Below are 57,671 nucleotides of genomic sequence, written 5' to 3'. Positions count from 1 at the left end.
CCCATGTGAGCCTCGCCGAGCGCACGGTCACACGGCTTGCCGCGGGTTTCGCGGCGTATGCGCAGGCGCTTGCTGAAGCGTTAGCCACCGATACGCCAGACCCGTCGCCGCTCTTCGATGCACTAAACCGCTTTCGAATTCTGTGCGCGACGCGTTCGGGACCGCGCGGCGTCGATCAGGTGAATGCCGCGATGGCCGCGCAGGTGCGGCGCTCGGCGGGTGTGACGCTGGCGGTGGGCGCTCAATGGTTCGCCGGACGGCCCGTTATGGTCACGCGCAACGACTATGCGCTGGGTCTGTTCAACGGCGACATTGGGATTGCGCTGCCGGGCGCGGGCGGCGCGTTGCGCGTGTATTTCCGCACGGGTGACGGCGGTCTGCGAGCCGTGTCGCCGGCGGCGCTGCCGCCGCACGATACGGCATTCGCGCTTACGGTTCATAAGTCGCAAGGCTCGGAGTTCCAGCATGCGGTGCTGATGCTGCCGTCGGCATTCAGCCGCGTGTTGTCGCGCGAACTCGTGTACACGGCGATTACGCGCGCGCGTGAACGGGTGGAGGTGATCGGCGCGCGCGCCGTGCTGCTGCAGGCGATCGCGACGCCGACGCAACGCGACTCCGGTCTGGCCGCGCGAATTGAGGAGGCGTGGCGCGCGGCCCGGTAGCGTGGCGCGGGCGGGCCGCCGTGTTCAGCCAGCGATTCCGTCCGGCTGCGTGCGCGCCTCGACGCGGTTGCGCATGGCCTTGCGGTACCACATGGTCCAAAGCGCCAGGCCGCCGTATATGCCATAGCCGATGAACGGCGAGACCACCAGGAAGCGCTCGATCGGCCAGGTGAGCGCCATCCATGCGCGCAGCGCTGTTTCGCCGGTCAGGCCGACGCCCCATACCAGCGTCATGAGCCGCATTGCGCTGACGAAGCCCGGCCGCTCGCGCCACAACGTTTCGAAGCGCTCGGCGCCGCCTTCCATCTCGCGCGCGACGGTGGCGCGTGCAAGATAGAAGATCAGCGGGCGGCGCAGTGGCAACGACAGCAGAAACACCACGCCTATCGCGCCGGACACCAGCGACTCTCGCAGCAACAGCATGCGAGGACTGCCGCCCAGCGCCATGGCCACGATCGACAGCACGATGCCTGCCACGACCATCGCGCTGAGCGCGTCGACGCGCCGGAAGCGCACCAGTTCGATCACGCTCCAGACCATCGGCGGCACCGCGGAGGCAATCAGGGCGCCGGTCTCGCCCAGGTGCGGTAACGCAAAGCGGTAAGCAAGCCACGGCAACAGAAAGTTGATGGCCAGTTCCAGAACAAAACCCGGACGGAGTTTCATATAAATTTACGCTGTAAGCGAAAGCCGCAGTATCAACGAACTGGCTGTGCCGATGCAAATGGTTTTTCGCATCGGTGGCCGCCGCCCGATAGCGCGTGGCCCGGAATCGGCTGCGCACTGTGTACACTTGCATCTCCCAGCTCAATCCTGTCATGACATCCCGCTATCCCATTCCGCCGAACGAAATCGAATTGACCGCAGTGCGCGCGCAAGGAGCGGGCGGCCAGAACGTCAACAAGGTCTCGAGTGCCATCCATCTGCGCTTCGACGTGCAGGCCTCGTCGTTGCCGGAGGTGCTGAAGATGCGCCTGCTCGCGCTGTCCGATCACCGGCTCACGCGCGACGGGGTGGTGATCATCAAGGCGCAGGAGCATCGCACTCAGGAGATGAACCGCGCGGCTGCGTTGGCGCGGCTCGATGAACTGATCGAAAGCGTCAGCGTGACACGCAAGCCGCGTGTCGCGACCCGGCCCACGCGCGCCTCGAATCGGCGTCGCCTCGACAGCAAGGCGAAGCGCAGCGAGATCAAATCCGGCCGCGGGCGCGTAGAGGAATGAAGAAGGACTGAAGAAGGACTGAAGAGGATAAGGGGCTGCGGCTGGCGAGGCCTGACGGCGCAGCCGGGGCGGACTCAGCGTTTGGCTGTGCGTCCGCCAGAACGCGTCTCGGCTGCCGCCGTCGCCGGCACAAAATCGACACAGAGCACATGCGTGCCGTCACGCTCGAACGCGATTGCCGCCGTATAGCAGTCCTGGCCGTCCGCGAGCGAATAGTGCGGCCCCATCATCGCGACGCGCCCCGGCGCGGCGAGCGCGTGCTTGAAATAGGATCGCCGCGACCAGTTGCTGCGCGTGTCGGTGTAGAGCGGTGCGAGCCGCGACGGGGGCGGTGGCACCGAGGCGGCTGAGATCGACGCTTGAGTCTGTTCGCCCTGGCCGTTGGTGATGAACACCCGGCGGGCCTCGCGCAGATGCCAGATCTTTTGCGCCGCCTGCTGCAGATCGCCGGTGGCTTTGAACGTGTCGGCGGCGGCGAGTACGGCTTCGGCGAACCCTTCGAAACCGAGCCGCTGGTGGCCGGCGTGGGCGTGTTCATAAGCGGCGAATTTGGCCCACATCGACTCGATCTGCGCCGGCACCCCTGCACATGCCGCCTGCACTGAACTCTGCGGCTGGCCGAGCCAGAAACCCTGCACGAAATCGACGTCGGCCTGCATCAGAATCATCAACTCCTCGTCAGTTTCGACGCCTTCGGCGAGCACCAGCGTGCCGGACTGATGGAGCATCGCGATCAGATGGCCGATCATCGAGTCGTCGCCTTCACGCTTGCCCGCTCGCGCAACTAGCGAACGGTCGAGCTTGACGATGTCGGGCCGAAAACGCCACACACGGTCAAAGTTCGAAAAACCGGTGCCGAAGTCGTCGATCGCAATCAGGAAGTCGCGTGGCTGAGACGCGGCGAGCATGCTGGCGACGGCGGATTCGTCGTCGGCGGGTTGTTCGAGCACTTCGATCACGATGCGCTCCTGCGGCAAGCCGAAGTGCGCCGACAGTTCGTCGATGAAAGTCCGCTGCGGCCAGCCGGTTTCGAACACCTGGGGACGCGTGTTCAGAAACAGCCATCCGGTGCTGATGCCTTGTTCCATGAAATTCGCCACATGCAGGCAACGCGCGATGCGGTCGAGTTCGCGTGCGTCGGCGGCCGAACGTGTGCCGGAGAACAGCACCTCCGGCGATACCGGCAGGCCGACCGGATCGAACGCGCGCAACAGCCCCTCGTAGCCGACCACGCACTGATGCGTGACGGACAGTACCGGCTGGAACACGCTATGCAGGGTCAGCGCGCGCCATGTCGCGGTCCAGCCGGACTCGTCCCGGACCAGATGCGGGAGCAGACCGCGCAGGGTCAATTCGCTGACGGTTGGCATGAGAGCGGGCATAAGGGCGGGCATGGCGGCATCGCGGCAAGCGGGTGACGGGGCGCGCAAACAGATTCGGCGCGCAACGAAGGCACAGCCCAGGCGTCGGTAGGGCAAGGTGGGTACGGCCCGGGAACGCGGAGTGCAATGCCAGCCATGCGGGGCTCCGGCGGGATTTGTCAAAACCAGTCTATCAGTTCGCACTTCGCATGAATGTGCGGGTAATCACAGACGCAGGATCTGGCCGGGTGCCTGGCAGGCGGGCGGTCACGCGGCTTCGGCTCCGGCGTCGTGGTCGTTGCGCGTGAGCTTCGCGCGCGTTCGCCTTGCGCAGGACCGATCCTTTCAAATGGAATCAATCACGCGTATGAAGCCGAGGGTAGCAGGGCGGTAAGTGGCCGCCCGCCAAACTCCAGGCAAGGACGGTGCTCAGACGTTTCGCGCGCGGTTTGCCTTGCATCCGGGTGATCCAGCCGCCGCCGCGCGTACTTGCAGGCAGCGCGTGGCCGCCTGCAGGTTTGACGGGGGGCGGGTATGCTGCTGCTTTTCCTGAAACAACGGAGGGCAAGCATGGCTGAAATCGCGGTGGTCGCAATCTCGGTGGCAAAGCCGGGCTATGAAGAGCAACTGCGCCAGGCGCTGGAAGGCATCGTCGGGCCAACGCGCGAGGAGCCGGGCGCGCTTCAATACGATCTGCATCGTGACGTGCAGGAGCCGCGCCGGTTCGTGTTTGTCGAGCGTTGGGCCAGCAAGGAAGCGTTGGCGGCGCATGCTGCGTCCGCACACATTGCGGCTTACAAGAAAGCCGTGGCGGATTGGGTCGAGCACGCGGAAATTCGGGTCGTGTCGAAGATCGCCTGAACGCCTATGAGGTGAACCGCAAGGTAGGAAAAGCCGGACGACGGCGAGCGAACTGCGAGGCCGGATCCGGCCCGTGCGGCGCTCGCCGTTTATCTTTAGTGCGTGGCTTGCGGGACGTCGAGGATCAGGATGATCGTCCAGTCCGCATCGCCGTCGTGGTGATACTGTCGCTCTGCGACGATGAACGGTTGTTGCTTGCCGTCCGGGCCAAGAAACAGCACGTCGCCTTCCATCGGCAGGCATTCGACGGGCGGCAGCGCGAGGAACGCTTCCTGACCGCCACGCGGCATCAGTTTTTCGATTTTGCGGGATGCCGCTTCAGTCCATTCGATATCTAGCTGAATGTTGCTCATGCTGTCCTCCGCACCAAGGTGCGCACAGGTTAGGGGGATTCCGGCGGGCGCCGGTCGGTGCGCGACTTTAGCATAACGTCAGCGGGGCGCAGCGGGCCCGCAGCAAGTTCATTAGACAACAAAAAAGCCGAAACCGGCGGCGCCGGCTTCGGCTTTTTCATCTCCGCGGCAGGGCTGCGGAGATGAGCGAACTACGCTTACGAACTGGCGGCGTCGGCCTTGGCGGCCTTCTTATGATGATGGGGCGCCATCTTGTGATGTTTTGCCGGCATGGCCGGCGCGCTTTCCATTGCTTGCTGGCGGTTTTGCAACTCTTGCGCGCGTTGCTCGACGTCGGCGGCCTTGGCCGGATCGGTGCTCATCATGACGCCGTTGTCCTGCGCATAGGCTGCACCCGTTACGGCACCGAGGGAAATCAGGATCGCCAGGGACACTTTCTTCATTGTTACCTCCGCAGAGTGGTTATGGACCCGAGTATTTGCCTGTCCAATCGGAAAGACAATGCATTCTAGCCAGCAAAATCCGCTCCAGCGGACGTTTTGTAACGGTAATGACAATTAGTTACATCTTGTTACGTTCGTTCCACAGTCATTATCGATGACGAGGGCGCATCCAATTCGATAATGTCTTGTCGACAAAAGGAATATTCGCATCTCTAAATAAATTGCCATTCTGCAACGTCAGATTCAGAACCATCCGATTGCACGATAGACATGAAATTGCGCGATTCCAACCAGTTCGTGCAGTGCGATCTCGGCATTCACCAGGTTGTCATAGTGCGGCAGTACACCGAGACGTGCATGTCTCGCGCTCGAGATCAACGGTTGCGGCGCGATGCCGAACCGATGGAAGTCGAGTAATGCGCGCGGCATCTGATACGCGGAGGTGACGAGTATCAGGGAATCGTAGCGTGAGCGTTCGAGAATAGCCGAGACGTTGCGCGCATTCTCATAAGTCGTGCGGCTGCGGTTTTCTAGCACGATGTCCGCGCGCGGCACCTGTTTGCTTAGCAGATACGGCAGGTAGGTGTCCGCTTCGCTGGCGGCGCGCCGCTGCGGATTGCCGCCGCTCACGATCACCTGACACGTGGCTGCCGCGCGCTTGCAAGCCGCATAGCTTTTGGCGCTTACTGCGATGCGCGCGATCACGTCTGGCGGTGGCACGAGGACGTCGTTTTCGTCGTAGGCAGTGCCTCCGCCGAGCATGATGATCGCGGTGCGCGGCGCGAAGCTGGCGGGCGTGTCGGTTTGCCGGTGCGGCTGCGCCAATTCGAGCAATGGCGCGGTGAGCCAGCCGGTGGCAAGCAGCCAGAATAGAGCGATCGTGACAATGATGAGAGGCGCGCGGCCGCGTTTCCATAGCACGATTGCTGCAAAAAAAAGCGCTAATAAAGTGAATAGAATCAATTTAAATGGGGTAACGTATGTCTTTCGGGACAAATCTTCGGGCTTGCTATCGCGCCGCAGCGGTTGCATCGTCGGTCCGCAGATAGAACGCTAACATGTCGTTCAGACGGGGGTCCGAAAACCAGACCAGGCAGCACCTGGCGGAGCAAGGCAAGCGGCCGGCTTCCAGCCAAGGGCGGGTGCTATGCGCGTCACTGGTGGCGCGGTGACGTGTTGGCATAGATGTGTCATAGCTGCACTTTAAGAAAGAAGTGAGATGACCACGTATTCCAACGAAGCGGTACTTGAAGCGCTGCGGCGGGCGCAATATCGCCAGGTTCCATGGGCCAGACGGCCGGGCGTCTTCCAATATCTTCGCGCGTTAGGCCTGATGGACACTGTTCGGCAGCGCACGGTCGCTCCGGCCCCAGGTTTTCATGCGCCGGTCGACATCGCCGTGCTCACCGAACGGGGCCGGGCCGAATTCGCGAGACTCGAGCACGACGAGCGCCTGTTGAGCTGGAGCGCGCAGCGCATGAACGATTACGTCGTCGCCACAGCCGAAGCGCGGCCCGCAGCCGCTCTCGAAGCCCGGCCTTAGGCCGGGCCGGCAAACTGGCGTTGTTCCCCCGGCCGCGTTGCGCGGCTGGCGGTGATTTTGTCGCCGCGGGTCGTGGCCGGCTTATGGTCCTGCTTATGACCGTGCCTGTGATCGCTCATGCTCCCGTTTGCCGGTCCCGCTGATAGCGTTGAGCGGCAGCGCATTGCGCGTTCGCCGTTCGCGCACCGATCGTTCGCTAAGGCAAAAAAGCAAAAAAAAGCCCGTATCGCAAGGATACGGGCGTACCGGAATTACTGCTGCCACGCTGTGCTAATGGCGTTAAATCAGACTGGCGCGACGCCGGGTGGTTCCCCCAATCGTTCAATTCGCCGTGCCCATGCAGTGCGCTGCATTGCGTGATTCCGCTAGCGGCGACGCACGGCGTCTTCGCGCGGCGGCGACTCCGGCCGCATGCGCGCATTGCTCGCGATGTCGCCGCGCAAATCTCCGCGCGGCGCAGGCGGCGTGAAGTCGCGGCCGCGTGCATCGCCTTGCTGCCAGGCCTGAACTGTGGCTGTGTGGTCCGGCCGCCAGTTCCAGCCTTGTGGGCGCTGCTGTGCGAGCGCCGGTGCGGCCATTGATGAAACAACAATGCCGCACAGAAGCAGTGACATTGGTTTCATGCTGAGCTCCCGTCAAGCCCATCGACTCAAGGCCTGTTTGCATACTCATACGGTATGCCGAGTGGCGAAAGCACGCTGTAAGTAATGGTAAATGGATGTTTCATCCGCAACCGGTGAGCCGTGTCAGGTGTCTGAAACGGCCAGGCGATGAACTCGATGAAGTCCGTGAAGTCGTGGAGCGGGAAGCGACGACTATGTTGGGCGCGCCGGGAAGCGGTGCCCATTTGCAGACCGGGGTCGTGTCGGCGGACGTCGACAGACGGCGTACGGCGAACGCACGGCGGCCCAGATACACGCCGGGCGCCCGCAGGCGCCCGGAGGCAAAACAATTCGCGTCAGGCCATCTTGACCGGCGCGCGCCACGATTCCGGATTGGTCCAGAACGCGCCGCGCAGGCGGTCGCGGCTCGGCGGTGCCGGAGGTTTCGCGGCGGTCGCGCCAATACGGCCGCGCAGCGAAATTTCACGGCCGCTGGTGCCGAGTCGCTTAACTATTTCGGCGAGCGTACCATCGGCTTGCCACTCGTCGAAGCGGCGGCGGCAAGTCGGCGGCGACGGATAGCGGCCCGGCAGCTTGGACCAGCCTTCGCCCGTCGATAGCACCCAAAGCACGGCGTTGACAACCGCGCGTGCTTCCACGCGTGGCCGACCGCGCCGTTCGCTCCGTGCTGGCTCCGCACAGAACAACGCCTCGACCAGCGCCCACTCGTTGTCTCTCAAATCGTCGAACAGCATCATGTTTCACCTCAGCGAAGCTAACTCCGGTGCGCTGCCCCGCGCCGCGCACTCTCCATGCACTCGATAGGCGAGTGCCAAGGGGGGTCGGGCTTGCCACGGTTTCATGTCAGTCAGAAGTCATGGCGCCGACCCTGTGTGCATGTAAATGCAGGAAGTGTGCCAAGACGAGTCCAACTGCCAGAAAGCCCTGTGGCAGCGGGCCAGCGCGGGCGCTAGCTAGGGGCGTATAAGAATCCAAAAAACCCATCTCGCAAATCGGGACAATCACCAATCTTGTGCAATCAGGCCCGGCCAGCGTGCGTTTGCGCCTTATTGCTGCATTGCAGCGATGTCACTGAACCCGACTGTGGTGCGGCATTTCACCATACAATGCGCATTAAATAGGGTTATTGATGAGGTTGGTAAATGAATGTGACGCTGCGTCAGCTAAGGGTTTTCATTGAGGTCGCCCGTTTGCAGAGCTTCAGCCGGGCCGGCGATGAAATCGGCCTGACGCAATCGGCGGTCAGCCGCTGTGTACGTGAGCTGGAAGGCGAAATCGGCCTGAAGCTGATCGACCGCACCACCCGCGAGGTGCAGCTAACGGATGTCGGCGGCAACCTGGTATCGAGCGTGTCACGCCTGCTGACGGATCTGGACGACGCCTTGCGCGAGATCCGCGAAATCGGCGAACAGCGTCGCGGGCGTGTGGTGGTGGCCGCGAGCCCGACGGTCGCCTGCCGCTTGATGCCGCGCGTGGTGGCGGCGTGCGGACGTCAGTTTCCTTACATCACATTGGGTCTGCGTGACGACGTGCAAAGCGACGTGGTGCGCAAGGTGAAGTCGGGCGAAGTCGATTTCGGCGTGATCATCGGCCCGTTTTCCGCCGACGACCTGCTCAGCGAATCCCTGATGACGGATTCGTTTTGTGTCGTTGCACGCGAGGATCACCCCCTGGCGGCGCGGGAGCGGGTGGCATGGACCGACCTGGACGGCCAGCAGCTGGTCATGCTCGACTACGCGTCAGGCAGCCGGCCGATCATCGACGCCGTCATGCAGGAATACGGCGTGAGCGCCACCGTGGTGCAGGAACTGGGGCATTCCGCGACCGTTTTTGGGCTGGTCGAGGCGGGCGTGGGCGTAAGCGTGCTGCCGTGGCTCGCGCTGCCTTTGCCGGCGGGCGCCGCGCTGGTGGCGCGACCGCTCGTGCCGCGCGCCGAGCGTACGGTCGAACTGGTGCGGCGGCGCGACCGCTCGTTGTCGCCGGCGGCGGAGGCGGTGTGGAGCCTGATTCGTCAATTGCCGGCGCGAGCGGAGGATTTGAACTGACAGGAACTGACGACGCGGGCGCGTTTCGCCACCCGCTGACTTCGCCGTCCCAAAACCAGGCGCCGCGCTAAACTGTCGCCTCCCCGGGCTTCAAGCCTTGCCCCATGCGTTGCCCCATTACTTATTGCCTGTCCATCACTGTCTGGAAGCCTCGATGAGCGAATCGGATCTGCCTGTGCCCTCCGTCCCCAACGCGCGCGATGCGGTGCGCGCACTGCGTCCCTCGCAGATCCGTGAAGTCGCGAATGCCGGTTTCGGCGTCGCCGACGTGCTGCCGTTCTGGTTCGGCGAGTCCGACCGGGTGACTCCGGCCTTTATCCGCGACGCCGCCAGCGCCGCATTGGCCGCCGGCGCCACGTTCTATACGCATAACCTGGGCATCGCGCCGCTGCGCGCGGCGCTCGCGGGCTACGTCAGCGAGCTGCACGGAACGACCTCGCCCGACCATATCGCGGTGACGAGCGCCGGTGTCAACGCGTTGATGCTGGCCGCGCAGCTGGTAGTGGGGGCGGGCGACCGCGTCGTGGCGGTAACGCCGCTGTGGCCCAATCTGGTCGAGATTCCCAAGATTCTCGGCGCGCGGGTGGAAACCGTTGCGCTGGGCTACGGTGAGCGCGGCTGGCAACTCGACCTCGAGCAATTGCTGGCAGCGTTGACGCCGGACACGAAAATGCTCCTGATCAATTCGCCGAACAATCCGACCGGCTGGGTGATGAGCCGCGACGAGCAGCGCGCCGTGCTGGCGCATTGCCGTCGTCACGGTATCTGGATCGTCGCCGACGAAGTCTACGAGCGTCTTTATTATCCGGACGCGCCGGCGGATGCGGATGCCGGCGTCGGCGCGCCCGGCGGTCATTCGCGCACGGCGCCGTCGTTTCTCGATCTGGCAGGGCGCGACGAGCGCGTGATCTGCGTGAACTCGTTTTCCAAGGCGTGGCTGATGACCGGCTGGCGGCTCGGCTGGCTGGTCGCGCCGACCGCGCTGATGGACGATCTGGGCAAGCTGGTCGAGTACAACACGTCGTGTGCGCCGGATTTCGTTCAGCAGGCGGGCATCGCGGCGGTCCAGCAGGGTGAGCGCTTCACGCAGGATCTGGTGCACGACCTGAAGGCATCGCGTGATCATCTGGTGCGCGCGCTGGCCACCGTGCCGGGCGTCGACGTAAAGGCGCCGCCCGGAGCGATGTATCTGTTTTTCTCGATGCCGGGGGCGGCGCGCAGCCTCGAGCTGTGCAAGGCCATGGTGCGGGAAGTAGGCCTGGGCGTGGCGCCCGGCAGCGCATTCGGCCGGGAAGGCGAGGGCTTCGTACGCTGGTGCTATGCCTGCGATCCCGCCCGGCTGGATTTGGGCGTCGAGCGTTTGAGGCGATTCCTGGCGCAGCACGGCATGCATTGAAGTGTGGTGGCACGGGCGGGCGGTCCAGCTTAAGGTCAAAGGGCTAAAGGATCGATCGCGGCCTGATTCCGGGCCTGCCGCGCTCCGATTCCTGTCCGATTCGGCCAGCTTTTCCTTTTAAGCGGACGACTTGAGGCATCGCTAAAAAATGCGCCGGGGATTTCGTCTTTACGCACCGGTTGTTTTTGCGTAATATGGCGCTCAGTCACGCGATTCCTTTCAGGAATATCGCTGCTCCGTCCGGCTGGGTTTGGCTCGATTGCCTGTTTCGCCTCCCCCCGGTGCGTGCTCCCATCAATATGACCGATCAGAATCGGGCGAGCGCGTCTTCAGTTCCACATCGTCTGTTTGATCCGGTTCTTTGACCACAGGGTCTGACCTAGCTGCATGAATACCCAAGAGGCGAAGATCGTCCTCGAGACTGCCTTGATCTGCGCGCAGGAGCCGTTAAAGCTCGTCGATTTGCGCAAGCTCTTTGCCGACGGCGTGTCGGCAGACACTGTTCGGAATTTGCTCGAAGACCTCAAGCAGGATTGGTCTGGGCGCGGTGTGGAGCTGGTCGGGCTGGCGTCGGGCTGGCGATTTCAAAGTAAGCCCGCGATGCGTTCGTACCTGGATCGTCTGCATCCTGAGAAACCGCCGAAATACTCGCGCGCGGTGCTCGAGACGCTCGCGATCATTGCGTACAGGCAACCGGTCACGCGTGGCGATATCGAAGAGATTCGCGGCGTCACGGTGAATACGCAGGTCGTCAAACAGCTTGAGGATCGCGGCTGGATCGAAGTGATCGGCCATCGTGACGTGCCAGGCCGTCCGGCGTTGTACGCGACCACGCGGCAATTTCTCGACGACCTCGGTTTGAAGGCGCTCGACGAATTGCCGCCGCTGGCCGATCCGTCGGCGCAGTTGAACGCGGATCTGCTCGGTCAGCATGCGATCGAATTTTCCGAGGCCGAGGCTGCGCAAGCCCTGGTTTCGGGTGAGGAGAGCGCGCTGGAAGAACCGGCGGAATCTGCTGCCGGCGAAGCAGCCGCTGCCGAGGGTGAAGCCCTTGGCGAAACTGCCGATCGCGATTACGGCGAAGAAACTGGCGAGGCAGCAGGAACGGAAATCGCTGGCGAACACGCTGTAGAGCATCAAGCGCCAGTCGCTCAGGCCGAGTATGCGGAGTCGACTGAGACAAACGAGTCGGCTGAACTTGCCGAATCGACGCATCGCGCGGCGGATGCCGCACCGGCGCCCGCGTTGCATCGGGATGCCGCCGCAGGCCCGGCTGGGCAAGAACACGCCGAAGTGGCAAACGTTGAACCGCAGGCCGGCGCTGCCGAGCCCGCACTGAATCACGATCCGGTCTCCCAGGCCGATCCGGCAATACCCGCGCACGACTCGGGCGTACTCCGCGATACGGAGCACGCCGCCGGGCCGAACTCGACCACAGCGGCGCACGGCGATCCAGAAGATCGCCGCGATGCCGCACAGGACGCAGGCATTCTGACCGACGACGAACCCGAGTCGCGCAGCGCCTGACGTAACCGAACTTTTTTTGCCACGCCCGCAACGGGCGTGCGCGACCTGACATTTTGAGGTTGTTTTGACACATACCCACGACACCGATTCGTCCGAATCCGAGCGCGCCGTGCAGTCGGCACGCGCCGACGAAGCGCGTACCACGCAAGCGTCGGCAGGCGAGGGCGAGCGCCCGGCGCAGACCACGGAAGCAGACGGCGAAGACCGTCCGCGCCGCGGCCTGCGTCGCGGGCCGCGCAGCCTGATCGCCCGGCGCCGCGCCGGAGCGAAGACGAAGGGCGCCGAAGGTGCGCCTGCGCAAGGCGCGCCGGTCGTCACCGAAACGCCGCCGGACGGCGAGGTGGTGGCGCAAGTGCGCACGCCGCGCAAGGAAGGCGCCAAGGGCCAGGGGCCGCGCCGCAATGCGGGCGGCGCTAAGCGCGAGGGCGCTCAACGTGACGGCGCGCCTCGCGAGGGCGGACCGCGTGAAGGGCAGCGTGAGCGCCAGCCGCGCGAAGGCGGCCAGCGTCAGAATCGCCGCGGCGGTGAAGCACCGGCCGCAGTGGCAGCCGAAGCAAGTCCGGACGACCTGTTCTCGTACGTCACATCGCCCGCATTCGACGCGGACAACAGCTCGACCGGCGGCGTGCGTGCGCCGATGCTGCGCCGTGGCAAACCGGCTGCACCCAAACGGGTGCTCGCCGCGGACGACGACGCGCCGAAGCTGCACAAGGTGCTGGCCGAAGCCGGCATGGGCTCGCGCCGCGACATGGAAGAACTGATCGTTGCCGGCCGCGTGTCGGTGAACGGCGAGCCGGCTCACATCGGCCAGCGCATCATGCCGACCGATCAGGTTCGCATCAACGGCAAGCCGGTCAAGCGCAAGCTGGCCAACAAGCCGCCGCGCGTGCTGCTGTATCACAAACCGACTGGCGAAATCGTCAGCCATGCCGATCCGGAAGGCCGCCCGTCGGTGTTCGACAAGCTGCCGCCCATGAAGACCGCCAAGTGGCTTGCGGTCGGCCGCCTCGACTTCAATACCGAAGGTCTGCTGATGCTGACCACCTCGGGCGATCTGGCCAACCGTTTCATGCACCCGCGTTACAGCGTCGAGCGTGAATATGCGGTGCGCGTGGTCGGGGAGCTGGCCGAAGGCATGCGTCAGAAGCTGCTGCATGGCGTCGAGCTGGAAGACGGCCCGGCGAATTTCCTGCGCATCCGCGACGGCGGCGGCGAAGGCACCAATCATTGGTACCACGTCGCGCTCGCCGAAGGGCGTAATCGCGAAGTGCGCCGCATGTTCGAGGCAGCCGGCCTGATGGTCAGCCGCCTGATCCGCACGCGCCACGGCCCGATCTCGCTGCCGAAGGGGTTGAAGCGCGGCCGCTGGGAAGAACTCGAAGACAATCAGGTGCGCGCGCTGATGGCGTCGGTCGGCCTGAAGGCGCCGTCGGAAGAAAAGGGCGGCCGCAGAGAGGCGCCGGAGCGCAAGCAGCCGGATCCGATGCAGACGTCGATGGGCTTTATCAGCCGCGAACCGGTACTGATGTCCCACGGCCGTTTCGATCAACAGCAGCCGCGCGGTCAAGGCCGTCGCGGTGCGGCGGGCGGCTTCGGCGGCGGCGCGGGCGGTGGTTTTGGCGGCGGTGCTGGCGGCTATGGCAATCGCGGCGCTGGCCGCGGCGCCGGTGGTTTTAGCGGGCCGATGGGTGGCGGCGGTGCTGCGTCTGGCCCGCGTGGCGGGCGTGACGTCGACGGCAATCGCGCGCCGTCGGGCAATGGCAACCGCGCGGCAGGCGGTAAGCGTCCCGGCGGCCCCGGTGGCAATCCGGGCGGCGGTAGCCGTGGGCCGGGCGGCAATCGTGGCGGCAATGCCAACCGCGCCGGTGGCGGTAACGCCAACCCGGGCGGCGCCAATCGTGGTGGCGGCGCGCCGCGCGGCCGCTCGCGTGGCCGTTGAGCCGTAAATGACGTACATACGACGGTTGGCCGTTGATCGTTCCTCAACGATTTACGCTTCGCCACTGTCGGAGTCGATCGACGAGTGCCGCGGGCTTTCGCAGGTTTCATGCATTGCATGAAACCGCGGCGTGCGCATAAGTAGGGGCAGAGTTTCCCGGCCCCGCTTGTCCGGTTTGGGCCCGAGGCCGCGCAGCCCGTCTTGCAAAAGGCCCGAAGCGCCGCCATATCGTTGAAAGATTGCCATGAAATCAAGCGGAAATGCGCTTCGCACGGCGTTCTGCGGTTTGCGTTTGTCCCGAAAAATGGCTACAATCACAAAGTCGCTGGGCGTGCGGCTTTTCATGTGCGGCTCAGGTGCGACCACCGGTAATAAGATGATGGGCGTTTAGCCCATTTTTTTTTGCCGCTCAGTTCTAAGTGGTTTGGCATCTCGGGTAGCACGAACGTGCGCCAGCTAGGCGCGCGGCCCGCATTGGTTGTTTGCAAAACAAGCGGCAGGCTCGCTGCGCGAACATCTAAGAGGGCACTGTGCAACTGACGGAACTGATTGAAACCACGGTCGTGGGACTCGGCTACGAGCTCGTCGATCTCGAGCGCACCGGGCGCGGCATGTTGTGTATCTATATCGACCAGCCGGCCGGCATTGCGATCGAAGACTGCGAGAAAGTTACGCGTCAGCTCCAGCACGTTCTGACGGTCGAAAATATCGATTACGAGCGGCTTGAAGTGTCGTCGCCGGGTCTCGACCGCCCGCTGAAAAAACTGGCGGATTTCGAACGCTTCGCAGGCAGCGAAGTGGTAATCACATTGAAAAAGCCATTGGACGGACGGAAATCGTACCGGGGCATTCTGCATGCTCCGCAAGGCGAGACGATCGGTCTGGAATTTGAAGGGAAGGAAGGCGCCGCGATGCTCGATTTCACCGTCGCGGATATCGATAAGGCACGCCTCGTTCCGAAAGTTGACTTTAGGAGCCGCAAACAATGAGTCGCGAAGTGTTGATGCTGGTGGATGCGCTGGCACGCGAGAAGAACGTCGACAAAGACGTGGTATTTGCCGCGCTCGAGGCGGCCCTCGCTTCGGCCTCCAAGAAACTCTTCGAAGAGGATGCGGACATCCGCGTCCAGATCGACCGTGAAAGCGGCGAGCACGAAACGTTTCGCCGCTGGAAAGTCGTCCCGGACGAAGCCGGTCTGCAAGAGCCGGATCAGGAAATCCTGCTGTTCGAAGCACGTGAACAGAAGCCGGAAATCCAGCTCGACGAATACATCGAAGAGCCGGTGCCGTCGATCGAATTCGGCCGTATCGGCGCGCAGGCTGCCAAGCAGGTGATCCTGCAGAAGGTGCGCGACGCTGAACGCGAGCAGATCCTGAACGACTTCCTCGAGCGCGGCGAGCACATCATGACCGGCTCCGTGAAGCGCCTGGATAAGGGCAACTTCATCGTCGAAACCGGCCGTGTCGAAGCGCTGCTGCGCCGCGATCAGCTGATTCCGAAGGAAAATCTGCGCGTGGGCGACCGCGTGCGCGCCTACATCGCCAAGGTCGATCGCACCGCTCGCGGTCCGCAGATCGAACTGTCGCGTACGGCGCCCGAATTCCTGATGAAGCTGTTCGAGATGGAAGTGCCGGAAATCGAACAAGGCCTGCTGGAAATCAAGGCGGCGGCCCGCGATCCGGGCGTGCGCGCCAAGATCGGCGTGGTCGCTTACGACAAGCGCATCGATCCGATCGGCACCTGTGTCGGTATCCGCGGTTCGCGGGTGCAGGCCGTGCGTAACGAGCTCGGTGGCGAAAACGTCGACATCGTGCTATGGTCGGAAGATCCCGCACAGTTTGTGATCGGCGCGCTCGCGCCGGCAGCCGTCCAGTCGATCGTCGTCGATGAAGAAAAGCATTCGATGGACGTCGTCGTCGACGAAAACGAACTGGCGGTCGCGATCGGCCGCAGCGGCCAGAACGTGCGTCTTGCCAGCGAACTCACCGGCTGGCAGATCAACATCATGACGCCGGACGAATCTGCGCAGAAGCAGAATCAGGAGCGCGGTGTACTGCGTGACCTGTTCATGGCGCGTCTCGATGTCGACGAAGAAGTCGCCGACATCCTGATCGACGAAGGCTTTACGAGCCTCGAAGAGATCGCTTATGTGCCGCTCAACGAGATGCTCGAAATCGAAGCATTCGACGAAGACACCGTTCACGAACTGCGTAATCGCTCGCGCGACGCTTTGCTGACGCAGGCCATCGCGAATGAAGAAAAGGTCGAAAATGTTGCACTCGACCTGAAGAGCCTGGACGGCATGGACGCCGACCTGCTCGCCAAGCTTGCCGAACATCAGATCCAGACGCGCGACGAACTCGCCGAGCTGGCTGTGGATGAACTGGTCGAGATGACCGGAATGGAAGAGGATGCCGCTAAGGCGTTGATCATGAAAGCACGTGAACATTGGTTCCAGTGAGAAATGACCATGGCGCACTAAATTGAAGCGGCCGTCAGGCCGCATGACAAGATGCTAACCGCAAGGAATCGGTCCTTGCATTAAGAGGAATGAATGGCGAGTAACAACGTAGCCCAATTTGCCGCGGAACTGAAAATGCCAGCAGGCGTGCTCCTTGAGCAGCTGCAGGCAGCAGGCGTCACCAAAGCGAGCGAAGACGACAGCTTGTCCGAAACGGACAAGGCGCGTCTGCTCGACCACTTGCGCAAGTCTCACGGCTCGACTGATGCAGACAAGCGCAAGATCACGCTGACGAAGCGGCATACGTCGGAGATCAAGCAATCCGACGCGACGGGCAAAGCTCGCACCATTCAGGTCGAGGTGCGTAAGAAGCGCACTTTCGTCCGCAGGGACGAATCCGCCGCTGAAGGCGGCGATGCATCGAATCATGTGGCCGAGGCCGACGTCGACGATCTCGAACTCCAGCGCCGTGAAGAGGAAGCTCGTCACGAAGCCGAGCTGCTCGAAAAGCAGGCTCAGGAGTTGAAGGCGCGTCAGGAACAACTCGAGCGCGAAGAAGCTGAACGTCAGGCGCGCGAGCAGGCGGCTGAAGCCGAGCGCCGTCGTGCGGAAGAAGAAGCGGCGAAGAAGCGCGCTGCAGCTGCGGCTGCGGCCGAAGCTGCGGCTCGTGAGCAGGCTCAGACGGCGAAGTCGGCGCAGGTTGCCCAGCCGGCAGCTGCCGCGAAGGCTGAACCGGTCGCGGCCAAGGCTGCGGAACCGGCGGTTGCCAAGGAAAGCGAGCAGGACGACGAGCGCGCTGCGGCAGAACGCGCGGCGCAACGCGAAGCGGCGAAGAAAGCGGAAGACGCAGCGCGTCAGGCCGCCGAGAAAACGCGCGCCGAGCAGGAAGAAGTCAGCAAGCGCCGGGCAGCGGCGGAAGCCGAAGCGCGAGCCATTCGCGAAATGATGAACACGCCGCGCAAGGCGCAGGTCAAGGCGCCGGAACCGGCACCGAAGCCCGCCGAGCCGGCCAAGGCCGCGGAAGCCAAGGGCACGCTGCACAAGCCGGCACGTCCGGCGGGTGAAGCACCGGCGCGTCCGGCAGCTAGGAAGCCGGCTACTGCAGCGGCTCCGGCTGCAACGACCACGCCGTCGGCTGGCGACAAGAAGAAGCCGGGCGGTGGCAAGGGCGGCTGGCAGGACGACGCAGCGAAGCGCCGCGGTATCAAGACGCGTGGCGATACGAGCGGCGGTGTCGATCGTGGCTGGCGCGGTGGCCCGAAGGGTCGCGGCAAGCATCAGGATCAGAACACCACATTCCAGGCGCCGACCGAACCGATCGTGCGCGAAGTGCACGTGCCGGAAACCATCACGGTCGCCGATCTGGCGCACAAGATGGCAGTGAAGGCATCGGAAGTCATCAAGTCGATGATGAAGCTTGGCCAGATGGTCACGATCAACCAGATGCTGGACCAGGAAACGGCGATGATCATCGTCGAGGAACTGGGCCACCACGCGGTTGCGGCCAAACTGGACGATCCGGAAGCCATGCTGGTCGAAGGCGAAATCACGGACGCGGAAGCGCTCCCGCGTCCGCCGGTCGTCACGGTCATGGGTCACGTCGACCACGGCAAGACCTCGCTGCTCGACTACATCCGCCGCGCCAAGGTGGCCGCGGGTGAAGCGGGCGGGATTACGCAGCACATCGGCGCCTATCACGTCGAAACGCCGCGCGGCGTTATCACGTTCCTCGATACGCCGGGCCACGAGGCATTTACGGCCATGCGTGCTCGCGGTGCGAAGGCAACCGACATCGTGATTCTGGTGGTCGCAGCCGACGACGGCGTGATGCCGCAAACCAAGGAAGCGATCGCCCACGCGAAGGCTGGCGGCGTGCCGCTCGTCGTCGCGATCAACAAGATCGACAAGCCGGATGCGAATCCTGAGCGCGTCAAGCAGGAACTCGTCGCCGAAGGCGTCGTGCCGGAAGAATACGGTGGCGATTCGCCGTTCGTGTCGGTGTCGGCGAAAACCGGTACGGGTATCGACGAACTGCTGGAAAACGTGTTGCTGCAAGCCGAAGTGCTGGAACTGAAGGCACCGGTCGAAGCGCCGGCCAAGGGTCTCGTCATTGAAGCGAAGCTCGATAAGGGTAAGGGGCCGGTCGCAACGATCCTGGTCCAGTCGGGTACGCTGAACCGTGGTGACGTGGTGCTGGCAGGTAGCGCTTACGGGCGCGTGCGAGCCATGCTCGACGAAACCGGCAAGCCGACCAAGTCGGCAGGCCCGTCGATCCCGGTTGAGATTCAGGGTCTGTCGGAAGTCCCGCAAGCTGGCGAAGAAATGATCGTCATGCCGGACGACCGCAAGGCGCGTGAAGTCGCGTTGTTCCGTCAAGGCAAGTTCCGCGACGTCAAGCTGGCCAAGCAACAGGCCGCGAAGCTCGAGAACATGCTGGAACAGATGGGCGAAGGCGAAGTGGCGTACATGCCGCTCATCGTCAAGGCCGACGTGCAAGGTTCGCAGGAAGCGCTGGTGCAGTCGCTGCTCAAGCTGTCGACCGACGAAGTCCGCGTGCAGATCGTGCACGGTGCCGTGGGTGGCATCAGCGAGTCGGACGTCAACCTGGCTACGGCTTCGAAGGCGGTCATCATCGGCTTCAACACACGTGCGGATGCACAGGCGCGCAAGCTGGCGGAAGCCAACGGCGTCGATATTCGCTACTACAACATCATCTATGACGCAGTAGATGAAGTGAAGGCCGCGATGTCGGGCATGCTGGCACCTGAGAAGCGCGAAATCGTGACGGGTACGGTCGAAGTGCGCCAAGTCTTCAAGGTACCGAAGATCGGCGCGGTGGCCGGCTGTATGGTCACGGACGGTTTCGTCAAGCGTTCCTCGTCGGTGCGCGTGCTGCGCAACAACGTCGTCATCTTCACGGGCGAGCTCGATTCGCTCAAGCGCTTCAAGGACGACGTCAAGGAAGTCCGTCAGGGCTTCGAGTGCGGTATGTCGATCAAGAACTTCAACGATATCGTCGAAGGCGATCAGTTCGAAGTCTTCGAGGTTACCGAAGTCGCGCGTACGCTGTAATTCACGCGGCATTGGCTCAACGGGCGGAGCGGGCTTAAGCGCCCGCTCCGCCCGTTGTTTTTGGGCCCGCGCATTTTGTCGCGTAACGCGCTACCAGGGTGGTTTGCCGCCGCTATCACGCCGCTTCGCCGTCGCCGGGTAACAAGCCTGGCAACAAGCCTGGCAACAGCCGCCACGGCGCGCACGAACAACTTTTTTGCATCCGTCTGAACGGATCACAAACACCATGCCTAAAAAACGTTCTTCTCCCAATCGCAACGTGCAGATCGCCGATCAGATCCAGCGCGACCTGTCCGAGTTGCTGCGCGAGGTCAAGGATCCGCGCATCGGCCTCGTCACGATTCAAAGCGTTGAGCTGACGCCCGACTACGCGCACGCGAAGGTCTATTTCACGACGCTGACCGGCGACCCGCAACAAACGCTCGAAGCGCTCCAGCACGCGGCCGGCCATCTGCACAATCAGCTGTTCAAGCGCCTGCACATTCATACCGTGCCGACGCTGCATTTCCATTACGATCAGACGATCGAACGGGCCGTTGAAATGTCCCGTCTGATCGACGAGGCGAACGCCAATCGCGCGAAAGAAGACTGAGCCGTTGCAGTGCTTCAGTTGCAATACCTCAGCCGCTGCTTGTTTAGCGCTGTTTCCGTACACTTCGAAGACCCTGTCTTTCTGACATGACCGCACCTCAACGCCCCCGCGTGCCGCGTCGCGCGCTCGACGGCGTGCTGCTGCTCGACAAGCCGCTCGGCCTGTCGAGCAACGACGCGCTGATTCGCGCGAAGCGTCTTTATCTGGCCAAAAAGGCGGGCCACACTGGCACGCTTGATCCACTTGCCACGGGTCTTTTGCCGCTGTGCTTCGGCGAAGCCACCAAGTTTTCGCAAGATCTGCTCGAAGCCGACAAGACTTATGAGGCGACCATGCGCCTCGGTATCCGCACGACCACGGGCGACGCCGAAGGCGAGCCGATCGACACGCGCGACGTGACCTGCGATCAGGCGACGGTCCAGGTGGCGATGCAAAAATTTCTCGGCGACATCGTTCAGGTCCCGCCGATGTATTCGGCGCTCAAGCGCGACGGCAAGCCGCTGTACGAATACGCGCGCGCCGGTCAGACGGTCGAGCGGGAAGGGCGTCAGGTGACGATTCACGCGCTCGACATGCTGGCGTGTACTTTGCCCGACGTGACGTTTCGCGTGACGTGCAGTAAGGGCACGTATGTTCGCACGCTTGCCGAGGATATCGGTGAGGCGCTCGGTTGTGGTGCGCATCTGGTCGCACTGCGGCGTACCGGCGTCGGCGCACTGACGCTGGAGAATTCGGTGACGCTCGACGCATTGTCCGACGCGACGGAGAGCGAGCGTGATGCGTGGCTGCAGCCCGTCGATGCATTGTTGTCCACGTTCCCGCCCGTCACCCTGAACGAGGATGCAACCCGCCGTTTCCTGCACGGTCAGCGTCTGAAGCTCTCCGAGTTGACCATTACCGGCGAGGCTGTGAACGCGCCACGTGTACGCGTCTATGCAGAAGAAGGCCGCCTGCTAGGCGTCGCGAAGCAAGGCGAGGGCGTATTGGCGCCCGAGCGGCTCGTCGTCACCACGGAGAGCTAGCCCGTTAGCTCGCCAATTGGCCTGCGAAGAGACGAACCTGGCAAACAAAAAGGCGGGACCGCTGCCCAGTGGTCCCGCCTTTTTTCACATCATCGGTTGCTACAGACGAAAGACGCTAAACCCTCAATGCGCCGCCGCTGCCGCAGCACCCGCATCGCCGCCGGCGCGTTCCGGCCTGGCCATCCAGATCAGCGCGATCAGCGCGACGAAAATCCCCGCCGACACGAAGAACAGATCATTCACGCCCAACTGTGCGGCCTGCTGCGTGGCCATCGTATTGAACAGACCATACGCCTGCGGCTGACTGAAGCCCGCCGCGCCCATCTGCCGGATCGACTGATCGAACACCGGGTTGTACACGCTGGCCTGCTCGGCCAGTTGCGCGTGATGCATGATGGTGCGGTGATCCCACGCGGTCTGGAAAATCGACGTGCCGATACCGCCGCACATGATCCGCACGAAATTCGACAAGCCCGAGGCCGCCGGAATCCGGTTGCCCGGCAAGCCCGACAACGTGATAGACACGAGCGGGATGAAGAACCCGGCCATGCCGATCCCCTGAATCAGAGTCGGCAACAGAAGCGAATACGTATCGACGCCGGTCGTATAACGTGAGCGCATCCAGAAGCACAGCGCAAACACCAGAAACGACAAGGTCGCGATATAGCGCGGATCGGTACGCGGCAACACCTTGCCGGTGATCGGCGACAGCAGCACGGCGAACAGGCCGACCGGCGCCATCACGAGGCCCGCTTCGGTGGCGGTGTAGCCGATATTGGTTTGCAGCCACAACGGCAGCAACACGAGGTTGCCGAAGTAGAGCCCGTAGCCAATCGACAACGCAACCGTGCCACTCGTGAAATTGCGCCGGCTGAAGAGCGACAGATCGACCACCGGATGCTCGGCCGTCAATTCCCACACAATGAAGAAGGCGAGAGCGATCACCGCAACCAGCGCCAGCACGACGATCGTGGTCGACGAGAACCAGTCGAGGTCCTTGCCCTTGTCGAGCATGATCTGCAACGAGCCGACCCAGAGGATCAGCAGGCCGAGACCGACGCCGTCGATCGGCGCCTTTTTGACGACTGAATCGCGGTTGCGGAAGATCGTCCACGTCGCGACGGCGGCAATCGCGCCGACAGGAATATTGACGTAAAAAATCCACGGCCACGAGATATTGTCCGAGATCCAGCCGCCGAGAATCGGCCCGGCCACCGGCGCGATCAGCGTGGTCATGGCCCACATCGACAGCGCCATCGGCGCCTTGGCGCGTGGATAGCTGGCGAGCAGCAGCGTTTGCGACAGCGGAATCATCGGGCCGGCCACGGCGCCTTGCAGCACGCGCGAGGCCAGCAGGAACGGCAGGGTGGGCGCGAGGCCGCACATCCATGACGAGATCACGAACAGAATGATCGACGCCATGAACAGGCGCACCTGGCCGATACGGTCGGTGAGCCAGCCGGTCAGCGGCACGGAAATCGCGTTCGCCACCGCGAACGACGTGATCACCCATGTCCCCTGGTCGGACGACACACCGAGGTCGCCCGAAATGGAGGGGATCGACACGTTCGCAATCGACGTGTCGAGCACGTTCATGAACACGGCGAGCGACACCGCGATGGTGCCGATCACCAGTTGCGCGCCCTCGAGCGGCGGATGAGGGACTTGCGCCTGAGCCTGAGCCATTAAAAAGCCTTCTAGGAATCGTCGCGCCGCTTACATCATCTTCGCAGCGGGCCGGGTGGCTCCGCTGCTTTGAAGCGATTTTTGCGAGCCGCCGTTCGGACCTGCGTTTTCCGCAATGATGCGGGCGATTTCAGCGTCAGCCTGGTCGCCGTACTTGTCGAACACATTGGTCTGATAGACCGTGTTTGGCGCCTGGCCGAGCTGGCCGCCCTGGTCGTCCTTGATGCTCACGTCGGCTTGCATTGACAGTCCGATACGCAGCGGATGCTTTTCAAGTTCCTGCGGATCGAGCGCGATCCGCACCGGCAGACGCTGCACCACCTTGATCCAGTTGCCGGTTGCGTTCTGCGCGGGCAGCAGCGAGAACGCCGAACCGGTGCCCGCCGAGAAGCCGACCACCTTGCCGTGGTACACCACGGACGAACCGTACACGTCGGCCGTCAACTCGACCGGCTGACCGATGCGCATGTGCTTCAGTTGCACTTCCTTGAAGTTCGCATCGACCCACACGCCGCCCAACGGCACGATGGCCATCAGCGGGGTGCCCGGCGAAACGCGCTGGCCGACCTGCACCGAGCGCTTCGCGACGTAGCCGGTGACCGGCGCCGGCAGGTTGTTACGTGCATTGTTCAGGTATGCGTCGCGGACCTTCGCGGCGGCGGCCTGCACGTTCGGGTGATTGGCGATCGTGGTGTTGGCGGTGAGCGCGCGGTTCGATGCCAGTTGCTGCTCGGCGGCATCGACGGCGGCTTGCGCGCTCTTCACGGCGTCGCGGGCGTGCGAGATTTCTTCCGCCGACACAGCGCCGGTTTGCGCCACCGTCAGGCGGCGCTTCAGGTCGTCCTGGGCGCGCGACAGATCGGCCTGGCGTTGAGCAACCTGCGCCTGGTACTGGTTGTCGTCGGCGAACAGGCCGCGCACCTGGCGCACTGTCTGCGCGAGATTCGCTTCGGCCTGTTCGAGCGCGACGCGCGCGTCGGCCGGATCGAGCACGACGAGCGGGTCGCCGGCCTTCACGGTTTGCGTGTCGTCCGCGTTCACCGCGATCACCGTGCCGGTGACTTGCGGCGTGATCTGCACGACGTTGCCGTTCACGTACGCGTCGTCGGTGTCTTCATGGAAGCGTGCGTCGAGGAAGTAGTAAAGGCCGTAGGCGAGCGCGGCGATCAGGATCACGATGACGAGCAGCGTCATCATGCGCTTGCGCTTGCCGTTGTTCGCCGGCGGTTGGGCCGGTTGCTGTGTCGGCTGCGGGGCCGATTGAGCCGGCTGGGTAGTAGCCGCGGGCTGTTGGGTGGTGCTCATTGATGTGCTCCGGGTTCTCTCAAGCGTCGTCGTTTATTCGGATGTTCGTGCGGGTGTGGTCTGCGGCGGTGCGGCTTCAGTTTGCAGCTGCGGTCGTGGCGGCGGATGATGCCGCGGCGGCCGGTGCCGCGGCGGCCGATGCCGGAGCATCGGTCGGCACCACGAGGCCGGTCTGCGTTGCGTCGAACCCGCCGCCGAGCGCCTTGATGAGGCTGATCTGCATATCGCGGCGGCGCATCTTCAGGCCCGTCACTGTCTGTTCGGCGCTCAAACGGTTCTGGTCGGCGGTCAGCACCTGCAACTGCGGCGACAAACCTGCCTTGTAGCGGATCACTGCCAACTGATAGGCCTTGGTCGACGCGTCGAGCGCGCGCTGGGCATCGCCCGACTGCTGGTCGATCGAACGGATCGACGACACTTGCGTCGCGACATCCGACAGGGCACTGATCAGCGTCTGGTTGTAGTTCGCCACGTCCAGGTCGAAGTCGGCGTAGCGGCCCTTCAACTGCGAACGCAGCGCGCCGGCGTCGAAGATCGGCAGGTGAATCGCCGGGCCTAATTGCATCTGGCGGCTGCCCGACTTAAGGAAGCGACCCCAGCCGAACGCGTCGAAACCCACGCCGGCGGCGAGGTTGATGTCCGGGAAGAATTCGGCTTTTGCTTCCTTCACGTCGTGCATCGCGGCTTCCACCTGCCAGCGCGCGGCGACGATGTCCGCGCGGCGCGCCACGAGGTCGGCCGGCAGGTTGTCAGGCAGCGCGACCGTGCCGCCGGTGGTCAGCACCGGTTTGGCGATCTGCAGGCCGCGGTCCGGGCCCTTGCCGAGCAGCGCGCCCAACTGATAGCGCACCACCGTGATCTGACCGTCGAGGTCGGTCAAATTCGCCTGACTGGTCGCAATGTTGCCGTTCGCGGTTTGCCGTTCGACATTGGTGTCGAGGCCGGCGCTGACGCGGCCGTTGGTGATGCGGCCGATATCCTGCCGGTTGGCGATTTCGCGAGCGGCGATGTCGCGGAACGCGTACAACTGGGCAAGCTGGTTATAGGTGCTCGCGACGGAGGCGGCGAGCGTTACGCGCGCCTGCTGCATATCGGCTTGCGCGGCCTTTTCCTGCGACACGGCCTGGCCCAGACGCTGGCGGTTCTTGCCCCACAGGTCCAGATCCCACGACGCGCTCGCCAGCACGTTGTTCTCGCTATACCAGGTGCCGCCGTACGGAGGCGGGTAGAGCGCGTTGCCCGAGAACAGTTCGCGAGTCCACGAATAGCTGCCGTTGACCTTCGGGTACAGCGCCGAGCGCGAGCTTTCAATGTACGACGAAGCCTTGGCGAGGCGAGCCTGCGCCTGCGCGATCGAGGGGCTGCCTTCCAGCGCTTCCGCGATCAGTTTGGGCAGCTGCGGGTCGCCGAACTGGTTGGCCCAGTCGAGCGACGGCCACTGGCCGCCCTGGCCGGGCAGACTCTGGGCGGACTCATACTGAGCCGGCGACGAGATCTGCTTGTCGCTCTTCATGCCGAAGTAGTTCGCGCACCCCGTGAGGGCGAACGCTGTCACCGCGGCGGCGACAGCGGCCCGGCTCGAAAGCGCGGGCGCGGACAGGGAAAGGGATTTCATCGCTCGACTCATTGAGTGGAATGTAATGATGGACACTGCAAGCAATTTATTACGATTTGCTGTCAAAATTGCTTGCTGCATCACGGGTTAGTCCCGGTGGTTGTTCGCCGGAGTTGATGAGCACGCGGCGCAGCATGCTCTTCAGAAAGCCCACTTCTTCGGCGGTAAAGCCGTTTAGCAGGCTGTCCAGCACGCCGTTGAAAATGGCCGGCATTTTCGCGGCGATGGCGTGGCCTTCCGGTGTCAACGCGAGCCGGACAACCCGCCGGTCTTCGTTGCTGCGCACGCGCGTGAGCAGCCCGCGCTTCTCCAGACGATCCACCAGACGCGTGACGGCGCTGGCATCTATGCCGTATTCCCGTGCCAATTCGGCGGCCAGCAGACACTTGCCGCTCGCCACCATGAACAGGATGCTGCCTTGCTGACTGGTAATGCCCAGCTCCGTCATGCTGCGCTGGGTGACCAGGTTCGACATGGTCGATTTCACCCGCGAGAGCAGATAGCCGACGCTTTCGCCCAGCTGGTATTCGCTGACAATCGGGTCAGGCGTTAGGGACGGATCCGGCATGATTCTCGTGCGAATGCAATGGTTGACTAGGCAGGATTATAGGCAGCGGTTGATTGACGCGGCAAGTGTTATTACAGCTTAGGCAAGGAACTTTTCCTTCTCAAGGGACAATCCGCGCGGTTTTGCGTAGGGATAGCGAACGGGCGATGAGGTTGTTTCTCACATGCGGATGCGGGGAGGCGCGCCGGCAATCAGGGAAAACGAGATGGCTTCATTTGCCCGTGCTATAATGTTGGGTTCCCAAAAGTGCGCTTTGGGCTTTGTTGGCTTCGTACACAATGCTGCTGCTGGCGCACTCAACTGTCTCCAGGTTCCTATGACTCGCGCCCTACGCAACATCGCCATCATTGCCCACGTCGACCACGGCAAGACCACGCTCGTCGACCAGCTCCTCCGCCAGACCGCCACGTTCCGTGACAACCAGCAGATCGCTGAGCGCGTGATGGACTCGAACGACATCGAAAAGGAGCGTGGCATCACGATCCTTTCGAAGAACTGCGCGGTCGAGTACGAAGGCACCCACATCAACATCGTCGACACCCCGGGCCACGCCGACTTCGGCGGTGAAGTGGAGCGCGTGCTGTCGATGGTCGACTCGGTGCTGTTGCTGGTCGACGCAGTCGAAGGCCCGATGCCGCAAACGCGCTTCGTGACCAAGAAGGCGCTGGCGCTCGGCCTCAAGCCGATCGTCGTGATCAATAAGGTGGACCGTCCGGGCGCGCGTATCGACTGGGTGATCAACCAGACGTTCGACCTGTTCGACAAGCTGGGCGCAACCGACGAACAACTCGATTTCCCCATCGTCTACGCATCGGGCCTGAACGGTTACGCCGGCCTCACGCCCGATGTGCGCGAAGGCGACATGCGCCCGCTGTTCGAAGCCGTGCTGAAGCACGTGCCGGTGCGCGATGCCGATCCGGAAGCGCCGCTGCAGTTGCAAATCACCTCGCTTGACTATTCGTCGTACGTCGGCCGTATCGGCGTGGGCCGCATCACGCGCGGCCGCATCAAGCCTGGCATGGCGGTGGCCGTGCGTTCGGGTCCCGATGGCGCGATCCTGAACCGCAAGATCAATCAGGTGCTGTCGTTCAAGGGTCTCGAGCGCGTTCAGGTCGAATCGGCTGAAGCCGGCGACATCGTGCTGATCAACGGTATCGAGGAAATCGGTATCGGCGTGACCATCTGCGCGCCGGAGCAACCGGAAGCGCTGCCGATGATCACCGTCGACGAACCGACGCTGACCATGAACTTCCTCGTCAATTCGTCGCCGCTGGCCGGCCGCGAAGGCAAGTTCGTAACGAGCCGTCAGATTCGTGACCGCCTGATGAAGGAGTTGAACCACAACGTCGCGCTGCGCGTGAAAGAAACCGGCGACGAAACGACGTTCGAAGTGGCGGGCCGCGGCGAACTGCACCTGACGATTCTGGTGGAAAACATGCGTCGCGAAGGCTACGAGCTGGCCGTGTCGCGTCCGCGCGTGGTGATGCAGGAAATCGACGGCGTGAAGCACGAGCCGTACGAAAACCTGACGGTCGACATGGAAGACGCCCACCAGGGCGGCGTGATGGAAGAGCTGGGCCGCCGCAAGGGCGAAATGCTCGACATGGCGTCGGACGGCCGTGGCCGTACGCGTCTCGAGTACCGTATTTCGGCGCGTGGCCTGATCGGCTTCCAGTCGGAATTCCTCACGCTCACGCGCGGCACGGGCCTGATGAGCCACACGTTCGATTCGTATCAGCCGGTCAAGGAAGGCGCAGTGGGCGAGCGTCGCAACGGCGTGCTGATTTCGCAGGACGACGGCGCGGCAGTTGCGTACGCACTGTGGAAGCTGCAGGATCGCGGCCGCATGTTCGTGTCGCCGGGCGAGCCGCTGTACGAGGGCATGATCATCGGCATTCACAGCCGTGACAACGACCTGGTCGTGAACCCGATCAAGGGTAAGCAGCTGACCAACGTGCGCTCGTCGGGTACGGACGAAGCGGTGCGCCTCGTGCCGCCGATCCAGATGTCGCTGGAATACGCGGTCGAATTCATCGACGACGACGAACTCGTCGAAGTCACGCCGCAATCCATCCGTCTGCGCAAGCGTTACCTGAAGGAGCATGAGCGCCGCAGCGCCAGCCGTAAGGGCGCAGTGGACTAAATCAGCACCGGCGTTGCCCTCGGGTAAGCGCCTCGCTGTCAGGCAAAAGCCACCTCCGGGTGGCTTTTGCCGTTTCTGGCACTCCTTTTGGTCCCCTTTTGGCGCTCATTCGGCGTTAGGCGCAGTTGCTCGCTATTGAACGGCTAATTGCGGCGTTCGTCCCCGTTTCCTGCAGAAGACTATTGCGGGCGCTTGATAATGCCGCCGAAAGCCCGTCGCCACGGGCTTGAGCGGCAATCCGTCTGCTATCTGCACTATCCGTTCTGTGATATGCTCCCCGGGTGCAAAGTTTTAGGTCCTTCCAAGCAAGACTTGATTCGCGCAATCCGCTAAACGGTCAGGCCGTGTCGCGGAAGGTTCTGTAACCCGCTATTTCTCGAGAAACTCGAAGAAAGGTGAGCGTAAAAATGATGAAGCAATTCCAGTCGAACTCTTATCTGTTCGGCGGCAATGCTCCGTACGTAGAAGAAATGTACGAAGCGTATCTCGATAATCCGGCGTCAGTGCCCGAGAACTGGCGCAGCTATTTCGATGCGTTGCAGAACGTTCCTGCATCGGATGGCAGCAATGCCAACGACGTGGCCCATGGCCCGATCGTCGAATCGTTTGCACAACGGGCCAAGGCGAATGCCTTTATCCCGCGCACGGCAACTGGCGGCGAAGACCTCGCTACCTCCCGCAAGCAAGTCTATGTGCAGTCCCTCATCGGCGCATATCGCTTCCTCGGCTCGCAATGGGCCAATCTCGATCCCCTGAAGCGCCGCGAACGTCCCGCTATCCCCGAACTTGAACCTGCGTTCTACGACTTCACCGAAGCCGACATGGACCAGGAGTTCAGCGCCACGAATCTGTATTTCGGATTCGAGCGTGCTTCGCTGCGCGAGATCGTCAAGGCTCTGCGTGACACGTATTGCGGCACGATCGGTGCCGAGTACATGTACATCAGCGATCCGGAACAGAAGCGCTGGTGGAAAGAGAAGCTCGAGTCGATCCGTTCGACGCCGAATTTCTCCAATGAAAAGAAAAAGCACATTCTGAATCGCCTGACGGCCGCTGAAGGCCTCGAGCGCTTCCTGCACACCAAGTACGTCGGCCAGAAACGCTTCTCGCTCGAAGGCGGCGAAAGCTTCATCGCCTCGATGGACGAAGTCGTGCGTCACGGCGGCGCCAACGGCGTGCAGGAAATCGTCATCGGCATGGCCCACCGCGGCCGTCTGAACGTGCTGGTCAATACGCTCGGCAAGATGCCCGCCGACCTGTTCGCCGAATTCGAAGGCAAGCACGTCGACGACCTGCCGGCCGGCGACGTGAAGTACCACAAGGGTTTCTCGTCGGACGTCTCGACCGAAGGCGGCCCGGTTCACCTGTCGCTCGCGTTCAATCCGTCGCACCTCGAAATCGTCAACCCGGTGGTCGAAGGTTCGGCCAAGGCGCGTATGGATCGCCGCGGCGACGACAGCGGCCTGCAAGTGCTGCCGGTGCAGATCCACGGCGACGCGGCCTTCGCAGGCCAGGGCGTCGTGATGGAAACGCTGAACCTCGCGCAAACGCGCGGTTACGGCACGCACGGCACGCTGCACATCGTCATCAACAACCAGATCGGTTTCACGACGTCGGACCCGCGCGACTCGCGCTCCACGTTGTACTGCTCGGACGTCGTCAAGATGATCGAGGCGCCGGTGCTGCACGTGAACGGTGACGATCCGGAAGCGGTCGTGCTGGCTACGCAGCTGGCTATCGACTTCCGGATGCAGTTCCACAAAGACGTTGTGGTCGACATCGTCTGCTTCCGCAAGCTGGGTCACAACGAGCAGGACACGCCCGCTGTCACGCAGCCGCTGATGTACAAGACGATCGCCAAGCACCCGGGCACGCGCGCACTGTACGCTGAAAAGCTCGTACAGCAAGGAGTGATCACCGCGGAAGAAGCCGACGAATTCGTCAAGGCCTACCGCAAGGCGATGGACGAAGGCCACCACACGGTCGATCCGGTTCTGTCGAATTACAAGAGCAAGTACGCGGTGGATTGGGTTCCGTTCCTGAACCGCAAGTGGACCGATGCAGCCGACACGGCCGTGCCGCTGGCTGAGTTGAAGCGCCTCGCCGAACGCATCACCACGATCCCGGAAAACTTCAAGGTGCACCCGCTGGTCGAGCGCGTCATCAACGACCGTCGCGCGATGGGTCGTGGTGAAGCGAAGCTCGACTGGGGCATGGGCGAACACCTGGCATTCGCGTCGCTGGTCGCATCGGGCTATGCAGTGCGCCTGACCGGTCAGGACTCGGGCCGCGGTACGTTCACGCACCGTCACGCGGTGCTGCACGATCAGAACCGCGAGCGCTGGAACGACGGCACGTATGTGCCGCTGCAGAACATCGCCGAAGGTCAGGCGAAGTTCACGGTGATCGACTCGGTGCTGTCGGAAGAGGCGGTGCTGGGCTTCGAATACGGCTACTCGACCGCTGAACCGAATACGTTCGTCGCGTGGGAAGCGCAGTTCGGCGACTTCGTGAACGGCGCGCAAGTCGTGATCGACCAGTTCATCTCGTCGGGCGAAGTTAAGTGGGGCCGCGTGTCGGGTCTCACGATGCTGCTGCCGCACGGCTACGAAGGCCAGGGTCCGGAACACTCATCGGCGCGTATCGAGCGTTTCCTGCAACTGTGCGCGGATCACAACATGCAAGTGGTTCAGCCGACCACGCCGGCGCAGATTTTCCACCTGTTGCGCCGTCAGATGATCCGCCTGTTCAGGAAGCCGCTGATCGTCGCTACGCCGAAGTCGCTGCTGCGCCACAAGGAAGCCGTGTCGGATCTGTCGGAACTGGCGAAGGGCTCGTTCCAGCCGGTGCTCGGCGAAATCGACGAAGCTATCGACGCGAAGAAGGTCAAGCGCGTCGTGGTGTGCTCGGGTCGCGTGTACTACGACCTGCTGGCGCATCGTCGCGAATCGAAGTCGAACGACGTCGCGATCATCCGTATCGAACAGCTCTATCCGTTCGCGCATAAGCAGTTCGAAGCGGAAATGAAGAAGTACGACAACGCGACCGAAGTGGTGTGGGTGCAGGACGAGCCGCAGAATCAAGGCCCGTGGTTCTACATCGAACACCATCTGAAGGAAGGCATGAAGGACGGGCAGAAGCTGGCATACAGCGGCCGTCCGGCTTCGGCCTCGCCGGCAGTCGGCTACTACGCGAAGCACTACGAGCAGCAGAAGGCGCTGGTCGAAGGCGCTTTCGGCCGCCTCAAGAGCGCGTCGATCGCTAAATAAGCACACGAGCCGAACCGGGAAAGCGCCGCGCGCTTTCCCGTGCCGCGCTTAGTGACCGACTTGATGGTTCATTCGCGGCATTCGAGGTTCGCAGGCGGTCGTCGAGTACATAGATCGCGCCGTCACCCGATACGTATTCAGGATATTCATAATGGCTATTGTTGAAGTCAAGGTTCCCCAGCTCTCCGAGTCGGTTTCGGAAGCCACCATGCTGCAGTGGAAGAAGAAGCCCGGCGAGGCTGTTGCACAAGACGAAATTCTCATCGAAATCGAGACCGACAAGGTCGTGCTCGAAGTGCCGGCACCCGCGGCCGGCGTGCTCGCGCAAGTGATCTCGAACGACGGCGACATCGTCGTGGCGGATCAGGTGATCGCGAAGATCGACACCGAAGGCAAGGCAGGCGCTGCTGCTGTCGAAGCCGAAGTGAAGCCGGCGCCGGAAGCCGCACCGGCTCCCGCCGCCGCTCCGGCTGCTCAGGCCGCATCCGCAACGGGTGCGAACACCGCTGCTTCGCCGGCCGCCGGCAAGCTGATGGCCGAGAAGGGTCTGGGCGCTGGCGACGTCGCCGGCACGGGCCGCGACGGCCGCATCACCAAGGGTGATGTGCTGACCGCGGGTCAAGCCGCACCTGCACCGGCGGCGAAGGCCGCACCGGCACCGGCCGCCGCACCGAAGGCTGCAAAGCCGTCGCTGCCGGACGTCAAGGCACCCGCTTCGGCCGACCAATGGCTGAAGGACCGCCCGGAACAACGCGTGCCGATGTCGCGTCTGCGCGCGCGTATCGCCGAGCGTCTGCTCGAGTCGCAGCAAACCAACGCCATCCTGACCACGTTCAACGAAGTGAACATGGCGCCGGTGATGGATCTGCGCAACAAGTACAAAGACAAGTTCGAAAAGGAACATGGCGTGAAGCTGGGCTTCATGTCGTTCTTCGTGAAGGCGGCGGTTCACGCGCTGAAGAAATTCCCGCTCGTGAACGCGTCGATCGACGGTAACGACATCGTCTATCACGGCTACTTCGACATCGGTATCGCGGTCGGTTCGCCGCGTGGCCTGGTGGTGCCGATCCTGCGCAACGCAGATCAGCTGAGCCTCGCTGAAATCGAGAAGAAGATTGCCGAGTTCGGCCAGAAGGCCAAAGATGGCAAGCTGTCGATCGAAGAAATGACGGGCGGTACGTTCTCGATCTCGAACGGCGGTGTGTTCGGCTCGATGCTGTCGACCCCGATTATCAACCCGCCGCAATCCGCTATCCTGGGCGTGCACGCCACCAAGGAACGCGCTGTCGTCGAAAACGGCCAGATCGTGATCCGTCCGATGAACTATCTGGCGCTGTCGTACGACCACCGGATCATCGACGGTCGCGAAGCGGTGCTGTCGCTGGTCGCCATGAAGGATGCGCTGGAAGACCCGGCGCGCCTGCTGCTCGACCTGTAAAGACTGGCTTCTCCGGCGCCGGCTTGTCATTGTGCAAGCCGGCGCCATATAAGAACCAGGCAAGCATCACGTCTTTCGCATTCCGCAGTACAGGAACGACGCGCGCTACGAAGCGTGGCCGCGCGCCGTTCCGCCATCCAAAGGATTGTCATGTCCAAAGAATTTGACGTCGTCGTGATCGGCGCCGGCCCCGGCGGCTACATCGCTGCAATCCGCGCCGCGCAGCTCGGCAAGACGGTTGCATGTATCGAAAAATGGAAGAACCCGGCCGGCGCGCTGAAGCTCGGCGGCACGTGCCTGAACGTGGGTTGCATTCCGTCGAAGGCATTGCTCGCGTCGTCGGAAGAGTTTGAAAATGCATCGCATCACCTCGCCGACCACGGTATCAGCGTGGAAAACGTGCAGGTCGATATCGCGAAGATGCTGGCCCGCAAGGAAGGGATCGTCGAGAAGATGACCAAGGGTATCGAATTCCTGTTCCGCAAGAACAAGATCACGTGGCTCAAGGGCCATGGCAAGTTCACCGGCAAGACGGACGCCGGCGTGCAGATCGAAGTCAGCGGCGAAGGCGAGACCGAAGTCGTGACGGCGAAGAACGTCATCATCGCAACGGGCTCGAAGGCGCGCCATCTGCCGAACGTTCCGGTCGACAACAAGATCGTCGCCGACAACGAAGGCGCACTGACGTTCGACTCCGTGCCGAAGAAGCTCGCCGTGATCGGCGCGGGCGTGATCGGTCTGGAACTCGGTTCGGTGTGGCGCCGTCTCGGCGCGGATGTGACCGTGCTCGAAGCGCTGCCGGAATTCCTCGGCGCGGCCGACCAGGCGCTCGCCAAGGAAGCCGCCAAGCAGTTCAAGAAGCAGGGTCTGGATATTCACGTCGGCGTGAAGGTCGGTGAAGTCAAGACTACCGACAAGAGCGTCACGATCAATTACACGGATAAGGACGGCAACGCGCAAACGCTCGAAGCCGACCGCCTGATCGTGTCGATTGGCCGCGTGCCGAACACCGACAACCTCGGTCTCGAAGCGATCGGCCTGAAGGCAAACGAGCGCGGCTTCATCGACGTCGACGACCACTGCGCGACGGCTGTGCCGAACGTGTACGCAATCGGCGACGTGGTGCGTGGCCCGATGCTCGCGCACAAGGCTGAAGATGAAGGCGTGCTGGTCGCTGAAATCATTGACGGTCAGAAGCCGCATATCGACTACAACTGCATTCCGTGGGTGATCTACACCGAACCGGAAATCGCGTGGGTCGGCAAGACGGAGCAGCAACTGAAGGCCGAAGGCCGCGAGATCAAGACGGGCCAGTTCCCGTTCATGGCGAACGGCCGCGCGCTGGGCATCAACAAGGCGGATGGTTTCGTCAAGATGATCGCCGACGCGAAGACCGACGAACTGCTCGGCGTGCATATCATCTCGGCGAACGCATCGGACCTGATCGCGGAAGCCGTGGTGGCGATGGAATTCAAGGCGGCCTCGGAAGACATCGGCCGTATTTGCCATCCGCACCCGTCGCTGTCGGAAGTCATGCGCGAAGCGGCACTCGCCGTGGACAAGCGCGCGCTGAACATGTAATCACGCGCACGCCTGACTGAACGCAACTCTGGTATCACCACGAAGGCGGGCGGGTTCACTCCCTCCCGCCTTTCTTTTTGCAGCAACACAATGAACGTCACCGAATACTACGAGAAAGAACTGCAGACGCGGGGTTATCAATCGGACCCGGCGCAACGTGCGGCGGTCGACCGTCTGCAGCGGTGCTATGAAGAGTGGGTCGAATACAAGTCGCGCCGCTCGAACGCGTTCAAGAAGCTGATCATCCACCCGGATCTGCCGCGCGGCGTGTACATGTGGGGCGGCGTAGGGCGGGGCAAAAGCTTCCTGATGGACAGCTTCTATATGGTCGTGCCGGTGCAGCGCAAAACACGGCTGCATTTCCACGAGTTCATGCGCGAGGTCCATCGCGAACTGGAAGAACTGAAAGGCACGGCCGATCCGCTCGACGAACTCGCGCGTCGTATCGCCAAGCGTTACCGGCTGATCTGTTTCGACGAGTTCCACGTCTCGGATATTGCCGACGCGATGATTCTCTACCGTCTGCTCGACAAGCTATTCGAGAACGGGGTGCAGTTCGTGATGACGTCCAATTACGATCCGGACACGTTGTATCCGGACGGACTGCATCGCGACCGCATGCTGCCGGCCATCGAGCTGATCAAGTCTAAGCTCGACGTGATCAATGTCGACGCGGGCATCGACTACCGCAAGCGCACGCTGGCTCAGGTCGAGGTGTATCACACGCCGCTCGGCGCCGCTTCGGACAAAGCGTTGCGCGACGCGTTTTCGCGTCTTGCAGCGGTTCCGGACGAGAGTCCTATCCTGCGCATCGAAAAGCGCGAGCTGAAGGCGCTGCGCCGCGCCGACGGCGTCGTGTGGTTCGATTTCGCGACGTTGTGCGGCGGTCCGCGCTCGCAGAACGATTACCTGGAACTGGCGAGCCGCTTTCATGCGGTGATCCTGTCCGGCGTGCCGCAGATGTCGGTGCGCATGGCCTCGGAGGCGCGCCGCTTCACCTGGCTGATCGACGTGTTCTACGACCACAAGGTCAAGCTGCTGATGTCGGCTGCGGTGCCGCCCGAGCAGTTGTACGTCGACGGTCCGATGGCTAACGAATTCACGCGGACGGTGTCGCGCATTATTGAAATGCAATCGAAAGAGTATCTCGACGCCCCGCGCCGGATCGTCGATACGTCGCTGACCTGAGCCGTCGCATGACGCGGGCGCGAATGCTTTTGCGATAGATCACGATCCGCTCGCCGAACAGGCGATGTAAGAAGGCGTATTTTCAAGATTCGGATTGGTCTTATATTCCGCCTGCGGACGACTGGATATCTTCTTTGTCATGGTTTTGACAAAGGAGTAACCATGAATCCGTACCGCGATATCAATGACGAAGAATGGCAACGTGTTGCACCGTTGCTCCCTGAATTGCGTCCGCGCTCCGAACTGCGTGGCCGGCCGCTTGCCAACACCCGCTCGGTGCTCAACGGCGTATTGTGGGTGATGTACAGCGGCGCGACCTGGTCCGCCATGCCGCGCAAATATCCGTCGTATCAGACCTGTCATCGCCGCTTCAAGGCGTGGTACGAATCCGGCGTGCTCAAGCGCGTGATGGATCAGTTGTTTGGCGCCGGAAGCGAAGAGCTCTGCAACCTGATGGAAGCGCGCATGCGCAAGCATGTGAGCGCGGAACAGAAGAGCGTCGACGCGGAGAAGGTCGCGGCCGCAGCACCTTCGGCGTACGGCTCGGTTGCGGTCAAACCGTTGCCGTCTTCACCGTTCGCGTATGCGTCCCCCTTCAAGCACGCTGCATGACGACGCCAGTCAGCCAGGCTCAAACAAGAAACGGCCAGGCGATCGCAATCGCTGGCCGTTTCTTGTGGCGCTATCAGGACTGCGGTAGTCGCCCTGATAGCGCATTAACTTCGCGTCGTATTTCAATCCCGTCTCAGGCTCCGGCGCCTGAACGACTCGCTCACTATTGCTGACGAATCCAGGTTTGCGAGCGGCCCAGCAGCGAAACGCCAATGTAGCCACGCACCACCAGCTTGTTCCCACCATCTTCCAGGTGCATCTTGCACTTGTAGACCTTGCCGTTTTCCGGGTCGAGAATCTGCCCGTTATCCCAACCGTCGCCGTCCTTTTTCATATCGTTGATGATCGTCATGCCGAGAATCAACTGGTCCTTGCGTGCATCCGTGCATTCGGTGCAGCGGCGATCCGGTTGATCGTTCGCATTGAGTCCCTTGATCACCTTGCCGTTCAGCGAGCCGTTGCTGTCCTGCGTAATCTGCACGAGTGCTTTCGGTTGGCCGGTGTGATCGTCGATGGTCTGCCATGTGCCGACCGGCGAATCGGTTTGTGCCATCGCCGTGATGGCGCTGACGAGAAGCACGCCGGCGAGGGCGGCGTGTTTGGCTGTGCGAAGCGCGATCGTGCGCGCGTGTTGAGTGAATTGCATGGTTGTCTTCCTCCTTGATTAAAGACGGCGCGATCATGGTCGCGCGGCGTTATTAACATCTCGGACATCTCGGGCGGTTTTCAACTTCCAGTCGCCGTGATGCCTGGTGTATCCGGCATGGCTCTCAGGTTCAGCTTCGGCTACATCGTTCTGCGGCTCGCGGCTCGAATGCCGCGGGCTGCATATCACCAGCGCAGAATACGTGAAGTGCGCGTGAAAGTGCGCGCGCCTTTTGATAGTGGAACCTCTAATCAGGACGCGGCACTGTCGAGCCTCAGTTCAACTGATACGAGAATGTCGCGTTGATGCGTGGGCTGCGTGACGTGCTCTCCACCGGCGCGTCGCCGATTGCCTTGGCTACCGACAGGTCCAAACTGTAATACTTCGCGTCCGAGATCCGGAATCCGAATGCGATCGACGACAGCCTCGACGGCGACGGCGTTCCCGCGTGCAGGTAGACGCGAGCCATGTCGAACGACACGTAGGGCGTGAAGGTGCGCAGATAGGTGAAGCCCGGTGTAAACCCCCGGTTGACTTCGAACATCGCGCCCCAGCCCGAATCGCCCGATGCTTCACCCGGTTGATAACCCTGCGCGAAGCGTTGCGCGCCGAACGAGATCTGTTCCGACGTCGGCAGCGAGACGGCGCTGTATTGGCCGGTCAACGAAACCGCGGTGCCGATCTTCAACGGCCACTCGTTGGTTTGTGAAAAGCTTGCGCCGGTCCGCACGAAGTTGATCGACGCCGGATTCGTGACGGTAGTGCCGGGCACGTTCGTGTCGCCGGATTTCGATGCCCCCAGAATATCGAATGCCTTTGCCACCGTGACGCTCGCGCGCCGTACCTGGCCGGTTTCCACGTTCACGTAATCGGCCTGCAGTTGCAACACCCGCACCTGCGAGCGAAAGCCGATCTGCGCGCCGGTCTGCTGGTTGTTGTACCTGTCCTCGTCGTGCGACGCGTAGACGGAGGCCGTGCCGATCACGCTTTGCTTGTTGTTCAGCAGGATCGGGTAGGCCAGCGAGCCGCCGATCTTGTCGTTGATGACCGTGCGCTGGATATAGGAGGGCAGGCCCGGGTTGTCCACCGGATTGCCGCGATAGTGCGTTGCGTCGATCTTTCCGATCAAGCCGTTGCTGCCGATCGGCACCGTGGCGTGCGCGGCGAGATAGGTGACGTTGTCACGGCCCTTCGGCAGCAAGGCCGACACGCTCAGTTGTTCGCCAAGCGCGGTGAGACCATTCTCGGTGGCGGTCAGCAAGCCTTGCACGCCGGGGTGGTTGAAGTCGATACCGGTGCTGACGTCGAACGGTTTGCGATCGACATTCAGTTCGAGCGTCGTGGCGCCGTCGGTATTTTGCGGCGGCGGCACGTTGGCCGCGACCTTCACGCCGGGCAGCAGGCCCAGCACATTGACGTAACGCTCGAAGGTGGCGCGCCTGAGCGGCCGGTCGGCGACGATGTGGTCCGCGATCGCGCGGATCTTGTCTTCCACCGCCCCCGCCTTGCCCGTTACCTTGACCGTGGAGACGTAGCCTTCCACCACCGTCACGCGTACCACGCCGCCCTCGAAGGTCTGCGCGGGAATGAACGCGAACGAGAGCGCGTAGCCGCGATCCTGATACAGCTTGGTGACGCCATTGGCGACCTGAATCAGATCGCCAATCGTGGTGTCCTTGCCGACGAGCGGCGTGAAGCGTTGCGCGACTTCATCGAACGGAATGGATTTCACGCCCTCGACCTGAATTTTGGAGGGCGTCAGATGGCGGGCCAGCAGTTCCTGAAGTTGCGGGGCTTGCGGTGCAACCTGCATGGTCACGTTCGGGCCCTTGTCGGGTGCCTTGATCTGCGGCAGCGAATCGAGTGGGTTGCCGCCGACTGTCGGGCCAGCCGGGCGTGACTGCGCTTGTGCGTCTACCTGCATCGCGCTTGCCGCAAGCGCGGCGAGCAGAAGGGTCCATTTACTACCGTACCCGAGTTTCATCGGATTTTCCTCGTATGCCGTTCTTGTCTTGCGGACGCGCCGCCTGGCCGGGCTGGTCGCGATCGCTTATGTGTGGCTCGACGCATACTGCCATGCTTGCATGTATTACGTCACGTGCTCCGTTGGGCTTGAGCATCATCTGCGCAAGCGCGGAGCACGTGATAAGGCGAGTTGCCATGCGCACTGTGTAACGGGGCGTCAGAAACGACGTCCTATGCACGCGGCATCGATCGGCAACTTATGCGGACTACTTATGGCTCACCGGCACCAGGCCGCCGAGCAGCGTCGTCAAGCCGCCTGTTGCGCTGCTCGAGTTGCCCGAACTGCTCGTCGAGCCGGCCGCCGAACTGAGCGCGCCGGTCAACTGGCCGACGAGGGCGGTTACGGGGGCGAGCGGGCCGCCGCTGCTACCCGAGGTGCTGCTGGTCACGCCGGAGAGCGCGCCCGTCAGCGACGACAGCGGATTCGATGCGCTACCCGTGCCGCCCAACCCACCCAATCCGCCCAACGTCGAAGTCAGCGAACTCAAAGGCGTGCCGCCCAGCAGAGAGGTCAGCGAACCGAGCGGCGAGCCGCCCGTTCCCGAGGTCAGCGCGCTCAGGGGCGTGCCGCCCAGTGCCGAGCTCAGGCCTGCCAGCGGTGTGCCGCCGAGCAGGGTCGAGACCGAGCCGAGCGGGTTGTTGCCGAGCCCGAGACTCGCGAGCGTGTTTTGCAGCGGGCCGAACGGGCTGCCGTTGGCGGGCGGCCCATTGACGACGGCGACGTTGGTGCTGCCAACGAGGCTCGTAATCAAGCCGGGAATCGGATTCGCGCCATTCGGGCCATTCGGATTGACGAGGCCGCCGGCGTTCGTCACCGTGTTGCCGAGCGAGCTGACCAAGTTGCCGACATCGGCGCCGAGCGGATTCTTCGTCGTCGCGCCGACTTGCGTGCCGGCCGAACTCACCGCGCCGCCGATTTGCGCAAGCAGGCCACCGACCGGCGCGCCGAGGCCGGTCTGCGTGCCGACCGTCTGCGTCACGAGCCCGGCGGTCTGCACGATCGGCGTGATGGCGGTGCTAAGCGGCTGGGTGATCTGTTGCACCGGCACCGAGGCCAGCGTATTGCCGAGCGTCGCGCCACCCGCGTTCAGCGCGCCGGCGGTGGTGGAAAGCACGCCTGCCAACGGCGTCGTGAGCGGCGACAGCGGCGCGAGATTGCCGGTGCCGAGGCCACCGACCGTCGTGCTCAGACCCTGCACGACACCGCTCGTCGAGCTGACCACCGAGCCGAGTCCGGCGACCGTGGTGCCGACCGGATTGGAGGTCACGCCGATTTGCCCGACGCCGTCGCTCACCGCATTGGCGAGCGAATTCAGCGTGGTGCTGGTACTCGAGACTGCGTTGCCGAGACCTTGCGTGACTTGCGGGCTGAGGCCCGGAATGGTCTGCGAGGCGATCGTGTTGCCGAGGTCGCTGGTGGTCTTTGCCGCGGCGGTGGCGACGCCGTTGGTGCTCGACGTCGAGGTGGTGGGCGGGCCGCCGCTGGTCGTGCCGCCGCCGCCGGCACTACCGCTGCCGGACGCGCTCGATGGCACAGTGACGCCATTGCCGCCACATGCGGCGAGCAAGCCTGCGACCGCTACGGCGATCAACGGTGCGCGCAACGACGACACGGTCGCGCATGCCGCATGGAGAGAAAAAAAACGTTGGGTGGACATGTGTGCTCCTCAGTGTCTCAGTGTCTTCTGGATGTCGTGTGCGTTGTTTCCGTGCGCCGGTGTAACGGGTGTTTGAGCGGCGCGGCTCAATTCAGCCAGGTTCCGGCAGAGCCGGAGTACAGCGGGCGGGCCGCACTCCGGGTACTGGTGACCGCGCTTCTTTCGACGGCTGCGACGGCATGGCTTACTTCTTCCCACCCAGACCGCCGAGCAGGCCGCCGAGGAGCGACGTCACCGGGGCGAGCGGGTTGCTGGCCGACGACCCCTTGCCGCTGGTGCTCGACAGCGAGAGACCGGGGCTCGAGGTGGTCGAGGTGGTCGAGGTGGTGCTGGTCGTCGCGGCCGGCGTGGCGGCTGCGGTGGTGACGCCGCCGAGCGCACCGGTCACGCTCGAGAGCAGGCCGGTAACCGGGGCAAGCGGGCTGCTGCTGCCACCGGTCGCGCTGCTCAGGCCGTTGGTCACGCTCGAGAGCAGACCGGTAACAGGTGCCAGCGGGCTGCTGCCGCTCGAGGCGCCGCCAAGGCTGCCCGTCACGCTGCCGAGCAAGCCGGTAACCGGAGCGAGCGGGCTGCTGCTGGAGCCGGAGCCGCCGGTCAAGCCGCCGAGTACGCTGGTGAGCGGAGCGAGTGGGCTGCTGCTGGAGCCGGAGCCGCCGGTCAAGCCGCCGAGTACGCTGGTGAGCGGAGCAAGCGGATTGCCGCTGGTGCCGCCGGTGAGCAGACCGCCCAACGATGCGACCGTGGTGCCGGTATCGGTGACCGTATGGCCAAGAGCGGCTGTGATCGGATTGCCGCCGGTTGCGCCGATCAGCGTGCCGGCCTTGCCCAGGCCACCGCCGAGTGTCGAGAGCAGACCGTTCAGCGGTGCGCCGAGGCCCGTCGTGTTGCCGACCGTCTGCGTGGTCGCTGCGACCATCGACGTAATCGGGGTGATCGCGGTGCTGAGCGTTTGCGTGATCTGCTGAACCGGACCCGTCGAGAGTGCGGTGGTGAGCGTGCCGCCGGCGTTGGTCACGGCACCGCCGAGCGTATCGACGACACCGCCGAGCGGGGTGGTGACCGCTGCCAACGGCGCGAGCGGGCCGCTGCCGAGACTCGTCACGAGGTTGCCCGCGTCCGTCACGGCGCCGCCGACATGACCGACCACACCACCGAGGCTCGAGACCGTTGTGCCGACCGCGTTACCGCCGCTGCCGAGTTGGCCGAGTCCTTGGGATACGCCGTTGCCGAGCGTCGATACTGCCGAACCGACTTGCTGCACGATGCCGCCGGCGGCCTGGGTGGTTTGCGAGCTGACGCCGGGCAGGTTTTGCGAGCCGATCACGGTGCCGATGCTCGAGACCGTCGCGCCGACATCGCTGACCACGCCGCTGGAATTGCCGATGACTGTGCCGAGCGCATTCGCGACCGGGGTTGTGCCTGTTCCCGTTCCGCTGTCCGTACCCGAGCTGCTTCCCGAATTGGCGCTGCCGGAGGTGGAGCCGGAACCGCCCGAGCCCATCGAGCCGCTGCCGCTGGTGCCCCCGGTGCCGCTGGTGGTGGACAGGGTGCCGCCGGCGGAACCGCTGCCGGTGCTGTTGCTGCCGGTACCGGAACTAAGGGTTCCGGAGCCCCCGCAAGCGCCAAGAGAAAGCATCGCAGCCACGCTGGCCGCAATCAGGGTTGTTCGTACTGTAGTGTTGGCCGTTTGAATGTTCATGTCGCCCTCGCATCGCATGTGTTATTGGGTGTTGCTGCGTGCCTATCTCTGCATGAGCCGTGCCATTTCGACTGAGTAATGCAGGATATTTTTTTACTGAAGGGCGTGAAGCCATATCTGATATGGCTTTGCGAGGAATTGATGGAGTGCCCGCTAACTCGGATATAGCGTGCGAATATCAATCCGCTAAACGTTTGCGGGGGCTGCGTAACGTAACGAGCCGCGCGCGCCGTTACGAAACACGGCGTAACGCAAGCGCAGCGCGAGGGTTTCTTGCGCTTGAAACGTTCTGTTCAAACAAATAATTAGTGCAGCGAATCTAACTCATGGTTATTCCTATGTGCTGCAACGCACGAACTGCCGTTAACCTGAGTACGACACCAAAACGCATATGGTGTGGGGCTAAGGGCAGCGGACAATTGCTTAAATATGATTGTTCGGCTATAAAACCCGAAAGCATCAAGGATTGACGAGGGAGGTGCGTAATCGAACAGACAGCTACCAGACATCTGTTTTATTGAAGCCGGCTGCAAGGCGGTGCTTCTGCGGCGCAACAAGCAGGGCCAGGAATGAGAGACCAATGGTCCGTAGCGCGCAAGACTCCGTCATCCGAAGCAGCACGTAAACAAACGAAATAAATGAAAGTCCGAGGGTAAAAATGAAAAAGTTCGCCAAACGCTTCCTGAGAGATAACCGGGCCGTGACGGCCATCGAGTATGGTTTGATCGCGGGGTTAGTAGTACTCGTCATTGCCACGTCGGTAACAAACATCGGCACGAGCCTCAAAACCGTGTTGAACGCGGTCCAGGCTCTGATCGTCGTTCCGGCAGCAGCGTAAGGGCAACCTGTAAACGTCCAGCGGAGCGACTGACGTTAATACGTTTGTTCGCTTTGTCGGCGTTTTATAACGCACGCCATTGGTTAATGCGAATTGCATTGCAATTCGCATGGCGTCGCTTCGCCTGTCGAGTGCGAAATGAATGTCTCTGTCGGTATTTTGTTATTTGTCGCCTGGGCTGCGGTAGTCGCTATAAGTGACTGCCGCAGTCGGCGTATTTCCAATTTGGTTGTCGCTACCGGTTTGGCGGCAGCTTTCGGCTGCGCGTTTCTCCAGTGCGGGCCCTTTGGCGTGCCGTTGACCCAGGCGGGTATTGGCGCGCTAATCGGTTTCGTCGCGTTATTGCCATTTTTTGCAATCGGCGTAATGGGCGCTGCGGACGTCAAGGTGTTCGCCGTCATGGGGGCGTGGTGCGGCATGCATGCGTTGCTCGGACTTTGGATGGCGGCCAGTCTTGCCGCCGGCGTCCATGCGCTCTGGCTGTTGATCACAACCCGTACGCGGCTCGCCGGTCTGATCCGTTCTCCCGGCGCGACCTTCGACTTGGCCGGTAAATCCTCTACGCCGTACGCCGCGTGTCTTGCCGTGGCCGCCAGTGCATGGCTTGTGCTGCAAGGGCTGCCTGGGGGGCTGCGATGAAGCCGTGTTCGATCCGTGCTGCGCGCGCGCCGCTCAAGCACGTCCGGGCGTTGCGCGCGCGCGCGCAACGGGGCGTCACGGCAATTGAATTTGCGATGGTGTTCCCGCTGTTCTTCATCATCCTGTACGGGATCGTGACTTTCAGTCTGATTTTCGTGGCGCAGCAGAACCTGACGCTCGCCGCTGAAGAAGGCGCGCGCGCCGCGCTGAACTGGCAGCCCAACACGTCGCTGCAGACCGCGCTCGTCAATCGAGGGAACGCCGGCTGCGCGGCAGCAAAGTCAGTGATCGCGACACTAGTGAAATCCGCGCAGTGCACGTCTTCTTCGGCGCCCTGTGGCCCCAATAACACCATGCAGTGCGTGAATGTCCTGCTCGCTTACAACTATCAGGCTAGTCCGATCGTGCCGAACTTGCCCCTCATGGGCATCACGCTGCCTAACTCCCTGTCGAGCAACGCCACTGTACAACTCAACCCGGAGAACATTCAGTGACGTACGCGCCGGCTCCCAGTTTTTATGTTCGTCCATGCGGGTGCGAACGCTTGCCCGCCGCGGCATTGTTTAACCGTAGCAGTGAGTCGTCATGCCGAATCTGACAAAAATTCTTGCAGGGGTGCTGATAGCAGCCGCGTTGCTGCTCGGGCTGTTCGCGTGGATGCTGTCGCGCCGCCCGGCGCCCGTTGCCGTGACTCCTGCAGTGCAGGCGAGCTTCCCGGTGGTGGTGGCGACCCACGCGCTGCCCGCAGGCAAGCCGATTACCGTCGACGAACTGCGTGTGCAGTCGCTGCCGATCAATCCGAACGGGGCCTTTACCGACCCGGCGCAACTGGCCGGCCGCGTGCCGAACGCGGAAATCGGTGCGGACTCGCCGGTGCTTGAAACCCAACTGTCGTCTGGGCTCGCGGAGCGTGTCGAGCCGGGCGAGCGGGCGTTGGCGGTGAGGGTCGACGAAGGCAATGCGGTCGGCAACCGATTGCGGCCCGGTAATTTTGTCGATGTGTTTTTCACGCTCAAGCGCGACGGCGCTATTGGCAACGGCGGTGAAATAGATCGTACTCAGGCGCGCTTGCTGATGTCGAAAGTGCGCGTGCTCGCGTTCGGCAATGCGACCACAAGCAGTGACAACCCGGGTGACCCGAACGGCATGGTGCGCACCGCGGTGCTGGCCGTGCCGGTCGCCGACGTGGACCGCCTGACGCTCGCGGAAAGCGCTGGCCGTTTGATCTTCGCGTTGCGCAATCCCAAGGATGCCGAAGTAGTCGATCAGAATGCGTTGCCGGCCTATCCCACCGTGTTGAAAACGGCAGCGGTGGCCGGCGCAAGCGCGCCGCTGCAGGATTCGACTCGCGCCGCGGCGGGCGTGTCGCTGGATGCCTTGTCGGGAAGCGGCAATTCGGCAGGCGCGGGTGTACGGCCGGCGCTGCCGCATATACCGCTGCCGCCGACGCGGGTTGCGGGTAACACCAATAGTACAAAGAGCGGTATCGAAGTGATACGGGGTGGGCGCGCCGAGACGGTCGCCTGGTAAGCAGTTTCAGGGAGCGGGCGGCCGGACGCGTCCAAAACTACATGACAGAACGGAATTTTGTTTTCGGAAAAGCGGCGTGGCTCGGGTTGGCCTTGCTCGGCCTGTCGGCTGCGACTGATGCGGCGGGTCCGGTGGTGCAGCGGGGGCAATCTTCACAGATGTCCGACGCGGCGCAAGCTGCGTACTCGCAGACCATTGACCTGAAGGTCGGCGCGCAGCAGTCGCTCGCACCCGGCCGCACGTTGAAGCGTGTCGCGATCGGTGACCCTGCGGTGGCCGACGTGCTGATTATCAAGGGTGACAAGCGTGGCGGCGTGCTGCTGGTTGGCAAAGCAGCGGGCACGACCAACCTGATGTTATGGACCAGTGATCGCGAAGCGCCGCTGACCTACACGGTCAACGTCATCACGCCGGCCGCGGCCTCGCTGCTTGGGCCCGATACGCCGGCCGTCAAGGTGCTGGGCAGCACGGCGGTGGTCTCGGGCTCGGCAGCGACGATGGAGGCGCACCAGCGCGCCGTGGTCGCTGCGGAAGGTTCGCTAGGCAAGGACGGCGCGGTGTTCGACACCTCGTCGGTGGCGAGCCGCGCGGTGGTGCAGGTCGATGTGCGGGTGGTCGAGTTCAGCCGCTCGGTGCTCAAGGAAGTGGGTTTTAACTTCTTCAAGCAGAACAACGGCTTTACGTTCGGCTCGTTTGCACCGTCGGCACTGAACTCGCTTTCGGCAACCGCGGGGCAGGCGCCCCAAATGACAAGTTCGACGCCGATTTCGTCCGCGTTCAACCTGGTTTTCAACTCAGCCACGCATGGACTGTTCGCGAACCTGAGCCTGCTGGAGAGCAACAATCTTGCACGCGTGCTGGCCGAGCCGACACTCGTGGCCTTATCCGGGCAGAGCGCGAGTTTCCTTGCCGGTGGCGAGATACCGATTCCGGTTCCGCAGGCACTCGGTTCGACCTCGATCGAATTCAAGCCCTATGGGGTCGGGCTCACGCTGACGCCGACCGTATTGAGTCCGCAACGCATTGCGTTGAAGGTAGCGCCGGAGGCGAGCCAACTCGACTTCTCCAACGCCGTGACGATTAGCGGCGTGTCGGTGCCCGCGTTCACCACGCGCCGTGCCGACACTACGGTCGAACTCGGCGACGGCGAGAGTTTCGTGATCGGCGGCCTGATCGACCGCGAGACCGCATCGAATGTCGCGAAGGTGCCTTTGCTCGGCGACCTGCCGGTGATCGGCACCTTCTTCAAGCAACTGAATTACCAGCAGAACGAGAAGGAGCTGGTGATCATCGTGACGCCGCATCTGGTGTCGCCGTTCGCGAAGGGCGCGGCCTTGCCGACGACGCCGGGCGAGCAGTCCGAACAGCGTAACGCCCCGGTGTGGCGCTCGCTGATCGGTGGCGTGGCGGCGACGCATGATGCGGCGCCGGGATTTTCGAAGTGAAGCCGGCGGGCGCCCGAACGGCGCGCCGGATCGGTGGAGCAGTGAGCCAGCAGGCACGCGAGCAGCGTAGGCCGGCTGGCAGGCAGTACGACGCGGCGGCTTGGCAGCCAATGCCGCAAAAGGATGTTCAACATGAACGCGAGAACGCATTCATTGACTGAAAGGGCGGTCACCGACTATTTCGTGTTCGCGTCGCTAGCCGACGCGCACGTGCATTGGCTCGCCGATACGCTGGTGGGAGCTGGCGTGGTCGAAGCGGCCACACTCGATCCCTCGATGTTGATGCAGCGCATTGCGGCGTTGAACCCGTCGCTGGTGTTCGTCGATTTTTCCGGTGGCCGTGCCGCCGCGGCGAGCGCTGCGGCGAGTGCGGTGCGCGCAGCTTATCCCGGCATGCAGATCGTCGCGCTCGGATCGCTCGCTGAGCCTGAAAGCGCGCTGGCCGCGTTGCGTGCCGGCGTGCGCGATTTTATCGATGTGTCCGCTCCGGCCGAAGATGCGTTGCGCATTACACGCCAGGTATTGGACAACCTTGTCGAACCGGTCAGCCGCCATGGACACGTCACCGCGCTACTGGGCGCGCGCATCGGCATGGGGGTCAGCACGCTGGCCGCGAACCTCGCCGTGATGTTGCAGCGGCGCGACGTCGCGCAAGGCCGGCAAGCCGCTTTGCTCGATCTCGGCCTGCCCGCTGGTGACGGCTCGTTGCTTCTGAACACGCGTAGCGAATTCAATTTCGTCGAAGCCGTGCGCAATCTGCGCCGCTTCGACCAAACTTTCGTGCACACCGCGCTGTCCCATCATTCGAGCGGTCTCGCGCTCACCACGTTGCCGCCCAATCTCGCCGATATGCGTGAGGTCTCGTATTCGTCATCGATCGGGTTGCTGAACCGGCTGCGCGCGTTCTTCGATCAACAGATCGTCGATCTCGGCGGTTTTACCAACAGCGAGTTCATCGCTCACGTCGTGCAGGCCGCCGACGAAACCTGGCTGGTGTGCGATCAGGGTGTGGCCTCGATCGTATCGGCGGTCGGCGTGCTCGACGCGTTGCGCGAGGAGGGGGTGGACACGGCGAATGTGCAACTGATCGTCAACAAGTTCGACGCCGACCTCGGGCTCGCCGCCGCGCAGATCGCGCAGCGGCTGGAAATTCCGTTGCTGGCCAGTTTGCCGGAGCGGCGCATCACGCTTGGGCAGGCGGTCAATCAGGGACATCTGCTGGCCGATGCCGCCGCGCGCGACCCCTACGTGCGCGCGCTCGAACCCTTGATCGAACGACTCGGCGGCGCGGCGCGCGCAACCTCGCAAGCAGGCAGCAAATCCGCGCTGGGCGCGCTCAAGCGCTTCATTCCAACCACTTACAAGCGGTCATAGACGATGGCAAAAGAAATCGAATTTGCCGACGACGCGCCCTCGTTCGCGCATAGCCAGCAGTTCCAGGACATCAAGAACGCGGCGCACGAGCATCTGCTTACTCGGATCGAGGAACTCGGTTCCGAATTCGGCCGCTGGTCGCGCAATGCGATCAACCAGTTCGTCGATCTGGAGATGGACAGTTTCGTGCGGCTGCGCCGGATACCGATCAACGAGAGCGAAGTCAGGCTGATTGCCGAGGCGCTGACCAAGGAACTGGCGGGCTTCGGGCCGATCGAGGATCTGCTCGCCGATCCGGCGGTCGAGGATATTCTGATCAACGGCTACAACGACGTGTACGTGTCGCGGCACGGCATCCTGACCAGGATTCAGGTGCGCTTTGCCGACAACGCGCACTTGTTGCGGATCGTGCGGCGCATTCTCGCGCCGATCGGACGGCGTCTGGACGAATCGAACCCAATGGTCGACGCGCGCCTGCCGAACGGTGGGCGGGTGAATGTGGTGATCGAACCGCTGTCGATCGACGGGCCGATCGTCTCGATCCGTAAATTCCGCAAAGATCCGATGCGTCCGGAGGATCTGCTCGCGAACGGCACCTACAACCCGGAAATCGGCGCGCTGCTCGATGCGGCGGTCGCCGCGCGCTGCAACATCCTGGTGTCCGGCGGCACGAGTTCGGGCAAGACCTCGCTGCTCAATGCGCTGGCGTTTCACATTCCCGAGCCGGAGCGGGTCGTGACGATTGAGGACACGGCCGAACTGTCGCTGAATCACCCGCACGTGGTGCGGCTCGAAAGCCGTCCGGGCGGCTTCGACGGCGCGGGTGTCGTGACCATTCGAGACCTGTTGCGCAATACCCTGCGGATGCGGCCGGACCGCATCATCGTCGGCGAAGTGCGCGGCGGTGAGGTGCTCGAAATGCTGCAGGCAATGAACACCGGCCACGACGGCTCGATGGGCACCGTGCACGCCAGCTCGCCGCGCGAATGCCTGTACCGGCTCGAAATGCTGGCGGGTTTCGCGGGTTTCCAGGGTACGGAGTCGAGCCTGCGCCGGCAGATCGCGAACGCGATCGACTTCATCGTGCAGATCGGACGGCTTTCCAACGGGCGCCGGCGGATTCTGTCGATTACCGAAGTCACAGGTCTGTCGGACAACATCATCGCGACGCAGGAGTTGTATCGCTACGAGGCGATCGCGACCGCCGAAGGCGAGGAACTCGATAACTGGGTCTCGCTTGGCATCCATCCGCACTCGCCGAAGCTGACGCGTTTCCGTCAGGCGTTGGGCGGCGGCGAAGCGCAGAACGGCTTCGGCAACGCGGGCTTTGGCAGCAGTGGCGGCGGTTTCGGCGGTGGTGGCTTCGGCGGCGGCAGTGGCGGTTTCGGCGGAGGCTTCAATGTCTAGCGCGGTACTGGTCTTCGCGGCGCTTGCGCTGTTGTGCGCGGCGCTCGCGTTGCTGTTGTGGCAGCGTGGCACGCAACGCAAAGACCAGATGAGCACTGAACGCTATATCGATAGCCGTATGGCGGTGGCGATGCCGGGTGGCCTCGCGAGCGGGTCGGCGGGCAATCCGCGCGCTGCGGCTGCGCGCGCCGGCTCTGCGCCTGTCGCGATCGCACCTCAAGCTCTGCCGGCCGACGCGGACTGGCTCGCGCAATGGCGCTACCTGCAGGCGCGGGTTCGCTTCATGTTGCAACACGCGATGGCTCGCGCGGGCGTTGCCCAGTCCAAGGGGCCGGTCGTGATCACCTGCGCGATCGTGTTGTTGCTGTGTACCTGGGCGGCGTTGGTGGGTGGTTTGCTGGCGGTCGGCGCGACGCTGATTGCGTGCGTGATGTTCATTTATTTTCTGCTGTCGGTGCGCGCGAACAAGCGCCGTCAACTGATCGTGCGGCAACTGCCGCTGTTCCTCGACGGCATCGTGCGTCTGATTACGCTCGGCAACAGCGTACCGGCCGCGTTTCAGGCGGCGTTGCAAAGCACTGAAGCGCCGCTGCGCGAATGCCTGGACTACGTGTCGCGAATGCTGCGCACCGGCGTCGAAATCGATCGTGCGCTTTCGCAGGTCGCGGTGATCTATGGCGTGCGTGAGCTCGAACTGGTTGGCGCGGTGCTGCGGCTGTCGGTCAAATACGGCGGTCGTGCCGACGTGATGCTCGACCGCATGGCCTCGTTCATGCGCGATCTCGAACAGGCCGAGCGCGAACTCGTGGCGATGTCGGCGGAAACGCGGCTGTCGTCGTGGGTGCTGGCGATGCTGCCGATCGGCATTGGCGGTTTTCTGATTCTTTCCAATCCGAGTTATTTCGCCTCGATGTGGTTCGACCCAACCGGGCGCTTCCTGGTCTATCTGGCGTTCGGCTTGCAGGTGGTCGGCGCCTATATGTTGTATCGCCTCGCAAGGCTGAGGACATGACGATGCAAGCCCATCAACTCGTTGCTCTGGCGCTGGCGCTCGCCGCGTTCGCGCTGCTACTGCTTGCCGCGCTGGTGCTGGCGCGCGTTGCCGCCGTGCGGCGCAGCGAACGCACGCTGAGGCACGCGCTCGACGAACGCGCGTTGCAGACCGCAGCGGCGGCTGTCTCGGTGGCTGCACGCGGCGCTGAGGGTGTTCAGGGCGACGCGAAAGTTGTCCGGCATAACGTGCAGCCAAAGGGTTTCAAAGGCTTGCTCGAGCGCTTCGCGCACACCGGAGTTCGCTGGCTCGACACACCTTTGGGCCGACAGATCGTTGCCGAAGAAGACCGCCGGCTGCTTGAGCAATGCGGTTTCATCGATACGCGCACGCGTGGCCTATTTCTGGTGGCGCGGCTCGTGGGCGCGCTGGTGCTACCTGCGCTGGCCGGCACTCTGGCGCACGATTATCTGGATGGCTCGCGCCTCGTCGTGCTGGTGGTTATCTCGGTCGTCATGGGCTTCATGCTGCCGAAGATCCTACTCAGGCGGCGCGCCGGCAAGCGCCGCGCCGGCGTGGTCGACGAACTGCCGTTGCTGGTCGATTTGTTGCGCCTGCTGCAGGGCGTGGGTTTGTCGCTCGATCAGAGCCTGCAGGTGATGGTCAACGATTTCCGCTCGATGCTGCCGGTGCTGTCGAGCGAGCTGGAAATCGCACAGCGTCAATTTGCGACAGGTCGTACTCGCGAGCAGTCGCTGAACCGGCTCGCTTCCAGTTATGACAATGAAGATTTGCGCGCCGTCGTGCGCCTGCTGGTGCAGGTCGATCGGCACGGTGGCGCCGTGCAGGAACCGCTCAAGCAGTTCGGCGACCGTCTGCGCGAAACACGCCGGGCGATGTTGCGCGAGCGCATTGGCCGCCTCGCCGTGAAGATGACCGGGGTGATGATCGTCACGCTGCTACCCGCGCTGATGATTGTCACAGCCGGCCCGGGCGTGCTGGCTGTTCAGCATTCACTACTCTCGATGCAACGGTAAGGAATTTGCAATGGCTCACCGTCTACCGTTCGAATTCCGGGTGTGTTCCACACGGACCGCGCGCTGCGCTGCGGCGTTGGCCATGTTGTCCCTGCTTGGCGCGTGCGCGTCCAAAGACGTCACGGGCTATGGCGTTGGCGCGCAGGCCGAGCGTGCGGCGATGGCCCAGCAGGCCAATCGGGATCCCGCGCCGGACACGCCCGGCATGTACCTTGGCCTGATCGACCAGATGCAGTCGCAGGGGCTTTACTTCGCTTCGCTTGCGCATATCGACGCGTACGAAAAGCAGTACGGCGTCAGCCCCGACACGATTTTGCTGCGCGCGGACGCTTTGCGCATGACCGATCAGCCTGAGGCTGCCGCGACTGCTTACGGTGAACTGCTGAAGACGCCGCTCGCCGCGCGCGGCTATCGCGGACGCGGCCTGATCGCCGGCGCGGCCGGCGACTTTGCGCACGCGGCGCAGGAACTGCAGCAGGCGGTGCAGCTCGCGCCGACCGATGCGGCCACGCTGTCGGATCTCGGTTATGCGCGATTGCGTAACGGCGACGTGAATGGCGCGCGCGTGCCGCTCATGAAGGCAGCCGAGCTCGATCAGAACAATCCGAAGGTCGTCAGCAACATGGTGCTTTATCTGCTCGCCAATGGCGACCAGGCGCAGGCGCTGGCGGTGATGAACCAGCAGAAGTTCACGCCTGACGTGCGTGCGGCGATTCGCAACGATGCGGCGAAAGTGGCTGCGGCGGGGCGCGCGCTGTCCCGCGGGTCGCAGACGCAACCACAACAACAGGTCGGGCAGACGGGATCAGTCGTCAGCACCGGCACGGTCGCGAGTGCACAGGGTATCGAGCCGGCGCCGCGCGTCTTGCAGCGTTTTGCGCAGTGAGCGAGCGATGGGCGTGGCGTGACCGATCAGGTAATCAGGGGAATTGAGATGAATAGCGGAATAACGAAGCGAAGCTGGGCAGTGGCGATGCTGTGCTTCGGCATGGCAATGGGAATGACTGCTCCTGCGGTTGCGCAGACGAACGACACCGCTCAGCCAGTTGAGACCACACCGCCGGTCCGCGTGAGCGAGGTGGGTCACTCGACCCGCGCGTGGCTCGACCTGCAAAGCAGCAACACGGCGGCTGCACCGGCGCTCCCTATGCTGGGCGCCGAAGCCGGGCTTGCCTATCGCCGCTACATGGAATCGTTCAAGAGCAAAATTCCCGATCTTTACGGTTCCGCGTTGAATTCCGGCAGCGGTGGTAGCGGTGGTGCCGGTGGCGCGATGAGTGCGACCGGTGGCAGCGGCCCTGGCGGCGGTACGAACTGACATGAGCAATTGTTCGACCTTTACCGTGGCCGCTCGCCATCCGCGCTTGCTTCGCGCACGGCGCGGCGGCGCGCCGCTGTCCGGCGCACGCCGCCAGCATGGCGCGATCGCGGTTCTGGCGGTGATCTGGCTGAGCATCGCGATAGCGGCGCTCGGCGCGATCGACATTGGCAATGTGTATTTCGTGCGCAGGCAGTTGCAGCGCACTGCGGATCTGGCGGCGATGGCGGCGGTCCAGGTTATCAGCACGTCCGGCGGCTGCGCGACGGCGACCACGGCCGCGCAGCAGAATGCCACGTCCAACGGTTTCGCCGTCAACGGCACCGGCGCCACCCTCAGCACGACCTGCGGACGCTGGGATACGACCACCAGCAGCTACTTCGGCACGACGGGCAACCCGCTCAACGCGGTGCAGGTGCAGGCGACTCAGGTCGTACCTTATTTCTTTCTTGGGCCGTCGCGCACCGTGCAGGCGACCGCTACCGCATTCGCATCCAACATCGATGCGTTCTCTCTCGGCACCGGCATCGCGACGATCAATACGCAGCAATCGGCGCTGCTCAATGCGATTCTGGGTGGGTTGCTGAATACGAGCGTGTCGCTCAGCGTGGGTGACACGCAGAGCCTGGCGACCGCGCATATCAAGCTGGGCGATTTGATGGCGGCGCTAGGCGCGTCGACGATGCAAGGCTTGCTCGCTACGACGGTGACCTATCAGCAGTTGATGGTCGCGATGGTCACCGCGTTACAGGCGGGCGGAGACACCGTCAACGCGGCGATTTTGCAGACGTTGGCCGTTGCCGTTCCTGGTGGTCAGAACATCACGGTTGGGGATAACGGCCCCTCGGCGCCTGGATTGCTTGCGCTTGGGCTGGCCAATCCGAATGCCGCGACGACCGCCACAATCAATGCATTCGATGCGGTAATGGTCGCCGCGCAGATCGCGCAGCGTCCGGACCCAATGACCGGCAAGGCACCTGTGATCAACGTAACGGCAGGGCTGCTCGGGGCGGCCGGGATTTCCTTGCAGGTCATCAACCCACCGGTGCTGGCGGTAGGCGAGGGGGGCACTGTGGGGACTGCCGCCAATGCACCGTGGCGCACGGAGGCGCGCACGGCGGTAGTCAACTTGAGCGTGAACTTGCTACCGGCGATTTTCCCGACATTGTCCATTGGAGTTCCGGGCCTGTCCGTTACCGTCGCCGCACTGAACACGCCGCTCGTAGTGTCGGCGACAGTCGGCAAAGGCGTCGCCGATCTGGTCTCGGTGGATTGTGAAAGCACGAAGGCCGCCACCAACGCGGTGATCCGGGTTACACCAAGTGTTGCAACGGTGTGCCTTGGTGCAAATTCAACGTGCGGGGGCACCGTTAACGTAGCATCGGTAAATGCCGTTGTGCTAGGAGCCAACATCACGGTAGCGAATGTGGCTCTCAACGGTATTGGACCACTGACATTCGGGCCCGGTGCTCAGACCTTGCCACCGTTTAACGGTTCTACCGGAAGCTTTGACTCTACCCAGACGGTTAATTCGAACCAGCTTGGTACTGGATTGGGAACCTTCACTGGCCAGCTACTCACGGCGTTGGCAAAGCCCGGCGCACTACAGGTCGGCGTTGCAGCGATCGATCTCTCCCTATTGCTTCAACCGATTGTCTCCGGTCTTGCGACGGCCCTCGCGACCGCGCTTACCCCTATTCTTTCGAGCCTCGACAACATCCTCGTCCCAACGCTTGCGTTGTTGGGCGCACAAGTCGGCACCGCCACAGTCCACAACATGTCGCTGACGTGCGGCGTCGCGCAACTGGTCAACTAGCGTAACCAAGACAAGATGAGAACCAACCCCAAAATCGAGGAACTCGATATCTACGTCTGGGAGGGCAAGGCCGACATCGTCGACCGGGTCGCGCGCTGCATGGCGAGCTTCGATGTCGAAGTGATCCGCGCGGACGATATCGCGATCTCGCCTGAACGGACTGCCTTGCGGCCGTCGCTCGCGATCATCAGCGTCTCGGTGATCGACAGCGGCGCGCTGCTCATGCGCGACTGGCAAGCCGCGCACGGCATTCCCGTCGTGTGGGTCGGCGCCGCGCCGCGCGACCACGATCCGGCTACGTACCCATCCGACTATTCGCACATCCTGCCGCTCGACTTCACCTGTGCCGAATTGCGCGGCATGGTCATGAAGCTGGTGCTGCAATTGCGCGCGCACAGTGCCAAGACGCACGAGTCGGACGCGATGATCGCCAACTCGGAGTGCATGCAGGCGCTGCTGCACGAAGTCGACACGTTTGCCGATTGCGACACGAGCGTGCTGGTGCACGGTGAAACCGGCGTCGGCAAGGAGCGCATTGCGCAGCTGCTGCACGAAAAACATACCCGCTACGGCCAGGGGCCGTTCGTCGCGGTGAACTGCGGTGCGATTCCGGACGGTTTGTTCGAATCGCTGTTCTTCGGCCACTCGAAAGGCTCGTTCACGGGCGCGGTGGTCGCGCACAAGGGCTACTTCGAACAGGCCGACGGCGGCACGCTGTTTCTCGACGAAATCGGCGATTTGCCGCTCTACCAGCAAGTCAAACTGCTGCGTGTGCTCGAAGACAGCGCGGTCACGCGTATCGGTTCGGCCACGCCGGTGAAGCTCGATTTCCGGCTGGTCGCGGCGACCAACAAGCACCTGCCGCAACTGGTCAAGGACGGCACTTTCCGCGCCGATCTGTACTACCGGCTGGCGGTGATCGAGTTGAAAATTCCGTCGCTCGAAGAGCGGGGCGCGGTCGACAAGATTGCGATCTTCAAGGCGTTCATCGCGCAGGTGGTCGGCAGCGAGCGGCTTGCTGGCCTTCCCGACCTTCCATACTGGCTCGCCGATGCGGTGGCCGACACGTATTTCCCCGGCAATGTGCGCGAACTGCGCAACCTGGCCGAGCGGATCGGCGTGACGGTGCGCCAGATCGGCGCGTGGGACGCGGCGCGCCTGCAACGGCTGCTCGCGCTCGCGCGCACCAGCCAGCCGGTGCCGGCCGAGAGCGCCGCCGAGGTGCTGGTGGATCGCAGCAAATGGGACATGGCCGAGCGCAATCGTGTGCTGGCCGCGCTCGATGCAAACGGTTGGCGCCGGCAGGATACGGCGCTGTACCTGGGTATTAGCCGCAAGGTTTTGTGGGAGAAGATGCGCAAGTACCAAATTTTTGACGAAGAGCCCGAAACCCGCGAAAGTGAGTAATAATGAGACGGTTGTACTAAAACAAAAACTGTTCAAGCAGGATTTACATGGACCGAAAGTCGAAACTACGGCAGATTGCCCTGGCCGCATACATCGCGATGGGGGCCGTGCAGGGCGTGAATGCGCAGGCTTTGCCGGATAGTGGGGCGAGCGCTGGCGTCGTTTCCCAGCCGGGCGCGACGACGGCTTTGCCGGCCAATACAGCGGCTGGACAGGCGCAGACGAACGCATTGACGCCAGACGAAGCGAGGCAATCTGCGGCGGGCAATGTAGCGGAATTGCAGCAGATGATCCGCGGCTCGGATCTGAGCGAATTGCGCACGACGTACAACGGCAGCTACGGAGCGAGCTTGCTGTTTTACGGCAAGGAGATGACGTACTACGTGGCGTTGTTCCAGCAGAAGAATTTCTGGCGCGTCATCAAGACGCAGGACGCCGCGCGTGCCGACATGATTTACAAGGATTTTGTACGTCAGACGCTGCAACTGTCCGATGTCGAGATTCGCCGCACGCAACTGGAGGCGCAGAAGGCGTTCACGGAACGCATGATCGCCTTGTCGCAGGACCGTGCAAACCGTTTGCAGGCTGACCTTGACGTCGCACGTCAGCAGCAGACCATTGTGACGAATCAGCAATCGCAGACCCGCGCCGAAGCAACCGCGCTGGCTCAGCAGAAGGCTGCTGCGCAGGACCAGCTACGCGCCGCGCAACGCCAGGTTCGCGAACTGCAGCGTCAACTGGAATCCGGCTTGCCGACGCACTAAGCGCGCCAGCCGGGAGACGGGGAGACAGAAAATGGGAGGGCGGCGCGAAAGCGCCGCCCGACTCATTGGATGTGCAGGACGCACGGGGCGTACACGCCGTGCAAGCCGTCTGACAACGCGGCCACCTATCCACCGGCCCAAACGGCGTTTCCGAAGCCCCTCAGCGGCCGGGCCGCAATCCCCATTTCCGCAGCACTTTGGCGCCAGGCGACCATCAACATACCCACCTGATCTCCGCAATTGCCACCAGACGATCACATACCCGTGGTTTCCCAGGCATACCCATCCGCGACGCACGCAGTGCGGAGTGGGAGCTGATGAGTGCGTTGTCACTAGCGGGGAGTGTGCGAGTGCACGGATTCCAGATGCACCACTACCGTGGCTGCGCGGGGGACCCGCTTATGAGCTGGCGGTGTAAAGCCGCTTTCTTTTGCCTACTTTTCTTTGCGGCAGGCGGTGTGTGTCAAGGTAGTTGTCGCCTGAACCGTTACGCTGCCTGCTTGTATCTGTGAGCCGATGCCAGGGTGCGCTCCGGATTCAGATGGACTT

48 protein-coding genes and 1 pseudogene (1 of these 49 running past the window's edge) are annotated in these 57,671 nt (G+C 63.0%); 33 read left to right on the top strand and 16 right to left on the bottom strand.

What is annotated here, in order from left to right; all coding sequences use genetic code 11:
- Positions 1–662: the 3' portion of an AAA family ATPase gene (locus HWX91_RS27325; protein ID WP_028199752.1), read on the top strand. 1,648 nt of this gene lie to the left of the window's left edge; the window shows 662 of its 2,310 coding nt (coding positions 1,649–2,310); its start codon lies off the left edge, out of view; the stop codon is at positions 660–662.
- A 24-nt stretch (positions 663–686) separates the two neighbouring features.
- Here HWX91_RS27325 and HWX91_RS27320 read toward each other — a convergent pair whose 3' ends face one another.
- Positions 687–1,328 (bottom strand): VC0807 family protein, encoded by a 642-nt coding sequence (locus HWX91_RS27320; RefSeq protein ID WP_028199751.1) that lies wholly within the window; start codon positions 1,326–1,328, stop codon positions 687–689.
- Between the two features lie 152 nt (positions 1,329–1,480).
- Here HWX91_RS27320 and arfB point away from each other — a divergent pair, with 152 nt between their 5' ends.
- On the top strand, positions 1,481–1,885 hold the full coding sequence (gene arfB, locus HWX91_RS27315; RefSeq protein WP_028199750.1) for an alternative ribosome rescue aminoacyl-tRNA hydrolase ArfB: 405 nt from the start codon (positions 1,481–1,483) through the stop codon (positions 1,883–1,885).
- A 74-nt stretch (positions 1,886–1,959) separates the two neighbouring features.
- Here arfB and HWX91_RS27310 read toward each other — a convergent pair whose 3' ends face one another.
- Positions 1,960–3,255, bottom strand: coding sequence for an EAL domain-containing protein (locus HWX91_RS27310; protein WP_028199749.1), 1,296 nt, complete (start codon positions 3,253–3,255; stop codon positions 1,960–1,962).
- A 561-nt stretch (positions 3,256–3,816) separates the two neighbouring features.
- On the opposite strand from HWX91_RS27310, the gene HWX91_RS27305 reads away from it, so the two are divergent.
- Entirely contained in the window at positions 3,817–4,107 is a 291-nt protein-coding gene (locus HWX91_RS27305) for a putative quinol monooxygenase (RefSeq protein ID WP_028199748.1), read from the top strand.
- A 95-nt stretch (positions 4,108–4,202) separates the two neighbouring features.
- Here HWX91_RS27305 and HWX91_RS27300 read toward each other — a convergent pair whose 3' ends face one another.
- The 3 genes from HWX91_RS27300 to HWX91_RS27290 all read right to left on the bottom strand — a co-directional run bounded on the left by HWX91_RS27300 (position 4,203) and on the right by HWX91_RS27290 (position 5,866).
- Positions 4,203–4,460, bottom strand: coding sequence for a hypothetical protein (locus tag HWX91_RS27300; protein ID WP_007182306.1), 258 nt, complete (start codon positions 4,458–4,460; stop codon positions 4,203–4,205).
- A 197-nt stretch (positions 4,461–4,657) separates the two neighbouring features.
- On the bottom strand, positions 4,658–4,903 hold the full coding sequence (locus HWX91_RS27295) for a hypothetical protein (RefSeq protein ID WP_028199747.1): 246 nt from the start codon (positions 4,901–4,903) through the stop codon (positions 4,658–4,660).
- A gap of 243 nt (positions 4,904–5,146) precedes the next feature.
- Positions 5,147–5,866: a YdcF family protein gene (locus HWX91_RS27290; protein ID WP_028199746.1), complete on the bottom strand. Its 720-nt coding sequence runs from the start codon at positions 5,864–5,866 to the stop codon at positions 5,147–5,149.
- A 256-nt stretch (positions 5,867–6,122) separates the two neighbouring features.
- Between HWX91_RS27290 and HWX91_RS27285 the strand changes: the two genes are divergently transcribed.
- Positions 6,123–6,446, top strand: coding sequence for a hypothetical protein (locus HWX91_RS27285; protein WP_028199745.1), 324 nt, complete (start codon positions 6,123–6,125; stop codon positions 6,444–6,446).
- A gap of 365 nt (positions 6,447–6,811) precedes the next feature.
- Here HWX91_RS27285 and HWX91_RS27280 read toward each other — a convergent pair whose 3' ends face one another.
- Both HWX91_RS27280 and HWX91_RS27275 read right to left on the bottom strand, forming a co-directional pair.
- The gene (locus HWX91_RS27280) at positions 6,812–7,069 is read right to left on the bottom strand and encodes a hypothetical protein (RefSeq protein WP_028199744.1); all 258 of its coding nucleotides are present in this window, start codon (positions 7,067–7,069) and stop codon (positions 6,812–6,814) included.
- A 338-nt stretch (positions 7,070–7,407) separates the two neighbouring features.
- A pseudogene (locus HWX91_RS27275) lies at positions 7,408–7,803 on the bottom strand (transposase); the annotation flags it as partial.
- A gap of 408 nt (positions 7,804–8,211) precedes the next feature.
- Here HWX91_RS27275 and HWX91_RS27270 point away from each other — a divergent pair.
- The 4 genes from HWX91_RS27270 (at position 8,212) to rluB (ending at position 13,976) form a co-directional block, all read left to right on the top strand.
- Positions 8,212–9,114: a LysR family transcriptional regulator gene (locus tag HWX91_RS27270; protein ID WP_028199743.1), complete on the top strand. Its 903-nt coding sequence runs from the start codon at positions 8,212–8,214 to the stop codon at positions 9,112–9,114.
- 154 nt (positions 9,115–9,268) lie between these two features.
- A complete protein-coding gene (locus tag HWX91_RS27265; protein ID WP_028199742.1) occupies positions 9,269–10,510 on the top strand; it encodes a pyridoxal phosphate-dependent aminotransferase in 1,242 nt (413 codons plus the stop codon).
- 387 nt (positions 10,511–10,897) lie between these two features.
- Positions 10,898–12,037: an SMC-Scp complex subunit ScpB gene (gene scpB, locus HWX91_RS27260; RefSeq protein ID WP_028199741.1), complete on the top strand. Its 1,140-nt coding sequence runs from the start codon at positions 10,898–10,900 to the stop codon at positions 12,035–12,037.
- Positions 12,038–12,101: 64 nt separating this feature from the next.
- Positions 12,102–13,976 carry a 23S rRNA pseudouridine(2605) synthase RluB gene (rluB, locus tag HWX91_RS27255; protein WP_028199740.1) on the top strand — a complete coding sequence of 625 codons (1,875 nt, stop codon included), beginning with the start codon at positions 12,102–12,104 and terminating at the stop codon, positions 13,974–13,976.
- A 51-nt stretch (positions 13,977–14,027) separates the two neighbouring features.
- Here the strand turns inward: rluB and HWX91_RS27250 are convergent, their stop codons facing one another.
- Positions 14,028–14,321, bottom strand: coding sequence for a hypothetical protein (locus HWX91_RS27250; RefSeq protein WP_028199739.1), 294 nt, complete (start codon positions 14,319–14,321; stop codon positions 14,028–14,030).
- 185 nt (positions 14,322–14,506) lie between these two features.
- Between HWX91_RS27250 and rimP the strand changes: the two genes are divergently transcribed.
- The 5 genes from rimP (at position 14,507) to truB (ending at position 21,123) form a co-directional block, all read left to right on the top strand.
- On the top strand, positions 14,507–14,965 hold the full coding sequence (gene rimP, locus HWX91_RS27245; protein ID WP_028199738.1) for a ribosome maturation factor RimP: 459 nt from the start codon (positions 14,507–14,509) through the stop codon (positions 14,963–14,965).
- Positions 14,962–16,437, top strand: a complete 1,476-nt coding sequence (nusA, locus tag HWX91_RS27240; RefSeq protein WP_028199737.1) for a transcription termination factor NusA — start codon at positions 14,962–14,964, stop codon at positions 16,435–16,437. The genes rimP and nusA overlap by 4 nt, the downstream gene beginning before the upstream one ends.
- 93 nt (positions 16,438–16,530) lie before the next feature.
- Positions 16,531–19,509, top strand: coding sequence for a translation initiation factor IF-2 (gene infB, locus HWX91_RS27235; protein ID WP_028199736.1), 2,979 nt, complete (start codon positions 16,531–16,533; stop codon positions 19,507–19,509).
- Positions 19,510–19,735: 226 nt separating this feature from the next.
- On the top strand, positions 19,736–20,101 hold the full coding sequence (rbfA, locus tag HWX91_RS27230) for a 30S ribosome-binding factor RbfA (RefSeq protein ID WP_028199735.1): 366 nt from the start codon (positions 19,736–19,738) through the stop codon (positions 20,099–20,101).
- An 86-nt stretch (positions 20,102–20,187) separates the two neighbouring features.
- Positions 20,188–21,123 carry a tRNA pseudouridine(55) synthase TruB gene (gene truB / locus HWX91_RS27225; protein ID WP_028199734.1) on the top strand — a complete coding sequence of 312 codons (936 nt, stop codon included), beginning with the start codon at positions 20,188–20,190 and terminating at the stop codon, positions 21,121–21,123.
- Positions 21,124–21,246: 123 nt separating this feature from the next.
- Here the strand turns inward: truB and HWX91_RS27220 are convergent, their stop codons facing one another.
- From HWX91_RS27220 to HWX91_RS27205, 4 genes are all read right to left on the bottom strand, one after another.
- Positions 21,247–22,809 (bottom strand): DHA2 family efflux MFS transporter permease subunit, encoded by a 1,563-nt coding sequence (locus tag HWX91_RS27220; protein ID WP_028199733.1) that lies wholly within the window; start codon positions 22,807–22,809, stop codon positions 21,247–21,249.
- 30 nt (positions 22,810–22,839) lie between these two features.
- Entirely contained in the window at positions 22,840–24,114 is a 1,275-nt protein-coding gene (locus tag HWX91_RS27215) for an EmrA/EmrK family multidrug efflux transporter periplasmic adaptor subunit (RefSeq protein ID WP_028199732.1), read from the bottom strand.
- Between the two features lie 76 nt (positions 24,115–24,190).
- Positions 24,191–25,729 (bottom strand): efflux transporter outer membrane subunit, encoded by a 1,539-nt coding sequence (locus tag HWX91_RS27210; protein ID WP_028199731.1) that lies wholly within the window; start codon positions 25,727–25,729, stop codon positions 24,191–24,193.
- Positions 25,730–25,778: 49 nt separating this feature from the next.
- Complete coding sequence (locus HWX91_RS27205; protein WP_028199730.1) at positions 25,779–26,297, bottom strand: MarR family winged helix-turn-helix transcriptional regulator; 519 nt, start codon at positions 26,295–26,297, stop codon at positions 25,779–25,781.
- Positions 26,298–26,613: 316 nt separating this feature from the next.
- Between HWX91_RS27205 and typA the strand changes: the two genes are divergently transcribed.
- From typA to HWX91_RS27175, 6 genes are all read left to right on the top strand, one after another.
- Positions 26,614–28,440 carry a translational GTPase TypA gene (typA, locus tag HWX91_RS27200; protein WP_028199729.1) on the top strand — a complete coding sequence of 609 codons (1,827 nt, stop codon included), beginning with the start codon at positions 26,614–26,616 and terminating at the stop codon, positions 28,438–28,440.
- A 407-nt stretch (positions 28,441–28,847) separates the two neighbouring features.
- Complete coding sequence (locus tag HWX91_RS27195) at positions 28,848–31,709, top strand: 2-oxoglutarate dehydrogenase E1 component (RefSeq protein ID WP_028199728.1); 2,862 nt, start codon at positions 28,848–28,850, stop codon at positions 31,707–31,709.
- 151 nt (positions 31,710–31,860) lie between these two features.
- Positions 31,861–33,147, top strand: coding sequence for a 2-oxoglutarate dehydrogenase complex dihydrolipoyllysine-residue succinyltransferase (odhB, locus tag HWX91_RS27190; protein ID WP_028199727.1), 1,287 nt, complete (start codon positions 31,861–31,863; stop codon positions 33,145–33,147).
- Positions 33,148–33,297: 150 nt separating this feature from the next.
- Positions 33,298–34,728: a dihydrolipoyl dehydrogenase gene (gene lpdA / locus HWX91_RS27185; RefSeq protein ID WP_028199726.1), complete on the top strand. Its 1,431-nt coding sequence runs from the start codon at positions 33,298–33,300 to the stop codon at positions 34,726–34,728.
- 90 nt (positions 34,729–34,818) lie between these two features.
- Positions 34,819–35,916 (top strand): cell division protein ZapE, encoded by a 1,098-nt coding sequence (zapE, locus tag HWX91_RS27180; protein WP_028199725.1) that lies wholly within the window; start codon positions 34,819–34,821, stop codon positions 35,914–35,916.
- Between the two features lie 162 nt (positions 35,917–36,078).
- Positions 36,079–36,528 carry a transposase gene (locus HWX91_RS27175; protein ID WP_028199724.1) on the top strand — a complete coding sequence of 150 codons (450 nt, stop codon included), beginning with the start codon at positions 36,079–36,081 and terminating at the stop codon, positions 36,526–36,528.
- A gap of 163 nt (positions 36,529–36,691) precedes the next feature.
- On the opposite strand, the gene HWX91_RS27170 is transcribed toward HWX91_RS27175, so the two are convergent.
- The 4 genes from HWX91_RS27170 to HWX91_RS27155 form a co-directional block, all read right to left on the bottom strand.
- Complete coding sequence (locus tag HWX91_RS27170; RefSeq protein ID WP_028199723.1) at positions 36,692–37,174, bottom strand: DUF2147 domain-containing protein; 483 nt, start codon at positions 37,172–37,174, stop codon at positions 36,692–36,694.
- A gap of 274 nt (positions 37,175–37,448) precedes the next feature.
- A complete protein-coding gene (locus HWX91_RS27165) occupies positions 37,449–39,158 on the bottom strand; it encodes a ShlB/FhaC/HecB family hemolysin secretion/activation protein (RefSeq protein ID WP_028199722.1) in 1,710 nt (569 codons plus the stop codon).
- Between the two features lie 247 nt (positions 39,159–39,405).
- Complete coding sequence (locus HWX91_RS27160; protein WP_028199721.1) at positions 39,406–40,857, bottom strand: collagen-like triple helix repeat-containing protein; 1,452 nt, start codon at positions 40,855–40,857, stop codon at positions 39,406–39,408.
- 184 nt (positions 40,858–41,041) lie between these two features.
- Entirely contained in the window at positions 41,042–42,556 is a 1,515-nt protein-coding gene (locus HWX91_RS27155) for a collagen-like triple helix repeat-containing protein (RefSeq protein ID WP_028199720.1), read from the bottom strand.
- A gap of 658 nt (positions 42,557–43,214) precedes the next feature.
- Between HWX91_RS27155 and HWX91_RS27150 the strand changes: the two genes are divergently transcribed.
- The 14 genes from HWX91_RS27150 (at position 43,215) to HWX91_RS27085 (ending at position 57,122) form a co-directional block, all read left to right on the top strand.
- Positions 43,215–43,394, top strand: a complete 180-nt coding sequence (locus HWX91_RS27150; protein ID WP_028199719.1) for a Flp family type IVb pilin — start codon at positions 43,215–43,217, stop codon at positions 43,392–43,394.
- 138 nt (positions 43,395–43,532) lie between these two features.
- Entirely contained in the window at positions 43,533–44,033 is a 501-nt protein-coding gene (locus tag HWX91_RS27145) for an A24 family peptidase (protein ID WP_028199718.1), read from the top strand.
- Between the two features lie 95 nt (positions 44,034–44,128).
- Positions 44,129–44,527 carry a TadE/TadG family type IV pilus assembly protein gene (locus HWX91_RS27140; RefSeq protein ID WP_244144149.1) on the top strand — a complete coding sequence of 133 codons (399 nt, stop codon included), beginning with the start codon at positions 44,129–44,131 and terminating at the stop codon, positions 44,525–44,527.
- 91 nt (positions 44,528–44,618) lie between these two features.
- Positions 44,619–45,563 (top strand): Flp pilus assembly protein CpaB, encoded by a 945-nt coding sequence (gene cpaB, locus HWX91_RS27135; protein ID WP_028199716.1) that lies wholly within the window; start codon positions 44,619–44,621, stop codon positions 45,561–45,563.
- 158 nt (positions 45,564–45,721) lie between these two features.
- Complete coding sequence (locus tag HWX91_RS27130; protein WP_042276802.1) at positions 45,722–47,008, top strand: type II and III secretion system protein family protein; 1,287 nt, start codon at positions 45,722–45,724, stop codon at positions 47,006–47,008.
- Positions 47,009–47,140: 132 nt separating this feature from the next.
- Positions 47,141–48,382, top strand: coding sequence for a fimbrial protein (locus tag HWX91_RS27125; protein ID WP_028199714.1), 1,242 nt, complete (start codon positions 47,141–47,143; stop codon positions 48,380–48,382).
- A 3-nt stretch (positions 48,383–48,385) separates the two neighbouring features.
- A complete protein-coding gene (locus HWX91_RS27120; protein ID WP_028199713.1) occupies positions 48,386–49,789 on the top strand; it encodes a TadA family conjugal transfer-associated ATPase in 1,404 nt (467 codons plus the stop codon).
- Entirely contained in the window at positions 49,782–50,801 is a 1,020-nt protein-coding gene (locus HWX91_RS27115; protein WP_028199712.1) for a type II secretion system F family protein, read from the top strand. The genes HWX91_RS27120 and HWX91_RS27115 overlap by 8 nt, the downstream gene beginning before the upstream one ends.
- Before the next feature lie 2 nt (positions 50,802–50,803).
- Positions 50,804–51,817 carry a type II secretion system F family protein gene (locus HWX91_RS27110; protein ID WP_028199711.1) on the top strand — a complete coding sequence of 338 codons (1,014 nt, stop codon included), beginning with the start codon at positions 50,804–50,806 and terminating at the stop codon, positions 51,815–51,817.
- A gap of 10 nt (positions 51,818–51,827) precedes the next feature.
- Complete coding sequence (locus HWX91_RS27105; RefSeq protein ID WP_042276759.1) at positions 51,828–52,703, top strand: tetratricopeptide repeat protein; 876 nt, start codon at positions 51,828–51,830, stop codon at positions 52,701–52,703.
- A gap of 48 nt (positions 52,704–52,751) precedes the next feature.
- Entirely contained in the window at positions 52,752–53,135 is a 384-nt protein-coding gene (locus tag HWX91_RS27100; RefSeq protein WP_042276755.1) for a DUF3613 domain-containing protein, read from the top strand.
- 1 nt (position 53,136) lies between these two features.
- On the top strand, positions 53,137–54,951 hold the full coding sequence (locus HWX91_RS27095; protein ID WP_042276753.1) for a TadG family pilus assembly protein: 1,815 nt from the start codon (positions 53,137–53,139) through the stop codon (positions 54,949–54,951).
- Between the two features lie 15 nt (positions 54,952–54,966).
- Positions 54,967–56,358 (top strand): sigma 54-interacting transcriptional regulator, encoded by a 1,392-nt coding sequence (locus HWX91_RS27090; RefSeq protein WP_028199708.1) that lies wholly within the window; start codon positions 54,967–54,969, stop codon positions 56,356–56,358.
- A gap of 47 nt (positions 56,359–56,405) precedes the next feature.
- Positions 56,406–57,122, top strand: a complete 717-nt coding sequence (locus HWX91_RS27085) for a DUF2968 domain-containing protein (RefSeq protein ID WP_028199707.1) — start codon at positions 56,406–56,408, stop codon at positions 57,120–57,122.
- Positions 57,123–57,671: the final 549 nt, after the last annotated feature.

The organism is Paraburkholderia fungorum, from assembly GCF_902833645.1.
In the GTDB taxonomy this organism is placed as follows: domain Bacteria; phylum Pseudomonadota; class Gammaproteobacteria; order Burkholderiales; family Burkholderiaceae; genus Paraburkholderia; species Paraburkholderia fungorum.
The sequence above is the reverse complement of the archived record's forward strand: the minus strand, read 5'-3'. Positions and strand labels throughout refer to the sequence as shown.

Bases quoted from the DNA above. Each gene is read 5' to 3' on its own strand.
- HWX91_RS27175 (WP_028199724.1), top strand. From the start codon at position 36,079: ATGAATCCGTACCGCGATATCAATGACGAAGAATGGCAACGTGTTGCA.
- nusA (WP_028199737.1), top strand. From the start codon at position 14,962: ATGAGTCGCGAAGTGTTGATGCTGGTGGATGCGCTGGCACGCGAGAAG.
- HWX91_RS27170 (WP_028199723.1), bottom strand. From the start codon at position 37,174: ATGCAATTCACTCAACACGCGCGCACGATCGCGCTTCGCACAGCCAAA.
- HWX91_RS27090 (WP_028199708.1), top strand. From the start codon at position 54,967: ATGAGAACCAACCCCAAAATCGAGGAACTCGATATCTACGTCTGGGAG.
- HWX91_RS27295 (WP_028199747.1), bottom strand. From the start codon at position 4,903: ATGAAGAAAGTGTCCCTGGCGATCCTGATTTCCCTCGGTGCCGTAACG.
- typA (WP_028199729.1), top strand. From the start codon at position 26,614: ATGACTCGCGCCCTACGCAACATCGCCATCATTGCCCACGTCGACCAC.
- HWX91_RS27155 (WP_028199720.1), bottom strand. From the start codon at position 42,556: ATGAACATTCAAACGGCCAACACTACAGTACGAACAACCCTGATTGCG.
- HWX91_RS27270 (WP_028199743.1), top strand. From the start codon at position 8,212: ATGAATGTGACGCTGCGTCAGCTAAGGGTTTTCATTGAGGTCGCCCGT.
- HWX91_RS27320 (WP_028199751.1), bottom strand. From the start codon at position 1,328: ATGAAACTCCGTCCGGGTTTTGTTCTGGAACTGGCCATCAACTTTCTG.
- zapE (WP_028199725.1), top strand. From the start codon at position 34,819: ATGAACGTCACCGAATACTACGAGAAAGAACTGCAGACGCGGGGTTAT.
- HWX91_RS27085 (WP_028199707.1), top strand. From the start codon at position 56,406: ATGGACCGAAAGTCGAAACTACGGCAGATTGCCCTGGCCGCATACATC.
- HWX91_RS27310 (WP_028199749.1), bottom strand. From the start codon at position 3,255: ATGCCAACCGTCAGCGAATTGACCCTGCGCGGTCTGCTCCCGCATCTG.
- HWX91_RS27210 (WP_028199731.1), bottom strand. From the start codon at position 25,729: ATGAAATCCCTTTCCCTGTCCGCGCCCGCGCTTTCGAGCCGGGCCGCT.
- HWX91_RS27105 (WP_042276759.1), top strand. From the start codon at position 51,828: ATGGCTCACCGTCTACCGTTCGAATTCCGGGTGTGTTCCACACGGACC.
- HWX91_RS27150 (WP_028199719.1), top strand. From the start codon at position 43,215: ATGAAAAAGTTCGCCAAACGCTTCCTGAGAGATAACCGGGCCGTGACG.
- HWX91_RS27165 (WP_028199722.1), bottom strand. From the start codon at position 39,158: ATGAAACTCGGGTACGGTAGTAAATGGACCCTTCTGCTCGCCGCGCTT.
- HWX91_RS27130 (WP_042276802.1), top strand. From the start codon at position 45,722: ATGTCCGACGCGGCGCAAGCTGCGTACTCGCAGACCATTGACCTGAAG.
- arfB (WP_028199750.1), top strand. From the start codon at position 1,481: ATGACATCCCGCTATCCCATTCCGCCGAACGAAATCGAATTGACCGCA.
- scpB (WP_028199741.1), top strand. From the start codon at position 10,898: ATGAATACCCAAGAGGCGAAGATCGTCCTCGAGACTGCCTTGATCTGC.
- HWX91_RS27100 (WP_042276755.1), top strand. From the start codon at position 52,752: ATGAATAGCGGAATAACGAAGCGAAGCTGGGCAGTGGCGATGCTGTGC.
- HWX91_RS27120 (WP_028199713.1), top strand. From the start codon at position 48,386: ATGGCAAAAGAAATCGAATTTGCCGACGACGCGCCCTCGTTCGCGCAT.
- HWX91_RS27140 (WP_244144149.1), top strand. From the start codon at position 44,129: ATGGTGTTCCCGCTGTTCTTCATCATCCTGTACGGGATCGTGACTTTC.
- HWX91_RS27280 (WP_028199744.1), bottom strand. From the start codon at position 7,069: ATGAAACCAATGTCACTGCTTCTGTGCGGCATTGTTGTTTCATCAATG.
- infB (WP_028199736.1), top strand. From the start codon at position 16,531: ATGGCGAGTAACAACGTAGCCCAATTTGCCGCGGAACTGAAAATGCCA.
- HWX91_RS27145 (WP_028199718.1), top strand. From the start codon at position 43,533: ATGAATGTCTCTGTCGGTATTTTGTTATTTGTCGCCTGGGCTGCGGTA.
- odhB (WP_028199727.1), top strand. From the start codon at position 31,861: ATGGCTATTGTTGAAGTCAAGGTTCCCCAGCTCTCCGAGTCGGTTTCG.
- HWX91_RS27110 (WP_028199711.1), top strand. From the start codon at position 50,804: ATGCAAGCCCATCAACTCGTTGCTCTGGCGCTGGCGCTCGCCGCGTTC.
- HWX91_RS27125 (WP_028199714.1), top strand. From the start codon at position 47,141: ATGAACGCGAGAACGCATTCATTGACTGAAAGGGCGGTCACCGACTAT.
- HWX91_RS27205 (WP_028199730.1), bottom strand. From the start codon at position 26,297: ATGCCGGATCCGTCCCTAACGCCTGACCCGATTGTCAGCGAATACCAG.
- HWX91_RS27305 (WP_028199748.1), top strand. From the start codon at position 3,817: ATGGCTGAAATCGCGGTGGTCGCAATCTCGGTGGCAAAGCCGGGCTAT.
- HWX91_RS27220 (WP_028199733.1), bottom strand. From the start codon at position 22,809: ATGGCTCAGGCTCAGGCGCAAGTCCCTCATCCGCCGCTCGAGGGCGCG.
- HWX91_RS27095 (WP_042276753.1), top strand. From the start codon at position 53,137: ATGAGCAATTGTTCGACCTTTACCGTGGCCGCTCGCCATCCGCGCTTG.
- HWX91_RS27265 (WP_028199742.1), top strand. From the start codon at position 9,269: ATGAGCGAATCGGATCTGCCTGTGCCCTCCGTCCCCAACGCGCGCGAT.
- HWX91_RS27285 (WP_028199745.1), top strand. From the start codon at position 6,123: ATGACCACGTATTCCAACGAAGCGGTACTTGAAGCGCTGCGGCGGGCG.
- truB (WP_028199734.1), top strand. From the start codon at position 20,188: ATGACCGCACCTCAACGCCCCCGCGTGCCGCGTCGCGCGCTCGACGGC.
- HWX91_RS27115 (WP_028199712.1), top strand. From the start codon at position 49,782: ATGTCTAGCGCGGTACTGGTCTTCGCGGCGCTTGCGCTGTTGTGCGCG.
- lpdA (WP_028199726.1), top strand. From the start codon at position 33,298: ATGTCCAAAGAATTTGACGTCGTCGTGATCGGCGCCGGCCCCGGCGGC.
- HWX91_RS27300 (WP_007182306.1), bottom strand. From the start codon at position 4,460: ATGAGCAACATTCAGCTAGATATCGAATGGACTGAAGCGGCATCCCGC.
- HWX91_RS27250 (WP_028199739.1), bottom strand. From the start codon at position 14,321: ATGAAAAGCCGCACGCCCAGCGACTTTGTGATTGTAGCCATTTTTCGG.
- cpaB (WP_028199716.1), top strand. From the start codon at position 44,619: ATGCCGAATCTGACAAAAATTCTTGCAGGGGTGCTGATAGCAGCCGCG.
- HWX91_RS27160 (WP_028199721.1), bottom strand. From the start codon at position 40,857: ATGTCCACCCAACGTTTTTTTTCTCTCCATGCGGCATGCGCGACCGTG.
- rbfA (WP_028199735.1), top strand. From the start codon at position 19,736: ATGCCTAAAAAACGTTCTTCTCCCAATCGCAACGTGCAGATCGCCGAT.
- HWX91_RS27195 (WP_028199728.1), top strand. From the start codon at position 28,848: ATGATGAAGCAATTCCAGTCGAACTCTTATCTGTTCGGCGGCAATGCT.
- HWX91_RS27215 (WP_028199732.1), bottom strand. From the start codon at position 24,114: ATGAGCACCACCCAACAGCCCGCGGCTACTACCCAGCCGGCTCAATCG.